This window comes from Pseudomonas sp. NPDC087690, assembly GCF_044743175.1.
Lineage (GTDB): Bacteria > Pseudomonadota > Gammaproteobacteria > Pseudomonadales > Pseudomonadaceae > Aquipseudomonas.
Genome location: NZ_JBIUVX010000006.1, coordinates 115,344 through 172,529, shown reverse-complemented (window position 1 = coordinate 172,529; position 57,186 = coordinate 115,344). Strand labels below are relative to the sequence as shown.

At 58.8% G+C, this 57,186-nt stretch carries 48 protein-coding genes and 2 pseudogenes (2 of these 50 running past the window's edge); 32 read left to right on the top strand and 18 right to left on the bottom strand.

Annotated features, from left to right (window positions below; genetic code table 11):
* Positions 1 to 380 carry the 5' portion of a DUF1294 domain-containing protein gene (locus ACIPIZ_RS10865; protein ID WP_105708195.1) on the bottom strand. It extends 52 nt beyond the left edge of the window, so the window shows 380 of its 432 coding nt (coding positions 1–380); it begins with the start codon at positions 378 to 380; its stop codon lies off the left edge, out of view.
* Positions 377 to 1,207 (bottom strand): undecaprenyl-diphosphate phosphatase, encoded by an 831-nt coding sequence (locus ACIPIZ_RS10860; RefSeq protein WP_064391137.1) that lies wholly within the window; start codon positions 1,205 to 1,207, stop codon positions 377 to 379. Before ACIPIZ_RS10860 ends, ACIPIZ_RS10865 begins: the two co-directional genes overlap by 4 nt.
* Positions 1,208 to 1,511: 304 nt before the next feature.
* On the opposite strand from ACIPIZ_RS10860, the gene ACIPIZ_RS10855 reads away from it, so the two are divergent.
* The 9 genes from ACIPIZ_RS10855 (at position 1,512) to ACIPIZ_RS10815 (ending at position 9,724) form a co-directional block, all read left to right on the top strand.
* On the top strand, positions 1,512 to 3,146 hold the full coding sequence (locus ACIPIZ_RS10855) for a methyl-accepting chemotaxis protein (protein WP_122660498.1): 1,635 nt from the start codon (positions 1,512 to 1,514) through the stop codon (positions 3,144 to 3,146).
* 150 nt (positions 3,147 to 3,296) lie between these two features.
* Positions 3,297 to 3,860, top strand: a complete 564-nt coding sequence (gene pnuC, locus ACIPIZ_RS10850) for a nicotinamide riboside transporter PnuC (protein ID WP_122855152.1) — start codon at positions 3,297 to 3,299, stop codon at positions 3,858 to 3,860.
* Positions 3,857 to 4,381, top strand: a complete 525-nt coding sequence (locus ACIPIZ_RS10845) for an AAA family ATPase (protein ID WP_064391172.1) — start codon at positions 3,857 to 3,859, stop codon at positions 4,379 to 4,381. The genes pnuC and ACIPIZ_RS10845 overlap by 4 nt, the downstream gene beginning before the upstream one ends.
* A gap of 357 nt (positions 4,382 to 4,738) precedes the next feature.
* Positions 4,739 to 5,188 carry a hypothetical protein gene (locus tag ACIPIZ_RS10840; protein WP_064391134.1) on the top strand — a complete coding sequence of 150 codons (450 nt, stop codon included), beginning with the start codon at positions 4,739 to 4,741 and terminating at the stop codon, positions 5,186 to 5,188.
* A 1-nt stretch (position 5,189) separates the two neighbouring features.
* Positions 5,190 to 5,765 carry a hypothetical protein gene (locus tag ACIPIZ_RS10835; protein ID WP_064391133.1) on the top strand — a complete coding sequence of 192 codons (576 nt, stop codon included), beginning with the start codon at positions 5,190 to 5,192 and terminating at the stop codon, positions 5,763 to 5,765.
* 73 nt (positions 5,766 to 5,838) lie between these two features.
* On the top strand, positions 5,839 to 6,828 hold the full coding sequence (locus ACIPIZ_RS10830; protein ID WP_064391132.1) for a hypothetical protein: 990 nt from the start codon (positions 5,839 to 5,841) through the stop codon (positions 6,826 to 6,828).
* Between the two features lie 63 nt (positions 6,829 to 6,891).
* Positions 6,892 to 7,572, top strand: coding sequence for a C39 family peptidase (locus tag ACIPIZ_RS10825; protein WP_064391131.1), 681 nt, complete (start codon positions 6,892 to 6,894; stop codon positions 7,570 to 7,572).
* Positions 7,573 to 7,615: 43 nt separating this feature from the next.
* Positions 7,616 to 8,362, top strand: a complete 747-nt coding sequence (locus ACIPIZ_RS10820) for a hypothetical protein (protein WP_064391130.1) — start codon at positions 7,616 to 7,618, stop codon at positions 8,360 to 8,362.
* Positions 8,363 to 8,407: 45 nt separating this feature from the next.
* Positions 8,408 to 9,724 carry a hypothetical protein gene (locus ACIPIZ_RS10815; protein ID WP_105708189.1) on the top strand — a complete coding sequence of 439 codons (1,317 nt, stop codon included), beginning with the start codon at positions 8,408 to 8,410 and terminating at the stop codon, positions 9,722 to 9,724.
* A 104-nt stretch (positions 9,725 to 9,828) separates the two neighbouring features.
* Here ACIPIZ_RS10815 and ACIPIZ_RS10810 read toward each other — a convergent pair whose 3' ends face one another.
* Positions 9,829 to 11,154 (bottom strand): sigma-54 dependent transcriptional regulator, encoded by a 1,326-nt coding sequence (locus ACIPIZ_RS10810; protein ID WP_236429802.1) that lies wholly within the window; start codon positions 11,152 to 11,154, stop codon positions 9,829 to 9,831.
* 355 nt (positions 11,155 to 11,509) lie between these two features.
* On the opposite strand from ACIPIZ_RS10810, the gene ACIPIZ_RS10805 reads away from it, so the two are divergent.
* The 3 genes from ACIPIZ_RS10805 to nhaB all read left to right on the top strand — a co-directional run bounded on the left by ACIPIZ_RS10805 (position 11,510) and on the right by nhaB (position 14,925).
* A complete protein-coding gene (locus tag ACIPIZ_RS10805; RefSeq protein WP_064391127.1) occupies positions 11,510 to 11,776 on the top strand; it encodes a hypothetical protein in 267 nt (88 codons plus the stop codon).
* A 282-nt stretch (positions 11,777 to 12,058) separates the two neighbouring features.
* Positions 12,059 to 13,348, top strand: a complete 1,290-nt coding sequence (locus ACIPIZ_RS10800; protein WP_236429811.1) for a hypothetical protein — start codon at positions 12,059 to 12,061, stop codon at positions 13,346 to 13,348.
* A 74-nt stretch (positions 13,349 to 13,422) separates the two neighbouring features.
* Entirely contained in the window at positions 13,423 to 14,925 is a 1,503-nt protein-coding gene (gene nhaB, locus ACIPIZ_RS10795) for a sodium/proton antiporter NhaB (protein ID WP_064391125.1), read from the top strand.
* A gap of 124 nt (positions 14,926 to 15,049) precedes the next feature.
* Here the strand turns inward: nhaB and ACIPIZ_RS10790 are convergent, their stop codons facing one another.
* The 3 genes from ACIPIZ_RS10790 to gnd are packed head-to-tail and all read right to left on the bottom strand — an operon-like array spanning position 15,050 to position 18,368.
* Positions 15,050 to 15,871, bottom strand: a complete 822-nt coding sequence (locus ACIPIZ_RS10790; protein ID WP_401165256.1) for an HAD family hydrolase — start codon at positions 15,869 to 15,871, stop codon at positions 15,050 to 15,052.
* Complete coding sequence (gene zwf, locus ACIPIZ_RS10785; protein ID WP_401165254.1) at positions 15,868 to 17,391, bottom strand: glucose-6-phosphate dehydrogenase; 1,524 nt, start codon at positions 17,389 to 17,391, stop codon at positions 15,868 to 15,870. The genes ACIPIZ_RS10790 and zwf overlap by 4 nt, the downstream gene beginning before the upstream one ends.
* A complete protein-coding gene (gnd, locus tag ACIPIZ_RS10780) occupies positions 17,388 to 18,368 on the bottom strand; it encodes a phosphogluconate dehydrogenase (NAD(+)-dependent, decarboxylating) (RefSeq protein ID WP_400748624.1) in 981 nt (326 codons plus the stop codon). The genes zwf and gnd overlap by 4 nt, the downstream gene beginning before the upstream one ends.
* A gap of 273 nt (positions 18,369 to 18,641) precedes the next feature.
* On the opposite strand from gnd, the gene ACIPIZ_RS10775 reads away from it, so the two are divergent.
* The 4 genes from ACIPIZ_RS10775 (at position 18,642) to ACIPIZ_RS10760 (ending at position 23,635) form a co-directional block, all read left to right on the top strand.
* Positions 18,642 to 18,824, top strand: coding sequence for a DUF6026 family protein (locus tag ACIPIZ_RS10775; protein WP_008082537.1), 183 nt, complete (start codon positions 18,642 to 18,644; stop codon positions 18,822 to 18,824).
* A gap of 199 nt (positions 18,825 to 19,023) precedes the next feature.
* Positions 19,024 to 20,772 carry a phosphoethanolamine transferase CptA gene (locus ACIPIZ_RS10770; protein ID WP_064391121.1) on the top strand — a complete coding sequence of 583 codons (1,749 nt, stop codon included), beginning with the start codon at positions 19,024 to 19,026 and terminating at the stop codon, positions 20,770 to 20,772.
* A 180-nt stretch (positions 20,773 to 20,952) separates the two neighbouring features.
* Positions 20,953 to 23,199: a TonB-dependent siderophore receptor gene (locus ACIPIZ_RS10765; protein WP_122661299.1), complete on the top strand. Its 2,247-nt coding sequence runs from the start codon at positions 20,953 to 20,955 to the stop codon at positions 23,197 to 23,199.
* 226 nt (positions 23,200 to 23,425) lie between these two features.
* Positions 23,426 to 23,635, top strand: coding sequence for a hypothetical protein (locus ACIPIZ_RS10760; protein WP_064391119.1), 210 nt, complete (start codon positions 23,426 to 23,428; stop codon positions 23,633 to 23,635).
* Positions 23,636 to 23,720: 85 nt separating this feature from the next.
* Here ACIPIZ_RS10760 and ACIPIZ_RS10755 read toward each other — a convergent pair whose 3' ends face one another.
* From ACIPIZ_RS10755 to zapE, 3 genes are all read right to left on the bottom strand, one after another.
* Positions 23,721 to 24,218: a GNAT family N-acetyltransferase gene (locus ACIPIZ_RS10755; RefSeq protein WP_064391118.1), complete on the bottom strand. Its 498-nt coding sequence runs from the start codon at positions 24,216 to 24,218 to the stop codon at positions 23,721 to 23,723.
* A gap of 201 nt (positions 24,219 to 24,419) precedes the next feature.
* Positions 24,420 to 25,001: a DinB family protein gene (locus ACIPIZ_RS10750; protein ID WP_122661341.1), complete on the bottom strand. Its 582-nt coding sequence runs from the start codon at positions 24,999 to 25,001 to the stop codon at positions 24,420 to 24,422.
* A gap of 17 nt (positions 25,002 to 25,018) precedes the next feature.
* Positions 25,019 to 26,137 carry a cell division protein ZapE gene (zapE, locus tag ACIPIZ_RS10745; protein ID WP_150648682.1) on the bottom strand — a complete coding sequence of 373 codons (1,119 nt, stop codon included), beginning with the start codon at positions 26,135 to 26,137 and terminating at the stop codon, positions 25,019 to 25,021.
* Between the two features lie 224 nt (positions 26,138 to 26,361).
* Between zapE and ACIPIZ_RS10740 the strand changes: the two genes are divergently transcribed.
* Positions 26,362 to 27,414, top strand: coding sequence for an aldo/keto reductase (locus ACIPIZ_RS10740; RefSeq protein WP_064391116.1), 1,053 nt, complete (start codon positions 26,362 to 26,364; stop codon positions 27,412 to 27,414).
* Between the two features lie 81 nt (positions 27,415 to 27,495).
* On the opposite strand, the gene speB is transcribed toward ACIPIZ_RS10740, so the two are convergent.
* Both speB and ACIPIZ_RS10730 read right to left on the bottom strand, forming a co-directional pair.
* Entirely contained in the window at positions 27,496 to 28,455 is a 960-nt protein-coding gene (gene speB, locus ACIPIZ_RS10735) for an agmatinase (RefSeq protein ID WP_105708172.1), read from the bottom strand.
* Between the two features lie 16 nt (positions 28,456 to 28,471).
* Positions 28,472 to 29,563: a polyamine ABC transporter substrate-binding protein gene (locus tag ACIPIZ_RS10730; protein WP_401165278.1), complete on the bottom strand. Its 1,092-nt coding sequence runs from the start codon at positions 29,561 to 29,563 to the stop codon at positions 28,472 to 28,474.
* A gap of 99 nt (positions 29,564 to 29,662) precedes the next feature.
* On the opposite strand from ACIPIZ_RS10730, the gene ACIPIZ_RS10725 reads away from it, so the two are divergent.
* From ACIPIZ_RS10725 to ACIPIZ_RS10715, 3 genes are all read left to right on the top strand, one after another.
* On the top strand, positions 29,663 to 30,589 hold the full coding sequence (locus ACIPIZ_RS10725) for a LysR family transcriptional regulator (protein ID WP_122661301.1): 927 nt from the start codon (positions 29,663 to 29,665) through the stop codon (positions 30,587 to 30,589).
* A 187-nt stretch (positions 30,590 to 30,776) separates the two neighbouring features.
* Complete coding sequence (locus ACIPIZ_RS10720; protein ID WP_105708168.1) at positions 30,777 to 32,243, top strand: nucleobase:cation symporter-2 family protein; 1,467 nt, start codon at positions 30,777 to 30,779, stop codon at positions 32,241 to 32,243.
* Positions 32,244 to 32,311: 68 nt separating this feature from the next.
* Positions 32,312 to 32,785 (top strand): LEA type 2 family protein, encoded by a 474-nt coding sequence (locus ACIPIZ_RS10715; RefSeq protein ID WP_253484190.1) that lies wholly within the window; start codon positions 32,312 to 32,314, stop codon positions 32,783 to 32,785.
* 180 nt (positions 32,786 to 32,965) lie between these two features.
* Here the strand turns inward: ACIPIZ_RS10715 and ACIPIZ_RS10710 are convergent, their stop codons facing one another.
* Positions 32,966 to 33,889 (bottom strand): carbon-nitrogen hydrolase family protein, encoded by a 924-nt coding sequence (locus ACIPIZ_RS10710; RefSeq protein WP_064391111.1) that lies wholly within the window; start codon positions 33,887 to 33,889, stop codon positions 32,966 to 32,968.
* 84 nt (positions 33,890 to 33,973) lie between these two features.
* Between ACIPIZ_RS10710 and ACIPIZ_RS10705 the strand changes: the two genes are divergently transcribed.
* The gene (locus tag ACIPIZ_RS10705) at positions 33,974 to 34,882 is read left to right on the top strand and encodes a LysR family transcriptional regulator (protein WP_150648680.1); all 909 of its coding nucleotides are present in this window, start codon (positions 33,974 to 33,976) and stop codon (positions 34,880 to 34,882) included.
* 6 nt (positions 34,883 to 34,888) lie between these two features.
* Here ACIPIZ_RS10705 and ACIPIZ_RS10700 read toward each other — a convergent pair whose 3' ends face one another.
* On the bottom strand, positions 34,889 to 35,143 hold the full coding sequence (locus tag ACIPIZ_RS10700) for a hypothetical protein (protein WP_007917411.1): 255 nt from the start codon (positions 35,141 to 35,143) through the stop codon (positions 34,889 to 34,891).
* A gap of 154 nt (positions 35,144 to 35,297) precedes the next feature.
* Between ACIPIZ_RS10700 and ACIPIZ_RS10695 the strand changes: the two genes are divergently transcribed.
* Entirely contained in the window at positions 35,298 to 35,615 is a 318-nt protein-coding gene (locus ACIPIZ_RS10695) for a YqjD family protein (protein WP_016982860.1), read from the top strand.
* A 72-nt stretch (positions 35,616 to 35,687) separates the two neighbouring features.
* Here ACIPIZ_RS10695 and ACIPIZ_RS10690 read toward each other — a convergent pair whose 3' ends face one another.
* Positions 35,688 to 36,728 (bottom strand): Ldh family oxidoreductase, encoded by a 1,041-nt coding sequence (locus tag ACIPIZ_RS10690; RefSeq protein ID WP_401165248.1) that lies wholly within the window; start codon positions 36,726 to 36,728, stop codon positions 35,688 to 35,690.
* 234 nt (positions 36,729 to 36,962) lie between these two features.
* Here ACIPIZ_RS10690 and ACIPIZ_RS10685 point away from each other — a divergent pair, with 234 nt between their 5' ends.
* Positions 36,963 to 41,780: a dermonecrotic toxin domain-containing protein gene (locus ACIPIZ_RS10685; protein ID WP_401165246.1), complete on the top strand. Its 4,818-nt coding sequence runs from the start codon at positions 36,963 to 36,965 to the stop codon at positions 41,778 to 41,780.
* 56 nt (positions 41,781 to 41,836) lie between these two features.
* On the opposite strand, the gene ACIPIZ_RS10680 is transcribed toward ACIPIZ_RS10685, so the two are convergent.
* Positions 41,837 to 42,106 carry a PepSY domain-containing protein gene (locus tag ACIPIZ_RS10680; protein ID WP_064391107.1) on the bottom strand — a complete coding sequence of 90 codons (270 nt, stop codon included), beginning with the start codon at positions 42,104 to 42,106 and terminating at the stop codon, positions 41,837 to 41,839.
* A gap of 152 nt (positions 42,107 to 42,258) precedes the next feature.
* Between ACIPIZ_RS10680 and ACIPIZ_RS10675 the strand changes: the two genes are divergently transcribed.
* A complete protein-coding gene (locus tag ACIPIZ_RS10675) occupies positions 42,259 to 43,260 on the top strand; it encodes a FecR family protein (protein WP_122855144.1) in 1,002 nt (333 codons plus the stop codon).
* A 227-nt stretch (positions 43,261 to 43,487) separates the two neighbouring features.
* Here ACIPIZ_RS10675 and ACIPIZ_RS10670 read toward each other — a convergent pair whose 3' ends face one another.
* On the bottom strand, positions 43,488 to 45,833 hold the full coding sequence (locus tag ACIPIZ_RS10670) for an acylase (RefSeq protein WP_401165244.1): 2,346 nt from the start codon (positions 45,831 to 45,833) through the stop codon (positions 43,488 to 43,490).
* A 302-nt stretch (positions 45,834 to 46,135) separates the two neighbouring features.
* Here ACIPIZ_RS10670 and ACIPIZ_RS10665 point away from each other — a divergent pair, with 302 nt between their 5' ends.
* A complete protein-coding gene (locus ACIPIZ_RS10665) occupies positions 46,136 to 46,513 on the top strand; it encodes a fe2+ zn2+ uptake regulation protein (protein ID WP_064391104.1) in 378 nt (125 codons plus the stop codon).
* An 18-nt stretch (positions 46,514 to 46,531) separates the two neighbouring features.
* Here ACIPIZ_RS10665 and ACIPIZ_RS10660 read toward each other — a convergent pair whose 3' ends face one another.
* Positions 46,532 to 46,720: a hypothetical protein gene (locus ACIPIZ_RS10660; RefSeq protein WP_064391103.1), complete on the bottom strand. Its 189-nt coding sequence runs from the start codon at positions 46,718 to 46,720 to the stop codon at positions 46,532 to 46,534.
* 538 nt (positions 46,721 to 47,258) lie between these two features.
* Between ACIPIZ_RS10660 and ACIPIZ_RS10655 the strand changes: the two genes are divergently transcribed.
* The 5 genes from ACIPIZ_RS10655 to ACIPIZ_RS10635 are packed head-to-tail and all read left to right on the top strand — an operon-like array spanning position 47,259 to position 54,336.
* Entirely contained in the window at positions 47,259 to 48,479 is a 1,221-nt protein-coding gene (locus tag ACIPIZ_RS10655; RefSeq protein WP_401165242.1) for an MFS transporter, read from the top strand.
* 46 nt (positions 48,480 to 48,525) lie between these two features.
* Positions 48,526 to 49,656, top strand: coding sequence for an acyl-protein synthase (locus tag ACIPIZ_RS10650; protein WP_401165276.1), 1,131 nt, complete (start codon positions 48,526 to 48,528; stop codon positions 49,654 to 49,656).
* A gap of 1 nt (position 49,657) precedes the next feature.
* Complete coding sequence (locus tag ACIPIZ_RS10645) at positions 49,658 to 52,060, top strand: aldehyde dehydrogenase family protein (protein ID WP_401165240.1); 2,403 nt, start codon at positions 49,658 to 49,660, stop codon at positions 52,058 to 52,060.
* Positions 52,061 to 52,108: 48 nt separating this feature from the next.
* Positions 52,109 to 53,410 carry a phenylacetate--CoA ligase family protein gene (locus ACIPIZ_RS10640; RefSeq protein WP_401165238.1) on the top strand — a complete coding sequence of 434 codons (1,302 nt, stop codon included), beginning with the start codon at positions 52,109 to 52,111 and terminating at the stop codon, positions 53,408 to 53,410.
* The gene (locus ACIPIZ_RS10635) at positions 53,398 to 54,336 is read left to right on the top strand and encodes a GNAT family N-acetyltransferase (RefSeq protein ID WP_401165236.1); all 939 of its coding nucleotides are present in this window, start codon (positions 53,398 to 53,400) and stop codon (positions 54,334 to 54,336) included. Before ACIPIZ_RS10640 ends, ACIPIZ_RS10635 begins: the two co-directional genes overlap by 13 nt.
* A gap of 53 nt (positions 54,337 to 54,389) precedes the next feature.
* On the opposite strand, the gene ACIPIZ_RS10630 is transcribed toward ACIPIZ_RS10635, so the two are convergent.
* Positions 54,390 to 54,917, bottom strand: a complete 528-nt coding sequence (locus ACIPIZ_RS10630) for a hypothetical protein (RefSeq protein WP_064391098.1) — start codon at positions 54,915 to 54,917, stop codon at positions 54,390 to 54,392.
* A gap of 382 nt (positions 54,918 to 55,299) precedes the next feature.
* On the opposite strand from ACIPIZ_RS10630, the pseudogene ACIPIZ_RS10625 reads away from it, so the two are divergent.
* Positions 55,300 to 56,430: pseudogene (locus ACIPIZ_RS10625) on the top strand (cache and HAMP domain-containing protein); the annotation flags it as partial.
* A 333-nt stretch (positions 56,431 to 56,763) separates the two neighbouring features.
* A pseudogene (locus ACIPIZ_RS10620) lies at positions 56,764 to 57,186 on the top strand (methyl-accepting chemotaxis protein); its annotated part runs 105 nt beyond the window's last position; the annotation flags it as partial.

Here is a 57,186-nt window from a genome sequence, read left to right as displayed (position 1 = left end):
ACCTGATGCAGCAGCACAATCACCCAGAACAGAATCTGAAACGAGACCTTGCGCGTCTTGTGCCGGAACACCTGCTGGGCGATCAACGCGCCGGGCCAGCCTCCGGCCAGTTCCACGGCGTGGAGGATGTTCTCCGGCGTGCGCCAGGCATCGGCGCGCGCCTTGCGCTTGTCGGCCCAATACATGAAGAACGCCAGCACACTGATGACCCCATAAGCGGCCAACGGCACCCACGATATCCCGCGCAGCCACATCGACAGCGAGCCGAACAATGGCAGCGCACAGACGATCAGCAGAACGACCAGTTTCAGTTTCAGGTTCTGGATGTTGTTACCGCCCGAAGGTCGCCCTTCAGGCCGGCGTGCGCGGGAATCACTCATGGCTTGGCCGCCGCCCAGTCCACCCAGCCGAACTGCCAGGTCGCGAGAATCAGCAGGCCAAAACCGATCCGATACCAGGCGAACGCCGCATAACTATGGCTGGCAATAAACTTCAGCAAGCCGCGCACGGCGATCATCGCAAAGATGAACGCCGTGATGAAACCGATGGCAAAGACCGGGAAGTCTGCCGGTACAAACAGGTCGCGATACTTGTAACCCGAATAGACCGCTGCGCCGACCATCGTCGGCATCGCCAGGAAGAACGAAAACTCCGTGGCGGTTTTACGTGACAGGCCAAACAGCAGGCCGCCAATGATGGTCGAGCCGGAACGCGAGGTGCCGGGAATCATCGCCAGACACTGGGCGAAGCCGACTTTCAATGCATCTTTCCAGGTAATCTCGTCAACGGTTTCGGCATGCACCTCGTGCTGACGCTTTTCCGCCCACAACATGATGACACCGCCGACAACCAATGCCGCTGCCACCGTAATCGGATTGAACAGGTATTCGTGAATCAGATCGGCAAAGATCACGCCCAACACCACGGCGGGCAGAAAGGCGATCAGCAGGTTGGCAGTGAATCGCCGTGCGCTGGGCTGAGTCGGCAAGCCGATGACCACGTCGAAGATCTTGCGTCGAAATTCCCAGACCACCGCGAGGATCGCGCCGAGCTGGATGATGATGTTGAACGCCATGGCCCGCTCACCACCGAAGTCGAGCAAGTCGGCAACAATGATCTGGTGTCCGGTACTGGAAATGGGCAAAAACTCCGTCAGCCCCTCTACAACTCCTAGTATCAGTGCCTGCAAGGCCGTCCAAAGATCCATCAATCCCCCAAAGAGCGATGCGCGCCGGCATGCCCCGATAGTATTTTTTTACGTTCACTGCGATCAGCGTAGCTGGTAAATGCTGTACCGATTCCGCGCGCACAGGATCCAGACCAAACAGTCAAAATTCCGTGAAATATCAACTTGGATTCAGGTTTTTACGCGCGGGGCCGAAATCCTATCAGACAAGCCTTAATAGCGCTGCTGCGTTATACGACTTGGGTCGCGTATGCCCGCCCACGTAAACGTGGTTGGATGCTGGCGATCGTTTATTACAAAAACAAGAATCCGGAGTGACAGCGTTATGAACAGCTTGCGCAGTGTGTCGATCAGCCGACGCTTGTGGCTCATTTTGATTGTGGCGGTGGTCATGTTGCTGACCTTGGGCGTATTGATGCTCAAGCAGATCCACGATGACCTGTATCACGCCAAAGCGCAGAAAACCCAGCATGTGGTGCAAACCGCCAGCGGCCTGCTGACCTATTACCACGACCTCGAAACCGCCGGCACTTTAACCAAAGACGCGGCGCAGAAGCAGGCGCTGACAGCGATTCGCGGACTGCGTTATGACCAGAGTGACTATTTCTGGATCAACGACCTCACGCCCGTGATGGTCATGCACCCGACCAACCCCAAACTCGAAGGCCAGAACCTCTCGGCGATCCGTGATCCGGATGGTTTTGCGGTGTTCAACGAAATGGTCGCCATCGCCCGCGCCAAGGGCGCCGGCATGGTCGACTACCGTTGGCCAAAACCCGGGGCCAGTGAGCCGGTGGCGAAGACCTCGTACGTCAAGCTGTTCGAACCGTGGGGCTGGGTGATCGGCTCGGGCGTTTACGTCGACGATGTGCAGGCGGAATTCAAGGGCCAGGTGATCAAAGCCACGATCATCGGCTTGGCGATTGCCATGATCATGGCCTTGCTGGTTATCCTGATCGCCCGCAGCATCGTGCGCCCGTTGCAGGAAACCGTGAACGCGATGGCCAACATCGCCAGCGGCGAAAGCGACCTGACGCGTAGCCTCGATACCCACGGCAAGGATGAAGTCACCGAACTGGCGCATCACTTCAATGCTTTCACCGCCAAACTGCGCCGGGTGATCGGTGACTTGCAGGTCTCGGCCAGCGCACTGGGCCAATCGTCCAGCGAGCTGGGCAGCGACGCCTCGCAGGCGCAGCAACGCAGCCAACAGCAATCGCAGCAGATGGAACTGGTGGCCACCGCGATCAACGAGGTGACCTACGGCGTACAGGACGTGGCGAAGAACGCCGAGCATGCCGCCGCTGAAATGCGCGATGCCGAAGCGCAGGCGCAGCAAGGCCAGATCAACATCGACGGCAGCCTGCAACAGATCGACAAGCTTTCCGGGACCATCGATCAAGCGGTTGAGGTGATTCGCACCCTCGCGGCCGAAAGCACTCAGATTGGCAGCGTACTGGAAGTGATCCGCTCGATTGCCGAGCAGACCAACCTGCTCGCGCTCAACGCCGCGATCGAAGCGGCGCGGGCCGGTGAGCAAGGTCGCGGGTTTGCCGTGGTGGCGGATGAAGTACGCCTGCTGGCACAGCGGACGCAGAAGTCGACAGCGGAAATCCAGTCGATGATCGAACGTCTGCAGAACCATTCCGAAGCCGCCGTGAAGGTCATCGGCGACAGCAGCAAGGCGTCGCAACTGACCATCGAGCAAGCCGGGCTGGCCGGTGCCAGTTTGAATGCGATTGGCCAGGCGCTGCGTAACCTCAATGGCCTGAATGCGTCGATTGCCAGCGCCACGCTGCAACAGGCGCATGTGGTCGAGGACATCAATCAGAACGTTACCCAGGCGGCGGGCCTCTCGCACAGCACGGCGATTGCGGCCGAACAGTCGAGTGCCGCCAGCGTGAAGCTCGGCCAACTGAGCGAACAACTCAACGGCCTGCTACGCCAGTTCCGCGTCTGACCTCCCCCCTGTAGGAGTGAGCCTGCTCGCGATAGCGGTTTTGTCAGCAACACTAATGTTGGCTGATAGAGCGCTATCGCGAGCAGGCTCACTCCTACAGTTTTTTGGGTACAATCCGCTCCCTTCTTTATGTCCCCCCAAGGAACCTCCATGTCCGGGCTTGAACTGTTTGCCGCCACCCTCGGCGTGATCGCCGTCTGGCTGACGGTCAAACAGAATCCATGGTGCTGGCCGATCGGGCTGGTCATGGTCCTGCTCTACAGCTGGATCTTCTTTGAGGTGAAGCTGTATTCCGACATGTTGCTGCAAGTCATCTACGCCGCGCTGCAGGTCTACGGCTGGTGGCAGTGGACGCGGGCCGGGACGATGCACGACGGGCGGCAGGTCACACGTCTCGATCAGCGTTCAATTCTGATCGGGCTCAGCGTCGGCGCTGTCGGCAGCCTGCTGCTGGGCGCGGCCATGGCGCACTGGACGGATGCCGCGCAGCCTTGGCTCGACGCAGCGTTGACGGCGTTCAGCCTGGTTGCACAGTTGTGGATGGCGCAGAAACGTCTGCAGTGCTGGGCGCTGTGGTTTGTCCTCGATGTGATCTTTGTCGGGCTGTTCATCTATAAGGATCTGTACCTGACGGCAGCCTTGTACGGCCTGTTCACCTTGATCGCGGTGCAAGGCTATCGTGAATGGCGCGCCGACCCGGCGTTGCGCACATGAAAGTCGTGGTGCTTACCGGGCCTGAATCCACCGGCAAGAGCTGGCTGGCGGCGGGCCTTCAGCAACAATTCGGCGGCGTGCGGGTGGACGAATACGTGCGCTGGTTCATTGAGCAGAACCCGCGCGACACTTGCCTGGCAGACATCCCCGAAATCGCCCGGGGTCAGTTGCAATGGGAAGATCAGGCTCGTGCGCAAAGACCGGCGCTGCTGATTCTCGACACGCACCTGCTGAGCAACATTTTGTGGAGCCAGACGCTGTTCGGTGCCTGCCCGGCCTGGCTCGAACCCCAGCTGTTGGCACGCCAATACGACTTGCACCTGCTGCTATCTCCGGAGCACATCGACTGGACCGATGACGGTCAACGCTGCCAGCCGGATCCGGAGCAGCGTCTGGCCTTCTTCAACGCCACGCGCGCCTGGCTTGAGCAACATCACCAATCCGTGCAAATCATTCAGGGCGATTGGGCCGGGCGCCAGGCGCAAGCTTTTGCAGCTGTTGCGCAACTGCTGGCCGAATAACCCCGATCAAGAGGCTCCTGCCCCACCGTTTTCCCCTGTTCTGGGGGAAATGTGTCCATTCCTGAAACACACACCTGACGGCAAAGTGGCCGTTTCAACAGTCTTGACCGTTTTGTCGGTCGGCCTGTTACGTAGTTGAAACACATCGCCGCAAACCCTCGTTCCAGAGCTTTGTTCAGCCAATAGACAGGTCGGTGTCACTGTGCGTGTTTCAACAATGAAACAGTTCGTGTATCAAATCTTTGTTCAATTCATGTAAGCATTTGAAATCACGAAACATTTAAAAAGCGGCACAGCTTTCGCTCTCTCCTTCACAACGCTGACTAGGGCCAGCCCACTGAAGAAGGAATTGCTGCCGTGGGGAATTTCAAAAAGAGCATGACCTGCCTCCTGCTGATCGGATCAGCAGCCAGCACATTGATCAGCCTCAATGTGCAGGCGGAAGGTAATGGCGTCATCGTCCTCAATCGCGACGTTCAACCTATTCCTATCGGTCGCAACGGTGGCAAAGACCCCTACCCGACCACCGTCAATGCCAACCCGTCGGCACGCATCAATCAGACCTTGAGCAGCACCGAACTCAGTGACGGTGACTTCGCCAGTGTCGCGAGTGGCTCATCAATTCGCGGCAACATGACCACGCCCAGCTCGAACCTTCCCGGCATGAACACTCTGACCAATACCAACGGCTTGCCTGGCATGAGAACCGGCAGTGGCGGCGGCGCGGGAGGCTCGATCTCCAATACGGTCAACCGCGCCATGAGCACCGGCCTTGCCCCTCTGACCCGAATGGCCGGAGGCCAATAAGATGAATCGCACTTTTCTTCTGCTCGCCCTGCTCGGTTGCACCAGCGCCATGGCTGCCGACCCAAGCTCGATCAATAGCGCAAACATTCAGGATTCCGGGGCGCAATACCGCGGCAACTTCAACGTCAACCAGGCCGCTGGTGACCAGATGCAACAGGCCAATACCAAGGCGATTGCCATCGGCACCGAATCCCATGCCAACACCAGCGTAATGCAGAAAATCGATACGCCGGCCAGTCGCTCGATCAACGCCAGCGCCAACATCGGCGGCAACTCTTTCAGTAACGGCAACGGGATCCTGGGTGTGAACCAGGGCGCCGGGGCCAACAACCAGATGGCCAACGTGACGCGCGTCAGCATCAGTGCTGCCCCGCAGAGCGTTGACGACAGCGCCCTTTCGCAACAGAACGTGGCGTTTTTACCGAGCTCAGGAGCAACTGGTACCTCACCCGGCAGTCGCCAGGTCACGACAAGTGATCAGGCCTTCACCGGCAGCCGCGGGGTAATCCAGGTGAACCAGAGTGCCGGGGTGGGGAACCGAATGGCTAACACCCTGAGCATCCGGGTCGCTGACTGACCCAAACAACAAAAGCAGTGCAATTAGAAAGTACCAACACTTAACCAACTAATAAGCACGATGGAGAAACACCATGAAACCTACAATGGCTCTCAAACCACTGGTTTTCGCACTTGCAGCAGTGATGGCAATCGCAGCACAGGCAGGCGGTCGTGATGACGATCATGGTAATGGGCACGGCAACGGCCATGGCAATAACCAGCCTAAAGGTCCAACCCTGGAACAACTGCTGCAAATCACCGCGGGTGCCGGCGCCGCTGTGCTTGATGTGCAAGACAGTGACGGCAACGTGGTAAAAAACCAGGGCACGCTGAACAACGCTAACGCCAGTGACTCGCTCAACGGTTCCAACGGCAACATGGGCGCCAACGTTGCAGCCGGCGACGGCAACCAGCAGGACAACGCTGCTGCATTGGCCACTGCTGACGAGAGCTTCATCTTCGGTAACGCTGTTGCAGCCTCGAGCGCGACTCAGGTCAACAACAACAACTACGTGAAAAACTCGTCGACCTTCAACAATGCCAACCTCAACAACGCAGGCAACAATGGTTCCGGCAACATCGGCATCAACGTCAGTGCGGGCAACTTCAACCAGCAGAAAAACAACCTGGCGATCGCCGTTTCGGGTGGCCGTGTAGCTCAGGCCGCCGCTTCCGCCAACCAGTCCTCGACTGGCCTGGTGGTAGAAAACAAAGGCGTGCAAACCTACAAAACCGACACCCTCACCGGTACTTATGCTGCTGCTGGCGTGTTTAAGGCCAAAGGCACCGCAACCATCGAAGATGATGATCACGGTGGTTACGGCAATCGTGGCGGCGGCCATGGTGGCAACGATGACCAGAAAGCCAAGTTCGAAGCCGTGGGTACCTTTGGCCTCGCTGGCGTAACCACTCAGCAAGTGATGACCAAAGACGGCTGGAAAGCGCCGGTGGTCAACAATGCCAACATGACCAACTCGATGAACAACTTCTCCGGCAACGGTGGAGCCAACGTCTCGTCTGGTGTGGGCAACCAACAAAGCAACTCGCTGTCCATCGCCGCAGGTTGCAGAGCCTGCCTGTAATCGCGATCGAAACGAAAGCCCCGGCAACGGGGCTTTTCCTCGGTTCCACAAGGCGTATCGATCATGCGAACTCCCGCCCTCCTCGCTTTGCTTTGTCTGTGTGGCCTGACTCAGGCGGCGCAGATGCCAGTGGCTGCCCTACCCGGCGGCGTGCTGGTTTACAAGGACGTGCAAAGCTTGCGTGAGCGCAAGTTTGCCGACATCGTCGAACAAAAGACCGATTTCAGTTGCGGCGCTGCTGCACTGGCAACGGTCCTGCGCCAAGCCTACTGGCTCGACGTCGATGAGGAGCACATCATCAAAGGCATGCTGGTCAACGCTGACCAGGACCTGGTTCGTACCCAGGGCTTCTCCATGCTCGACATGAAGCGCTACGTAGAAAGCATCGGCATGCGTGCCCGAGGCTACCGGATCCCGCCAGAGAAACTCGAAGCGGTGACCATTCCGGTGGTGGTCCTGATGGACATTCGCGGCTACAAGCATTTCGTCGTACTGCAGCGTTCAGACAAGGATTGGGTGTACATCGGAGACCCGGTTCTCGGCCACAAACGCTACAAACACGATGACTTTGTCAAAGGTTGGAACGGCATTGTCTTTGCCATCGTAGGCCCTGGTTACGACAAGGCTAACGCTTTGCGCAGTCCTCCGGTGCCACTGACAGCAAAGAACAAGCTGGATGGTTTCAACCCTGTCAAAGATGCGGAATTGATGGATTTCGGGTTCATTCAGAGCGACTTCTTTTAATCGCCGAGTTAGAGAGTGGGACTGGATGTCCCGGGAGCAGCAGATGAAAAGCTCATACTGGCTGGCCGCCGCCTGCCTGGCAGCGAGTGCGTCGGGTTTTGCACATGCCGGATTCAAACCCATCGAAATCAAAGACCAAGAGCTTGCAGAGCTGCGTGGTCGTTATGTCATGCCGGGGCGGATTATCAGCTTCGGCATCGTCATGAGTAGCACTTGGCGCAATGCCAGCGGCGACTTGATCGGGGCTGCCACCTCGATGCAGGTCCAAGCGTCTACCGTCAAACCGGAATTCTACGTCTCGACCATCAAGGAGTCGGGCAATGGCAGTGTTCCCACACTGGGCAACGGCACCGTGATCGGTGGCGCCGGCCTCAATAGCACGCAGGGTGTGACGCAAAGCGTGCGCGCGGCGGGCGATGGCAACACCGCGAGCAACAACGTCGCGATCAACGTCAGTGAAGCCAGTCAGGCGCCGGCGCTGCTGCCGTCGCAAGGCCAGGCGCTGGTTGCCGGGCAAACCATCAGCGGCAGCAACGGCGCAGGCAGCGTCCAGGTTTCGGCCAACAGTGGCGGCGTACAGATGGCCATTCAGGCCAGCGGCAATCAAGGCACAGCGCTGCAACAAGTCGCTCAGGGCGGCCTGCTGCAAAATACCCGCTTGCTGGGCAGTGCCAACGTGGTCAACAACCTCACGCAACTCAACGTCGTATTAAACAATAACGGCAGAAGCGCCGGTGCACTGGACTGCAACCTGACCCAACTCGGGGCCCTACGCAATATCGGATATTGAACTACGCTGAGTCTCGATCATTGGGCTTAAAGGGACGGCTTATTCATGTATCGATCAGTATCACTGCGTGCTGCAGTGTGTTTGAGTACCCTTCTCCCGGCGGCGATGCTGCAAGCAGCTCCCGATGCCGACGTAGAAGCCCTTAAACGGGAACTTCTGGAACTGAAACAACGGTACGAAGTACAGCAACAAGCACTGGCGGTACTTGAACAAAGGGTCCGCCAAGTGGAAGAACAGCCGGCCGCCCCACCGCCAAAAAGGCTGGCCAAATCGCCGTCAGACATGAAAGGAAATCGCGTTGCCAGCGGGGCCGCCACAGGCACGGGCGCGGCCGCCGCATCGGGAGGCGCAGCTGGGGGCAGTGGCGCTTCTTACGGTCAATCGTTGGCCGACGATTCACAACCGGCACAGAGCGTGTCGAACCTTTACGACGAAGCCAGCGGTTTCTTTGGCGGGGGCAAGTTCAGCGTCGAAACGGGCATCACCTATTCGCGCTACGACACCCGTCAGCTGATTCTCAACGGATTCCTGGCCCTGGATTCGATTTTCCTCGGCAACATCAACCTGGACCGAATCAAGGCCGATACCTGGACCCTCGACCTCACGGGCCGCTACAACTTCGACAATCGCTGGCAGTTTGACCTGAACGTGCCCGTGGTATATCGCGAGTCGACGTATCAATCGGGTGGCGGCAACGAAGGCGCGGCAGGCGTTACCACCGAGGAAACCGTCACCAAGGATCCAACCATTGGCGACGTCAACTTCGGTATTGCGTACAAGTTCCTCGACGAGTCCGTCAACACGCCGGATGCGGTCGTCACCTTGCGGGTCAAGGCGCCAACCGGCAAGGACCCGTTCGGGATCAAACTGCGTCAGACCGATGCCAACTCCAACCTCTTCGTGCCTGACACGCTACCGACGGGCAATGGCGTCTGGTCGATCACTCCCGGCATCTCGCTGGTCAAGACGTTTGACCCGGCCGTGTTGTTCGGCAGCCTGTCCTACACGCATAACCTTGAGGAATCATTTGACGACATCAGCTCCACCGTCAACCAGAAGAACCCGGGCAAGGTGAAGATCGGCGACAGCTTCCAGATCGGCGCCGGTATCGCCTTTGCACTGAACGAAAAGATGAGTATGTCGTTCTCGGTGTCTGACCTGGTGCAACGCAAGAGCAAGCTGAAACAGGATGGCGGGGACTGGGAATCGGTGGTGTCCAGCGACGCCAACGCCGGTTACTTCAACGTCGGCATGACCATTGCGGCCACCGACAACCTGACCATCGTACCCAACCTGTCGATCGGCATGACCGACGATGCTCCGGATTTTTCCTTCAGCCTGAAATTCCCGTACTACTTCTAAGCAGCGCAACAGCAAAAGATCGCAGCCTTCGGCAGCTCCTACATCGGATGTTGGTAATCCCGGTAGGAGCTGCCGAAGGCTGCGATCTTTTGATCTTCAGCCAACTAGCGAATCTGATGTTTATGTAACAGGCGATAGAACGTGGGGCGGGAAACGCCAAGCACCTTCGCGGCAATGCTCAGATTGTCGCTATGCCGGTTCAACACATCGCACAGTGCCTGGCGTTCAGCACGGGTTTTGTAATCTTCCAGCGTGCCCATCGGTGTCGCGATCGAATGCTGGCTGATCAACCCTAAATCGCGGGCCTCGATCTGCCGCCCTTCGGCCAGCACCAGGCCGCGCCGCACGCGGTTAGCCAGTTCGCGCACGTTGCCCGGCCAATCGTGTTTACCCATCGCAATCAGCGCATCTTCACTGAAGCTGCGCGGACGTCGACCGGTTTCGTGGCTGTAGAAATGCGAAAAGTGGTTGGCCAGCATCGACAAGTCACCGTGCCGTTCACGTAAAGGTGCAGTGACCACTTGCAGAACATTGAGCCGGTAGTACAAATCCTCGCGGAAGCGCTTCTTCTCGATCGCCGACTCAAGATCGACGTGGGTCGCTGCCAACACGCGTACATCTACCGGAATCGGCTGACTGCCACCGACGCGCTCAATGTGTTTTTCCTGAAGAAAACGCAGCAGATTGGCCTGCAGCTCCAGCGGCAGGTCGCCAATTTCATCAAGGAACAACGTGCCGCCGTTGGCCGCTTCGATACGGCCGACCTTGCGCTGATGCGCGCCGGTAAACGCACCTTTTTCGTGACCGAACAGCTCGGACTGGATCAAGTGTTCGGGAATTGCCCCGCAATTGATCGCCACAAACGGTTTGCTGTGACGCTGCGATTGCCGATGCAGGGTGCGCGCGACCAGCTCTTTACCCGTGCCGCTTTCGCCACGGATCAATACCGGCGATTCAGTCGGTGCCAGCTTGCTGAGCAATTTGCGCAGTTCGCGGATCGGTTTGCTGTCGCCGAGCAATTCATGTTCGGGCTGGTCGACGTGAATCGTGCCCTGCCCGCGCAGGCGGGCCATGCCGAATGCCCGGCCGAGGGTAACTTGCACCCGCGACACGTCGAACGGCAGGGTATGGAAATCGAAAAACCATTCGCAGACGAAGTCGCCAACGTTCTGCAAGCGCAGCACTTCCTGATTCAGTACAGCGATCCATTCCGTGCCGCTGCGACTGATCAGTTCCTTGACCGCTTCGGGCCGTTCCAGGTGAAAAGGTTGCAAACGCAGCAAGCCGACATCGCAGCTGCGGTCGGTGGCATTTTCCAGCGTACAACTGTCGACATCCCAGCCTACCGCGCGCAAACCGGGCAATAAGCGGTGACAGTCGTCGCACGGGTCGACCACCAATAAACGTCTTAACGCAGGCGCTTCGCTCATGACTGTTCCTTGGCGCCAAATATTAGAAATGATTGTAAAAACAGTCATTTGGCAGACCCGACTGTAACATTAGCAAGATTTTGACAGCGCCTTGTATCAATTGCTTATAGGTGTACAAACAAACGCGTTATAAGAAGCCCGGTTGTTAGTTAGCTATCGACTATTTCATTACGGAAAAGCTTTCAACAAGCTTTCAAAACCCGTCTGTGAGCCAGGCTTTTGTAAGAAAGTTGAAATTTCTTTGTTTCGAGTGTGACCCGCCCCGGGGTTGCGTGCATCAGTACAAGTAACCAGCCGAACGGTAAGCCCAACCGACGGCAGATCATTTGATTGGGCACTATAGAGAGACGATCCCATGACCGCCCCGCTCCGTATCAACGAAGCTCTTTTGATTGCCAACCACGCCTTCAAACCCTTTCAATGTGTGGCTTGGGCGCCACAAGACGGCAACGGCGAATTGAGCCTGACCGTCGTCGACCGCACCAACTCGCACATTGGTCGCAAGCAGATTCCAAGCAGTGCCTATTCCGATCCGGCACAACTGGAGCAACTGCTGCAACAAGCTCGCGCCGAGTTGAGCAAAGAAGGCCATCTGTTGCAATCGTGGTCGATGCCGCACTAATACCGGAACAATGCGGATGACCTCGAGTCATCCGCCCGTGTTTTCTTAGTTGCACTATCTATTTACCCACTGCTTACTTTTGTACAACTTTCAGCGTGCGCTTTCGGCGCGACTGCTTGGCACACTTGCTATTGGTACAAAAAGACACTGTTCTGGCACAGTCTGACCCTCCGCCTGTTAGTTCTAACAGTTGTACTTCTTCCGCTTCAGGGATTGAATGTTCCGCTCATGCAGTAAACCTCCCAATCCAGGGTATTGGTCTACTCGCAAGGAGACGCGTGCATGTCGACCCAGAGCTCTTGCACCCGATTGGAGCGAATAAACCAGGCCGGCCAACTGGACCCTGCTTTTGCCGGCAATGGTATCGCTCAAGTGTATTTTGCCGACAGTCTTTCCAGCATGACCCACGGTGTCGCGGTTGATCGGCAAGGTCGCGTGCTGGTCGCAGCGAAAGTCAAAACCCGGAACGGTAGCTGTTTCGGGCTGGCGCGCTTGCTCGCAGACGGCTCGGCAGATTTGAGCTTCGGTCGGCAGGGTAGCGTCATCGGCATGTTTTCATCCGGGTTCGGCAGCATGGCCGGCAAAGTCCAGCTGCTGCCCGACGGCAGAATTCTGCTGGCTGGCCTGCACTACGAGACCGACCATTGCACCCTGCCCGGCCTTGCCCTTTTCGATGATCGGGGTTGCCCGGACCCGGATTTCGGCGATAACGGTTATCTGGTGGTACGCCTGCCCGGCGACCTGTCGATGGGCACACTCGACGAGTGGCTGCCACCGGGCATTCCGGGCGCCGAAGCGTGTGACATGGCGGTGCAGGACGACGGCCATATCCTGTTGGTTGCCAATCATCACTTCGAATGCGCTGACCACGCGGGCATGCTGATTCGCCTCACAGGCAATGGCCAACTCGACAAGACTTTCAACGGTCGCGGTTTTGTCATGGTTCGTCATCTGCTCCTCAACACCTGGCTGAGCAGTCTGTCGTTGCAACAGGACGGACGGATTTTGGTCGGTGGTTCAATGAGCTTCCCTCAGGAAGGTCTGCTTGCGCGCTACCTGGCGGATGGCCGGCTCGACGAAACCTTCGCTATCGATGGCTTCATGGCCTTCACAGCCCACGGACACGGCGCGCTGGTCAATCAGGTGGTTGAGTCGGCGGAGCATCTTCACTGCTTCGGCAGCAGCCGTGATCCGATTCGCTGCATGACCCTGAACCTGCATCGTAACGGTCGTGCGCAGCTACATTGCAACTCAGGCCTGCCGCAACTGCTGGACATCGGCCATAGCGGTTGCCAGTGGAATGCCGCCCAGCGCATGCAAGACGGCCGGATTATCGCCGTCGGTGCGACGATTGGCGGGTTCGAGGCAGACTTCGTAGTCGCGCGCTATTTACCTGACGGCCACCTCGATCAAACGTTCGGTGATGGCAACGGCTGGCTGCGTACGCGTTTGGGTCGCAGCCTGGACATGGCCAATTCACTGGCCGTGCAAGCGGATGATGCGATCCTCGTGGGCGGCTACTCGCTGGATGGCAACTATCGGGCAATGGTGGCGCGATACCTTAACGATTGAAAAACACGGACTGTACTTGATCTTCGGCAACGCATCCGGCAACTTGCGCGCTTCTAAAAGACAAGGAGCAACCGATGTCCGGTTCAATGGCCCAGGCGTTTGCGCACAACTTTCTCGGTCAATCGCCGCGCTGGTACAAGGCGACCATCGTCGGTTTTCTGATCCTCAATGCACTGGTCCTGTTCACGGTTGGCCCCGTCGCGGCTGGCTGGTTGCTGGTCATCGAATTCATCTTCACCCTGGCGATGGCGCTCAAGTGCTATCCATTGATGCCCGGCGGCTTGTTGTTGATCGAAGCACTGCTGCTGAAGATGACCACGCCGCAGGCTCTTTACGATGAGTTGCTGCACAATTTTCCGGTGATCCTGCTGCTGATGTTCATGGTGGCGGGCATCTACTTCATGAAGGATCTGCTGCTGTATCTGTTTTCGCGCCTGTTGTTGGGCGTGCGCTCCAAAGCGATGTTATCGCTGATGTTCTGTTTTCTTTCGGCGTTTCTCTCGGCATTCCTCGATGCACTAACGGTGACGGCGGTCATTATCAGCGCCGCTGTCGGCTTTTACTCGGTCTACCATCGGGTGGCGTCGGGCAATGACCCGCGTCAGGACAGTGAGTTTGGCGACGACCAGAACCTGCCCAAACTGCATCACAACGATCTGGAACAGTTCCGCGCGTTCCTGCGCAGCCTGCTGATGCACGGTGCCGTCGGCACGGCATTGGGCGGTGTCTGCACACTCGTCGGCGAGCCGCAGAACCTGCTGATCGGCCATGAAATGGGTTGGCATTTCGCCGAGTTCTTCCAGAAAGTCGCACCGGTGTCGATGCCGGTGCTGGCAGCTGGCCTGGTGACCTGTGTGTTGCTGGAGAAATTGCGCTGGTTCGGTTACGGCACGCTGCTGCCGGATAACGTGCGTGCCGTGCTGGCCAACTACGCCGCTGAAGACGACGCCGAGCGTACACCGCGCCAACGCGCTGCGCTGCTGGTGCAAGGTGCAGCGGCATTGATCCTGATCGGCTGCCTGGCCTTTCACATTGCTGAAGTCGGTCTGATCGGTCTGATGGTGATTGTTTTGATCACCGCATTTACCGGCATCACCGATGAGCATCGTCTGGGCAGTGCCTTCAAGGACGCTATGCCGTTTACAGCGTTGCTGGTGGTGTTTTTTGCGGTGGTCGCGGTGATTCACGATCAACAGTTGTTTGCGCCGCTGATTCAATGGGTGCTGGCGCTGCCGGTGGAGCAACAACCAGGCATGCTGTTCATTGCCAACGGCTTGTTGTCGGCAATCAGCGACAACGTGTTCGTCGCAACCATTTACATCACCGAAGTGAAGCAGGCATTCCTCGCCGGGCACATGAGCCGTGAGCATTTCGAGACCTTGGCGATCGCAATCAACACCGGCACCAACCTGCCGAGCGTAGCCACGCCGAATGGTCAGGCGGCGTTTCTGTTCCTGCTGACGTCGGCGATTGCACCGCTGGTGCGCTTATCGTACGGGCGGATGGTGTGGATGGCGTTGCCGTACACCGTCGTGATGGGATTGCTGGGCTGGTATGCAGTAAGTTACTGGCTCTGACCAATACCGCGTAAAAACTGTAGGAGTGAGCCTGCTCGCGATAGCGGTGTGTCAGCCCAAGAAATGGTGACTGATAAATTGCTATCGCGAGCAGGCTCACTCCTGCATTTGGTTTTGGGTGGAGTCAGTGAGGGAGGATGTATTTTTCGATCGCTTGGGCGACGCCGTCTTCGGTATTGGGGGCGGTGACCACGTCGGCCTGACGCTTTACCGCCTCTTCGGCCTGACCCATGGCGATCGACAGTCCGGCGCAATGGAACATCGCCGGGTCGTTGCCGCCGTCGCCGATTGCGGCGGTCTGTTTCAGCGGCACCCCCAAGTGCTCGGCCAAGGTCGCCAGCGCCGTGCCCTTGTTAGCCTCCAGTGCCGTCACGTCGAGATACACCGGTTGCGAGCGCGAGACTTGCGCCATGCCGTTGACCTTCGGCAGCAAGCGCGCCTCCAATTCAATCAACAGCTCGGTGTTGTTACTGGTCGCAACGATCTTGTCGATGTGCTCCAGATACGGCTCGAAACTCTCGACCACCACCGGCGGATAACCGAGGCCATGCTGTTCGCGCGGCACCATCGGCCCGTGCGGATCCTTGATCAACCAGTCGCCGCCGCTGAATACCCAGATTTCGACATCAGGCTGATCGGCAAACGTCGCCAGCGCAATCAACGCCGTGGTGGCCGGCAAGTAATGCGCGACCAGCAAACTGCCATCCGGGTTAACGATGGTGCCACCGTTGAACGCCGCCGTCGGCAGATCAACACCCAAGGCTTCGATCTGCTGCAACATGGCTTTCGGTGGCCGCCCGGTGGCGAGGCTGAATAACACGCCGGCTTCGCGCAACGAACGCACCGCATCAATAGTGCGCTGACTCAGCGAGTGATCCGGCAGCAACAGCGTGCCGTCCATGTCACTGAGCAGAAAACGGACAGGTTGTTTCGACAAGTCACTCATCCGAGGCCGTGCCAGACGCGGCCATCGCGAGTCAGCAGATCTTCGGCGGCTTGCGGGCCGTCGTTACCGGCGGCGTAAGCTTGCACGCTCGCATCCTGCTGCCAGGCGTCGAGGAACGGCTGAACGGCGCGCCAGCCGTTCTCGATATTGTCGGCGCGCTGGAACAGCGTCTGGTCGCCGGTCAGGCAGTCATAGATCAGCGTTTCGTAGCCGGTCGATGGCTGCATCTCGAAAAAGTCTTTGTAGGCAAAACCCAACTCGATGTTGGCCATGTTCAGCGCCGGCCCCGGCCGCTTTGCCAGCAAGTCGAACCACATGCCTTCGTTCGGCTGGATCTGGATGCGCAGGTAGGTCGGCTGCAACTCATCGACTTCGGTATCACGGAACTGCGCGTACGGTGCCGGCTTGAAGCAGATGACGATCTCGGTGTCGCGCACGCTCATGCGCTTGCCGGTGCGCAGGTAGAACGGCACGCCGACCCAGCGCCAGTTGTCGATCATCACCTTCAGCGCCACGTAGGTTTCCGTGGTGCTGTCGGGGGCAACGTTGGCTTCCTGGCGATAACCGTTCAACGGTTTGCCGTCGACTTCGCCGGCGCTGTACTGGCCGCGAACCGAATTGGCCCGCGCCTCTTCAGTCGTCCACGGGCGGATCGCACCGACGACCTTGGCCTTCTCACCGCGCACCGCATCGGCGCCGAATGCGGCCGGCGGTTCCATGGCAACCATGGCGAGCAACTGGAACAGGTGATTGGGCACCATGTCACGCAGGGCGCCGGTGTGTTCGTAAAAACTGCCACGGGTTTCGACGCCGACGGTTTCGGCGGCGGTGATCTGCACGTGGTCGATGTAATGGTTGTTCCAGAACGCTTCGAACAGGCTGTTGGAGAACCGGCTGACCAGAATGTTCTGCACGGTTTCCTTGCCCAGGTAATGGTCGATCCGATAGATCTGCTTCTCGGACATCACCTTGAGCAAACAGGCGTTCAACGCTTCGGCAGTGTGCAGATCGGAGCCGAACGGCTTCTCGATCACCACCCTTCTGAACGCTTCTGGATTCTCTTCAAGCAAACCGGCGCTGCCGAGTCGGCGCACCACTTCACTGAAGAAACGCGGCGCGGTGGCCAGGTAGAACACCGCATTACCGGTGCCGCTGTCGGCGATTTTCGCCGCCAGGGCTGAATAGGTGCTGTCGTCCAGAAAGTCGCCCTGGACGTAGCTGATACCTCTGGCGAGCTTGGCCCACAAGGCCGGATCCAGCATCTGATCGCCCTTGCCGACTTTCGCCGCCACTTCGGTACGGATGAAGTCTTCGAGCTTCTGCGCGAAGGCCTCATCGGTAATGGCGTTGTGGTCAACGCCCACGATCCGCAGGTTTTCGTCAAGCAAGCCGTCGCGACTGAGGTTGTACAGCGCCGGCATCAGCAAGCGCTTGACCAGGTCGCCGTGGGCACCGAACAGGAACAGCGTGGTCGGTGGTGCGGGTTCTGCCTTGGATTTCCTGCGGATCGTATGGGTCATTTCTTCGGTGTCTCCACGTGGCCGCCGAAGCCGAAGCGCTGGGCCGAAAGGATCTTGTCGCCAAAGGTGCCCTGACCGCGCGAGCGGTAGCGCGAGAACAGCGAGTTCGACAGCACCGGTACCGGCACCGCTTGCTCCATGGCCGCTTCGATGGTCCATTGACCCTCGCCGCTGTCGGCAACCGAACCGGAGAAGCCGTCGAGCTTCGGATCGCTGGCCAGTGCGTCGGCAGTCAGGTCGAGCAACCACGAGGAAACGACGCTGCCGCGACGCCAGACTTCAGCAATGTCAGCGACGTTCAGATCGAAACGCTGATCTTCCGGCAGGCGCTCGCTGGATTTGGTCTTGAGGATATCGAAGCCCTCGGCGAACGCAGCCATCATGCCGTACTCGATGCCGTTGTGAATCATCTTCACGAAGTGACCGGCACCGGCAGGACCGGCATGGATGTAACCGTGCTCGGCACGCTGGTCATCGGACTTGCGATCCTTGGTGCGCGGGATGTCACCCATGCCCGGCGCCAGTGCGGCGAACAGCGGGTCGAGGCGCTGCACGGTTTCAGCGTCGCCGCCGATCATCATGCAATAGCCGCGCTCCAGGCCCCAGACGCCGCCGGAGGTGCCGACGTCGATGTAGTGCAGGCCCTTCTCGTTCAGGGTCTTGGCCCGGCGAATATCATCCTTATAGTTGGTGTTGCCGCCGTCGATGATGGTGTCGCCGGCTTCAAGCAGTGTGCTCAGGGTGTTGATGGTGTCTTCGGTCGGCGCGCCGGCCGGCAGCATGACCCAGACCGCACGCGGTTTGGCCAGGCCGGCAACCAGTGCTGGCAGGTCTGCGACGCCGGTGGAGCCCTCGGCGACCAGGTTATCGATGAAAGCGGTATTGCGGTCGTAAACAACGGTGGTGTGACCGTTGAGCATCAGACGTCGCGCAATATTGCCGCCCATGCGGCCCAGTCCAATAATCCCGAGTTGCATGTGCTGATGCTCCTTACTACAAATAAATGTGTGTCATGGGTTATAGCCCAACGCGACTGATGGAGGTTAGTCCAGAGCGTTGCGATGAAGTTTCCGTGCATTGTGCCCGAATCAGACTGATAACGCCCCGAAACGTGGCGAAGACACACCGACCATGAAAAATAAAAAAGTTCCATTCACAGGCAAAAGAAATCAAAATTGGCGCCGATAGTAAGTCAGCAGCCAAAAACGGCAGCGACTTACAGTTGATGCACGCCATTTGCGAGGTGAGCAATGGGCACAGTACACACAGCAATGCCGCCACAAACCCTGTACGTGACAATCCGTCGCGATGAATTGCGCCAGTTGAAAGACGAGCGTGACCAACTCAAGCAGGAGCTGGCGCAACTGCGCGCGTTGACTCAGGGCGCTCAGCCCAAACCTCTGCCGGTGGTCATGCGCAACCCGCACGCCTGAACTGCCCGCGTGTTTCGGGAACGGCGTCCGTCGTTCCCGACATGATTCACCTCTGACAGTCATCTGCAACTAACAAAGTTTTCACATTAGCTTGGCGATACTCCGGCGCATTCTGGCCGGGCGTACGCGTTCGGCCTCCGTTCGTCGGTTTCATGGAAGCTTTCCGGCGGTGGTTGTGACGATCGAGCTGGAGTGCTGAATGGCATTGTTCAAACGCAGCAAAACGACTGCGACAGGTTTCGACTGGGCCGGTTTTCTCTGGCTGTTCGTTTTCTTCTGGTACTTCTCGGGTATTACCCAACTGCTGATCCAGCTCACCGGTACCTCCGGCTTCACCGGGTTCCGGCAGGCATTCGTGATGAGCGCCATCTGGCTGGCACCGATGCTGCTGTTTCCCAAGCGCACCAAACTGCTCGCCGCGGTGATCGGCGTCGTGCTTTGGGCCTGCTCCATGGCCAGCCTGGGTTACTTCTTCATCTATCAGCAGGAGTTCTCTCAGAGCGTGATCTTCATCATGTTCGAGTCGAACGTGTCCGAAGCCGGCGAGTACATGACCCAGTACTTTGCCTGGTGGATGGTTCCGGCGTTCCTCGCCCATACCCTGTTCGCCTATTTCCTGTGGACCCGTCTGCGCCCGGTGTACCTGCCCCGTGGCCGTGCGTTGGTGGCGGCGACGGCCATCGTGGTCGCCGTTGTCGGTTACCCGCTGATCAAGCAAACCCTGCGCACCGGCAGCTTCGCCGAAGGTTTCGAGAAATTCGAAACCCGTATCGAACCGGCGGTACCGTGGCAGATGGCAGTGGCCTATCATCGCTATCAGGAAACCCTCGCCGACATGCAGGGCATGCTGCACAACGCGAGCAAGATCGCGCCGCTGAAAAACCTCAAGGACGCAACGGCCAATCAGCCGGCAACGCTGGTGCTGGTCGTCGGTGAGTCGACCAATCGTCAGCGCATGAGCCTCTATGGCTACCCGCGTAAAACCACGCCAGAACTGGACAAGCTCAAAGACCAGTTGGCGGTGTTTGACAACGTCATCACGCCACGCCCTTACACGATCGAGGCGTTGCAGCAGGTGCTGACGTTCGCCGACGAAGAAAATCCCGACCTGTACCTGTCGACCCCGTCGTTGGTCAGCGTGATGAAACAAGCCGGCTACAAGACGTTCTGGATCACCAACCAGCAGACCATGACCAAGCGCAACACCATGCTCACGACCTTCTCGGAGCAGGCGGACGAGCAGGTGTACCTGAACAACAACCGCAACCAGAATGCCGCCCAGTACGACGGCGACGTGATCGAGCCGTTCAACAAGGCGCTGGCCGATGCGGCGCCGCGCAAGCTGATCGTGGTGCACTTGCTGGGTACACACATGAGCTATCAATATCGTTATCCGCCGAGCTTCGACAAGTTCCAGGATCGCAACGGTGTGCCAGCCGGTGTGCGCGACGACCAGGTGCCGACTTACAACAGCTACGACAATGCCGTGCTGTACAACGACTTCGTGGTGTCGAGCCTGATCAAGGATTACGCCAAAGCCGATCCGAACGGTTTCTTGCTGTACCTCTCCGACCACGGTGAAGACGTCTTCGACTCGGTCGGCCACAACACCCTGGGGCGCAACGAAAACAAACCGACCGCGCCGATGTACACCATTCCGTTCATGGCCTGGGCGTCGCCGAAATGGCGCGAGAATCATGACTGGAACTTCGCCGGGGATTTGAGCCGGCCGTACAGCAGCTCCCAGTTCATCCATACCTGGGCGGATCTGGCCGGATTGAGCGCTGACGAGCTGGATCGCAGCCGCAGCCTGGTCAGTGACAGCTTCAAGCCGCGTCCGCTGATGATCGGCAATCCTTACGAACGCCAACAGCGGCCGCTGATCGACTTCAGTCTGATGAAGCCGAAACAGCCCGATACGTCCATAGCAGAGGCTACCGAGCAGTAAACACAAAAGGGGCCAGACATCGGCCCCTTTTTATTGCACGCCCCCTGATCTGCGGCAGCGCCCAGTAAGTACGAAAACGCTTTCAAATAATAATATTTCTCGTTTGACACTAAATCGCAGGTCCTCGCTTCGTCTTTGAACAAACGGATTTTTTCCCTCGAAGACAAGGAGTCGGCTGCGATGTTCGCGCCCATCACCCGTTCCATGACCCTCACGCTTGGCATGTGCAGCGCTGCTTTGAGCGCCGAACTGCTGGCTGAAAACGCGACTGAAAAATCGCCAGAGCCCGCCAGTTCAGCACTGGAACTGGCCTCAACCAATGTCACTGCTCAAGGCCTGGGCACCACGACCGAAAACACCGATGCGTACACCACTGGTGCGATGAGCACTGCGACAAGGATGAACCTGTCGATCAAGGAAACACCGCAATCGGTGTCGGTGGTGACTCGCCAACAGATGGATGATTTCAAACTCGGTACATTGTCCGAGGCCATGAGACAGACCACCGGTATTGTCGTACAACACCTTGACTCGGACCGAGTCGACTATTCCTCGCGCGGCTATTCAATCAACAATTTCCAGATTGACGGCATGCTCAACACCTTCGACCGGATGAAATCCGATTCCGACACCATCATCTACGACCGCATCGAAGTGGTTCGCGGGGCGACGGGGTTGACCACCGGTGCAGGCGACCCTTCGGCGACCATCAACATGGTGCGCAAACGACCGACCACCCGGTTACAGGCGCTGGCCGGCGTCAGCGGCGGCAGCTACGACGATTACTACAGCTACGTCGACGTCGGTGGCCCGCTGGCCTTCGACGGCCGCTTGCGTGGGCGGACGGTACTGGCTTATCGCGACAGCCAGTCAATCCGCGACAAATACGCGCTGCAACGCGAAGTCGGCTACGGCATTCTCGAAGCCGACCTGAGCGAGTCCACTGTGCTGGCCGTCGGTTACGACTATCAGGACAAACACGTGCAAGGCACCGCCTGGGGCACCGTACCGTACTGGAATGCCGATGGCAGCAAAGCCGGACTCGGTCGCTCGACCAACATGGCGACTTCGTGGAGTTCCTGGCCGCTGCGCGACAAGACCGCTTTCGCCACGCTCGACCAGCAACTGGCAGCGGGCTGGCATCTGAAAGCCGCGTATACCCATCGCAACAGTGACAGCGACGGCAAGACTTACTACGGCGGTGGCGGCTTCCCCGAAGCCGACCGCAGCGGCATGAGCGCCTACATGGGACACATGATCGGCGAGCAGAGCATGAAGGCTTATGACTTCAACGTCTCGGGCCCCTATTCACTGCTCGGACGCGAACACGAAATGATGTTCGGCTATGGCGAAGCCGAGCGCCGCGCCGATTCGCCCTATGCCTACGACGGCCCGCGTGCGGCGGATTACGAAAGCATCCGTGACTGGAAGTACATGGGCGATATCGCCAAATTCCCTGATACCGTTACCGGCCTGAGCGGCTCAAAAGGCAAAACCCGGCAAAAGGCCGGTTATCTGGCGACACGCCTGAGTTTCACTGACCGATTACATGCCGTGCTCGGCAGCCGCTACGGCAGTTGGGAGGAATCCAGTCGGGACAGCTACTACAACAGTCAGTTGCAGTTGACCAGGGTCGATGCCACCAGTCAGAGCCAGAACGACGTCTGGACACCTTATGCCGGCCTGCTCTATGACCTGACACCGGAATACACCGCGTACGTCAGCTACACCGACATCTTCAAACCGCAGAGCAATCGCGACAGCAGTCGCAACTACCTCGATCCGGTCGTTGGCAGCAATTACGAACTGGGTCTCAAGGGCAGCCTGTTGGAGGAGCGCCTGAACCTGTCGACAGCGTTGTTCTGGAGCAAACAGGACAACGTTGCCGAAATCGACGATTCGGTCGCACCGGATCCCGTCACCGGCGAGGAGTTCTACAAGAGCGGCGGCAAGGGTAACAAGGTCAACGGTTTCGAAGCCGAGGTCTCGGGTGAGATTCTCAATGGCTGGAACATGACCGCCGGCTACACCTACACCCACTCCGCCGATGGCGAAAAGCAACGCAGCAACACCAACCAGCCATTGAACATGTTCCGTTTGTCCACGGCGTATCGTTTGCCGGGCAACTGGAACGCCCTGACTGTCGGCGGCACCGTGAACTGGCAGAGCGACGTCTACCGCACCGCCAACCGCCCGGTCGGGCGCGGCGCCAACGGGCGGATCACCACCGAGCGTACGCGGATCAATCAGGACGCCTACACCGTGGTCAACCTGATGTCGCGCTATGAGTTCGACAAGCACCTTTCGGCATCGCTGAACGTCGACAACCTGTTCGACAAGAAATATTACGACAACGTCGGCTTCTACAACGGCGTGTACTGGGGTGATCCACGCACAGTGACATTGAGCCTCGACTGGAAGCTCTGATCCCTTCAACACGCCACTAACCCTGTGGCGAGGGGGCTTGCCCCCGTTGGACTGCGCAGCAGGCCCGTGCTTTTTGCCATCAAAAGCGCGAGTCGCTTCGCGACCCGACGGGGCAAGCCCTCTCGCCACAGGTGCACTTAACCCCGAGTTAATTGCGCGGGGAGAAAATCTCCCCCGAGTTCTGCTTCATGGACGAACGGCTCCGACTTGTTCAGTAGGAGGCACCATGAAAATCACTACCGCAATCCTTACCGGGCTATTCGCCCTGGGTTCTGCCAGCGTCTTTGCCGAAGGCGGCGCTGAGCGCATGCGTTATTACTACGACAACTTCCCGGTTCACCACGCCCCGAGCGAGCAGCAGAGCGACGCCAACGCGAAAGAAATTCGCGTTCCCGCCGATCAGACTGCGCAGGTGACCGAGTCCTATCGCAACTGAGATTCACCGAGCAACCGATGGACCTCCCAAGTCTCCGCTCTGGCCTGGGAGAAGACAGTTGGGCGCCCTCTTCGGGCGCCTTTTTTTATGCCTGCAGTTCCTTGATCCAGAACAGCATGCGCCCGTGCTCCGGATTGAACATGCCTGGCGCGAAGCCGAATTTGCCGTAGGCGTTCTGCGCCACGGCGTTACCTTCGAGCACTTCGAGGGTGATCTTGCAGCAGCCGCGCTGGCGGGCGATGTCCTCGACTTTGCGTAGCATTTTCTGACTCAGACCAAGTCCACGAAATTTGCCTACCACCGCTACGTCGTGCACGTTGACCAAGGGTTTGCAGGCAAACGTCGAAAACCCCTCGAAACAGTTCACCAACCCTGCCGGCTCGCCACCGACAAAGGCCAGCACACTGAACGCGTGCGGTCGACGGGCCAATTCTTCCGGCAAGCGCCGTAGCAGATCGGGATCCAGCGAATGACCGCCACCCATAGGGTCTTCGGCGTAATGATTGAGCACGATGCCGATGGCCTCGGCGTGCAGTGGATTGGTGTAGCTGGCTTGAAGCACAAGAATCTCTGCGGAATCCATTTCCATCCCCGAACACACAAATGCCCCGGCGCGCAAAGTGCACGCTGATAGGCCGCTCGACCTTAGCGCGGGCGTGATCCGCCGGGCAACCCGCAACAGCAAAAGATCAAAAGATCAAAAGATCGCAGCCTTCGGCAGCTCCTACATTGAAATACCGTACTCTCTGTAGGAGCTGCCGAAGGCTGCGATCTTTTGCTGTTATCAATGCCCCCAAATCAACGCTTCAGTCCAGCCGAGCTCGACGAAGTCCTGCGCACGCAGGGCACTTTCACCGGCACAAAAAAACTCGTCCAGTTGCGGCGGTTTCACCGACGTACCGCTAAGCATCGCGTGCACTTGGCCACGGTGATGGATCTGGTGCTCGAACAGGTGCGACAGCATGCGCAGTCGGCTGTCGTGCTGCGGTGTGTCACGGGCGATGGTGACTATGCGGGCAAGGTCCGCATCGCGTAATTGCTCGCAATAGGCGATCAGACGCCGATCAACGTGCGCCTGTTGTTCACGCAACGGGGCAGCTGCGGAGAACGGCTCGTCCTGATTGAAAAACACATAACAGTCAGGATGCGGCTCGGCGCCGCGCCGTTCGCGTTCCAATGCGTCAACGTAGAACCAGTCGCAGGTCAGGATGTGATTGAGGGTCAGGCGAATACTCGGGAAAAAACTCACCCGGGGCGCGACCAGCTCGGCGTCGTCGAGTTGCGACCAGGCCTTGGCCAAGCGGTGATTGGCCCAGGCGTTTTGATAGGCCATGGTCAGCAAGTGATGGGATAGCGGTTGACTCATGGTGGCGCCCTCTTCACTCAAGCGTTGGCAAAACGCTGCAATTGCATCTCCTGCAAGCGGCTGAGGGTCCGGCGGAAGGGAAATTCCAGATAACCCTCGGTGTACAACGCGTCCATTGGCACCTGCGCCTCGATGTACAGCGGCACTTTGCGGTCGTAGCACTCGTCGACCAGCGCAATGAAGCGGCGCACGCCGTCGTCATGCACTGACAATTGCGGCAGCTCGCGATCCCCGGCGATCACCCGCTGAGCGCCGTCCTCCGTGCCTCGGGCAATGCGGCCTTCGCGTTTCCGGGCGCTGAGATTGGGCACGTCGCTCATCAGAATAGCCCGGTAGCTATCGCACAGCGCGATGAAATCCATGGCGGCAAACGGCTGTTCGCAAAGATCAGCGTAGCGGCACCACAGCACCGACTCACTGGCCTGAACCACGTTCAGAATCCGATGGCCGACCGGCACGGGTTCGCTGCTGGAGCTCTGTCCCTGTGTCAGCGCCTGAAACACCTCGCTCAGTGCGCTGGCCGAATCCGGCGTGGTGACAAAGTAACGTTGCTCGATGGCGCCAGGGTGCAAGCGATGGTCCTCGGCGCCATTGACCGGGACAACTTGCATATGCGCCTTGATCGCGGTAATCGCCGGGGTAAAGCGGTCACGATTGAAACCATCGGCGTACAGTTCATCTGGCGGCAGATTGGAGGTGCAAACCACGACGACGCCCTCGTCGAACATCACCTGAAACAAACGGCCGAGAATGATCGCGTCGCCGATGTCATTGACGAACAGTTCGTCAAAACACAGGACCCGCACTTCATTCGCCAGTTCTTTGGCCAGCGCGCGCAACGGGTCGGCGATGCCGGTCAACTGGAAAGAACGCTGATGCACCCAGCCCATGAAATGATGAAAGTGTTGACGCCGGGCCGGCACCCGCAGGCTCTGATAGAACTGATCCATCAGCCAGGTCTTGCCGCGCCCGACCGGCCCCCACAGATAAACGCCGGTGACCGAATGGTCACCGGCATGCAAGGCTTCGTGGCATTTCTGTAACACCCAGACCGCGTGTTCCTGGGCTTCATCCTGGATGAAGCCCTTGTGTTGAACAGCGTTTTGCCAGGCACTTAAAGGGGAGTCGAAAGTCATGCGCGGCAGTATGCCACGATGCTCACAGGGAGATATCCAGCCGTGCGGTTTTCCCCTGCTGGTTACGCTGGCGTGCCGGCAACGGCGACAGCGCAAGCTTGCACTGCGATGACTGACCGTTGAGCGGCATGCGTCTTGACAGCAAATATTACCAGCATCATATTGACCTCATATTTCGCTCGTAATTTTATTCCCACTGAGCGATCTTCATCGAGGGCGTTGCCATGCACTACAAGGTTTTTGGCCGTAAAACCGGCCTGCGCGTTTCAGAATTGGCGCTGGGCGCCGGCAACTTCGGCACCGGCTGGGGCCATGGCGCGGAACGTGATGAAGCCAAACGCATCTTTGATGGCTATCTCGATGCCGGGGGCAACTTCATTGATACCGCCAATGGCTATCAAGGTGGGCAATCGGAATCGATGCTCAGTGAATTCATTGCCCCGGAGCGTGATCATCTGGTGATCGCCACCAAATACAGCATGGGTACTACACCGGCAGACGGCATTTCCCACACCGGCAACAGCCGTAAAAATATGGTGCGCGCGGTCGAAGAGAGTCTGAAACGCCTGAACACCGATCACATTGATCTGTTCTGGGCGCATATCAGCGATGGCGTGACGCCCATGGAAGAAATCCTGCGTGGGTTTGATGACCTTGTACGCGCGGGGAAAATTCATTACGCCGGACTGTCAAACTTTCCGGCATGGCGCATTGCTCGCGCCGACCTGCTCGCGGAGATCCGCGGCTTCGCGCCAATTGCGGCGATTCAGGTCGAATACAGCCTGGCCGAACGTAGCGCCGAGCGCGAATTGCTGCCCATGGCGGAAGCCCTCGGTTTGGCAGCCACGCTGTGGTCACCACTGGGCGGCGGCTTCCTCACCGGCAAATATCGCAACAGCGATGACAACAACCGTGCCGCCAAACTCGGCATGTTGGTGCATGCGGAAAAAAGCGCGCGGGAAACCGCCCTCCTCGACACCTTGCTTGCCGTCGCCGCAGAACTCGACGCCAGCCCGACCCACGTCGCCATTGCCTGGCTGCGGGAAAAAGCCAAACGCTCGACCACTGCGCTGATTCCGATCCTTGGGTCGCGCACCCGTGAACAACTCGATGCCACCCTGGGTGCACTCGACGTGCAATTGAGCGATGACCAACTGGCCCGACTCGATGTCATCAGCAGCACGGCGGCGGGTGTTCCCCACGAGACGATTGTCAGCTCGACACCGCGTTTTACCGGTTCGCAGATACTGGATTTGCCTAAGGTTCCGGTGGCGTAAGACGGTTGGAGTCTGCTCACGAAGGCGCTAGGTCAGTTAGAAACAGACTGGCTGAACTGGCGTCTTCGCGAGCAGGCTCAATCAGTGATCGACTTTGTGTCGGGCGGCGTAGAGGCAGAGCATTTCCATCGCCAACGTGGCGGCGGCCAGTGAGGTGACGTCGGCGTGATCGTACGCCGGGGCGACTTCGACAACGTCCATGCCGACCAGATTGATTCCGCGCAAACCACCGAGAATCTCCAGTGCCTGCACCGTACTCAGACCACCGCACACCGGCGTCCCGGTGCCGGGCGCGAAAGCCGGATCGAGGCAGTCGATATCGAACGTCAGGTACACCGGGTTATCGCCGACCCGTGCGCGAATCGCTTCGACGATCGCCTCGCAGCCACGCCGGTGCACTTGTCGTGCATCGAGCACCTGAAACCCCATGTGATCATCATTGGTGGTGCGCAAGCCGATCTGCACCGAACGCGCCGGATCAACCAGCCCCTCACGCGCGGCATGCCAGAACATGGTGCCGTGATCGACACGCTTGCCCTCCTCGTCCGGCCAGGTGTCGCTGTGCGCATCGAAATGGATCAGCGACAGCGTGCCATATTTGCGCGCATGGGCTTTGAGCAGCGGGTAACTGATGAAATGGTCGCCGCCGAAGGTGAGCATGGCGCTGCCGGCATTGAGAATGTGCTCGGCATGAGCTTCGATGCTTTCCGGGATGCTGTGCGGTGAGCCGTAATCGAAATTGCAGTCGCCATAATCGACGACGGCCAAATGATCGAACGGGTCGAACGCCCACGGCCAGTGGCGCTCCCAGGCAATCCCGGTGGACGCCGCGCGAATCCCGCGTGGCCCGAAACGTGCGCCGGGACGGTTGCTGGTGGCGGTGTCGAACGGTACGCCGCTGACAGCGACATCGACGCCGCGCAAATCCCGGCTGTAGCGCCGGCGCATGAAACTGGTGATGCCGGCGTAGGTGCTTTCGGCGGCGGTGCCGTAGAGGCTATCGCGAGTCATCGCCTGATCGTTCTGCATTGGCACGTCCATCTCGGCGCTCCTTTTGTTATTGATGGCTACGGAAAGTGGTCCACAGACGCGTACGCTGACGCATGTCCTTGAGGCTCATGCTGCGGTCGGCGTACAGCCGATTACGCACGTCGGCCGGTGGGTAGATGTCGGGGTCATTGCGCACCGCCTCATCCACCAGCGGTGTCGCTGCCTGGTTGGCAGTGGCAAAAAACAGCGTGTTGGTCAGCTCGGCCACCGAGTCGGGGCGCAACATGAACTCGATGAACGCGCGCGCGGCCTGGGGATGCGGCGCATCCTTGGGAATCGCCAGATTGTCCTGCCAGACCAGCGTGCCTTCCTTCGGAATGCGATAAGCCACTTCGAACGGTTTGTTGGCCTTGCGCGCCTGGTCGGCGGCCATGCTTGCGTCACCGTTGTAGGTCAGTGCCAGGCAAACATTGCCGCTGGCCAGATCATTGATCTGCCGACCGGTGGCGACATAGAGCACTGACGGTTGCAGTTTCTGCAACAACGCCTCGGCGGCGGCAAGATCATGCTTGTCGGTGCTGTAGGGATCTTTGCCCAGATAGTGCAGCGCCAGGCCGATGACCTCTTGAGGCGAATCGAGGATCGCAATCCCGCAGTCCTTGAGCTTGCTCGCGTATTCGGGCCTGAACAGCAGATCAAGGCTGTTCAGCGGCACATCGGGCAGCCGCTGCTGCACCGCTTCGACGTTGATGCCCAAGCCCAGAGTGCCCCAGGTATAAGGCACGCCATAACGGTTGCCGGGGTCGACAGCGGCAAGTTTTTCCAGCAGATCCGGATCAAGATTGGCGTAGCCCTTGAGTCCCTCACGGGCGATCTCCTTCATGGCCCCCGCCGCCAAACCGCGCGCCAGCACACTGGACGACGGCACCACCACGTCGTAACCGCTGCCGCCAGTGAGCAGTTTGGTTTCCAGTACCTCAGAGGTATCGAAGGTGTCGTAACGCATGTGAATGCCGGTTTCCTGCTCGAAACGCTGCAGGGTTTGCGGCGGCACGTAATCGGCCCAGCTATAGAGATTGAGGGTTTTCTCCTCGGCCTGAGCATTGATGACCACGGACAACAACAGCGCGGGGAAACACAGCTTGAACACGGGAGCCATGACGAACACCTGACCGGAGAAAGTGGTGGCAGAATGCGCCGTCGCATACATTAGAAAAATAGCCATATAATTATCCTGACTTTACCCCGGAGTAATGTGATGCTCGGTCAACTCCACGATGTCGATCTGCAGTTGCTGCGCCTGTTCGTCCGCGTGGTTGAATGCGGCGGTTTCAGCGCCGCACAGGGTGATCTGGGTCTGAGTCAATCAAGCATCAGCCAGCAAATGGCCAAACTCGAAACCCGCCTCGGCTATCGCCTGTGCAGCCGGGGCAAAGGAGGTTTCAGCGTGACGCCCAAAGGCGAGCAATTGTTGCTGGCGGCACGCAGTCTGTTTGAATCGATCGAAACGTTTCGCCATCAATCCAACGGTGTCGCTGGACGCTTGATCGGCGAAGTGCGTCTGGGCATTTCCGAGGCGGTCGAACAATCGGTACTGCAGCGCGTCGCCGAGGCGATCCGGCGGTTTCGCGAGCGTGACGAGTCGGTACGCATCGAGCTGATCAGCGCGATGCCCGGTGAGATGGAGCGCCTGCTGCTGCAACAGCGGCTGGACCTGGCGATCGGATATTTTTCGCAGGTGCAAAGTGCATTCGACTATTGCCAGTTATTCAGTGAAACCCAGCATTTGTATTGTGCGCCGGGGCATCCGTTATTCAGCGATCCGGCACCGAACGATGCGGCGCTTGAGGCGTGTGACCGGGTCGATCATCCCTACCGTTTTCTGCGCAGCGACGAGCCGTTTCAGGGCAAGGTCTGTTCGGCGCGTTCGGAACAAGTCGAAGGCACTCTTGCCTTTATCCTGTCGGGCAAACACGTCGGCTATCTGCCCGATCACTATGCGCGGGGCTGGCAGGACAAAGGGTTGCTGCGCACCGTGCGTGAAGGCGCGTTGAGCTTTGAGGTGGCGTTTCATCTGGCCCGGCATCGGGCGCAGGTGCCGGGGGATGCGCAAAAAGCGTTTGAACAGGACTTATTGGCGGCCTTCAAACCTGTGCAGGAGCTGCCGGAGGCTGCGATCTTTTGATCTTGATCCAAAAAAACAAAATCAAAAGATCGCAGCCTCCGGCAGCTCCTACAGAATGGGTTCGGCTCCTCACTCCAATAAAACCTGACCTTTCAGGCAATTATTGCTCGTTGCCCTCGCTGCCCTCTTCCGGCATTCTGCGCCTCCATTTTCTGACCCGGCCTCGCCTCACGGCGCGCAAAACACCATGACCGCCTCTGAAAAAGTCCCACGCAACAACGATCTGCTCTACGGCCTCAACGACCGTCCGCACCTGACCGCCACCGTGTTTGCCGCGCTGCAACACGTATTGGCCAGCTTTGTCGGCATCATCACCCCGACCCTGATCATGGGCGGCGCCCTCGGCCTGCACAGCGAAATCCCCTACCTGATCAGCATGGCGCTGTTCGTCTCTGGCCTCGGTACTTTCGTCCAGGCCAAGCGGTTCGGCCCGGTCGGTTCGGGGTTGTTGTGTCTGCAAGGCACCAGTTTTTCCTTTATCAGCGTGATTCTCAGCGCCGGATTCATGGTCAAGGCTCGCGGCGGCGGCACTGACGAGATTCTCTCGACAATCTTCGGTGTGTGCTTCTTCGCCGCGTTCATCGAAGTGGTGCTCAGCCAGTTCATCGGCAAACTGCGCATGCTGATCACGCCGGTAGTGACTGGCACAATCATCACCTTGATGGGCCTGTCGTTGATCAAAGTGGCGATGACCGACATTGCCGGCGGTTTTGGCGCAGCGGATCTGGGCGCATCCAGCCATCTGTTTCTCGCGGCACTGGTGATCGGCACGATCGTTGTGCTGAACCGCGTCGACGTGCCGTTCCTGCGCCTGGGCGCAATCGTCATCGGGCTGACGCTTGGCTACGTGGTGGCCTGGTTGATGGGCACGGTGGATTTCGCCTCGATGCCTGAGGTACCGCTGGTCAGCGTACCGGTGCCGTTCAAATACGGTTTCAATTTCGACTGGGTGGCTTTCGTCCCGGTCGCGGTGATTTTCCTCGTGTCGCCGCTGGAAGCTGCGGGCGATCTGACCGCCAACTCGATGATCTCGCGGCAACCGGTCAAAGGCCCGCTGTACATCCGCCGCATCAAGTCCGGCCTGCTCGCCGACGGCCTCAACTCGGCTATGGCTGCGGTGTTCAACAGCATGCCGATGGTGACCTTTGCGCAGAACAACGGGGTGATTCAGTTGACCGGTGTGGCCAGCCGTTACGTCGCCTTCTTCATTGCCGGTCTGCTGGTGATACTGGGCCTGTTCCCGATGATCGGCGCGGTGTTGCAGTTGATGCCAAAACCGGTGCTGGGTGGCGCCGAACTGGTGATGTTCGGCACCGTCGCCGTCGCCGGTATCAAGATCCTCGCTGAAGCCGGTCTGCATCGGCGCAACATGCTCATCGTTGCCATTTCGCTGGGCATGGGCCTGGGCATCGCGGCGGTACCGGAAGTCCTGCGTGAGCTGCCGCAAGCGCTGCGCAACATTTTCGAATCGCCGATCACCGTCGGGGCGTTGTGCGCTATCGTGCTGAATATCTTCCTGCCGGAAGAATTCATTGAGCTTGAAGAGGACGATTTCGATCCGGAAGCTTCTATTCTTCAGGTCATGGAAAACCCGGAGATGCCGGCCAAGGGTGAACCTGCCCGGCCAGCGGCTGTCGCACAGTTGAACCGATAACGTCTGGCCTTTTGATAGAAAGGGCTGCACCGGCAACGGTTCAGCCCTTTCTAGTTGAGAGACCGTTCATGCGCCGCCTACACGCCGTCATGCTGTCAATGCTTCTGCTGTCGCTCAGCGCCTGTGCGCTGTTCCCCAACCGTGATCCGGTGAACATCAACGTGGTCGGCCTCGAACCCTTGCCGAGCCAGGATCTGGAAGTTCGCTTCGCGATCAAGATTCGCGTACAGAACCCCAATGAAACGGCTATCGACTACAACGGCATCGCGCTGGATCTGGAGGTCAACGGCCATTCGCTGGCGTCCGGTGTCAGCGATCAGAGTGGCTCGATCGGGCGTTTTTCGGAAACCATCGTCAGCGTCCCGGTCAGCGTTTCGGCGTTCTCGGTACTGCGCCAGACACTCGGCCTGAGCCAGACGCAAACCCTCGACAACCTGCCTTACGTGCTGCGCGGCAAGCTCGCCGGTGGCGTGTTCGGCACCATGCGCTTTGTCGACAGCGGCACCCTGAGCCTGCCCAAGGCGACTGCCGCGACCTGGTAAAAATGCCGTAGTCTCCAAGCTTTATTACTCACAATCATGGAGGCTGCAGGTTTATGGAAGGCACCCCACGCTGGACACCGAGCGGCTGATCCTGCGTCCGCTGAAATTGGTCGACGCCCAGGCGATACGAGTAGTAGCTGCCGCAGCCTGCGGCAGCTACAGGGTGTTGCAAGTCAGCGATCAGGTGTTGAAGCGTACGCCGGGTTTCGCGCGCTCATCCACAGTCAACTCGAACACGTCCGGCCGCGCATAGTGCCCCACCACATCGTAGTCATACCGTGCGCGCACCAGTTCATCGGTGTCGATCTCGGCGGTCAACAGCCCGGCCTCACCGCGCAACGGCCCAGCCAGCACATCGCCCATCGGCCCGACAATCACGCTGCCGCCGGCAATCAATGGCCGATCCGCCGGCCAATTGGCAACGTCTATCCCCAAATCATTCGGCGACGCCTGCACCTGGCACGCACTGACCACGAAGCAGCGCCCTTCATGCGCAATGTGACGCATGCTGACCTGCCACATCTCGCGCTCATCCACGGTCGGCGCGCACCAGACCTCGATGCCCTTGGCGTACATCGCCGTGCGCAGCAATGGCATCATGTTTTCCCAGCAGACCACCGCGCCAAGCTTGCCGACCTGGCTGTCGAGCACCGGTAAGGTCGAGCCGTCGCCCTTGCCCCAGATCAGCCGCTCGGTGCCGGTCGGCATCAGTTTGCGGTGTCTGGCCAGCAATCCGGCTTGCGGGTCGAAATACAGCACCGTGCAATACAAGGTGCTGCCCGCCCGCTCGATCACACCGATCACCAGATTGGCGCCGGTGCGTGCGGACAAACCGGCCAGTGCTTCGGTTTCCGCGCCCGGCACATCGATGGCGTTGGCGAAGTAACGCGCATAGGCCTCACGCCCCTCAGGCAATCGATAGCCCAATTGCGTGCCGAAACTTTCGCCTTTCGGATAACCACCGAGCACGGCTTCCGGCATCACCACCAGTGCCGCGCCGGCTTCGATGATTGCGTTTTCCCAACCAAGAATCTGTTCCAGGGTTTGGCCTTTACCGCCGGGCAAGGCGCCGATTTGCAGGGCTGCAACAATTGACCTGGGCATCGCGATCACTCCATCAGCTTGAGAGGTTGCTGATTCTCCGGCGCCAAGGGATCATGAATAAAGCCCTGATCACTGCTGAATGATATGAGCCAAATGAATATCGCCAACGTCGACCTCAACCTGCTGAAAGTCTTCGAAGCCCTGCACGAGGAATCGAGCGCGAGCCGCGCGGCCCTGCGTCTGAACGTGACTCAATCGGCGGTCAGCGCGGCGCTGCGTCGATTGCGCGAGGTCTATGATGATCAGTTGTTCGTGCGTACCGGCCGTGGTCTGGCGCCGACACTCCGGGCCAATCAACTGAAACCGGTGGTCAGTGAGGCGCTGAACAAATGTCGGCAAAGCCTGGCCATGGTCGACCCGGCCGCCAATCAGTACGAAGGTCGCTCGGTGACGGTTGGCCTGTCGGATGATTTTGAGATTGCCTATGGTCGTCGCTTGATCGAGGAAATCGCCCGCAGTGCACCGAAACTGCGGCTGATCTTCCGCCAGACCCACAGTCAGATCGTCGCGCGGGCGTTGATGGAACGCAGTATCGACCTGGCAATCACCGCCGGCGGCTTTGCTGAACGCCTGCTCAGCCGGCAGGTATTGGGTGAAGGGGGTTACGCCTGCCTGGTCGACCCGGCGAGCCTTGCGCCGGGGCAGCAGCAAATCACTCTGGAGGAGTTTGTCGCTCGCGAGCACCTTCTGGTGTCGTCCGGCGGGTTTATCGGTATCACCGACGAAGGCCTGGCCGCGCTGGGCCTGAGCCGCCGGGTATGCGCGTCGACGACGCACTTCGCGGCGCTGCCCTATCTGCTCAAGGACAGTCAGGCAGTGGCGACGATTCCGACGCACGCCGCCGAGGGTATCGCTGCGCTCAGCGGTCTGGCATTACTGCCCTGCCCGCTGAACTTGCCGCGCTATCCGATCGAGCTGGGTTGGCGGACCAGTACGCAGATCGATCCAGTGGTCGTCAAAGTGCGCGAGGCGATTGCCGCCAGCTTCAGGTAAAAAGCCTTACTTGTTCGCCGCCATCAGGCGATTGACTTCACTGCGCACCATATTGGCGAATTCCGGCGGCGACATGCCGTCCAGCTCCGCACGCACCCACTCGGCCCACTTGCCTTTACGCTTGCCGCGCTCGCCGAACAGCCGCGCGGCCTCGCCTTTGGCTTTGCCCAGATTGTTCTGCCAGAGTTCGAACAGACGGGATTTCTCATCTTCCAGCGCTGCGCGCTCTGCGAGGGATTTGTCGGCCAGATTGAAACTCATGGGGAATTATCCTGCTGCGTAAAATGGCGACATCTTACACGCTCGACGGAAATCTCCTGCGCAGGTTTTTATTCATGACCTAAATTCAGTGCAACTTTTTACGCTGCGTCACACTCCATTGATCACTGTCCATTCACCTGTAAGGAGTCACCCAATGGCCCGCAAATCCGCCGTTCAAGCGGCCGAAGACCAAATCAAGGATCAGGCCTTCAGCGAACTTCAGGCTCTGATCGAAGAGTCGGACAAACTGCTCAAGAGCAGCGCATCGCTGGTCGGTGAAGAAGCGGAAACCCTGCGCGGGCAAATTGCCCTGAAACTGCAGCAGGCGCTGGACTCGGTTTCCAGCGTGCGCGACCGCACCAAGCCGGCCGTCGATGCCACTGAGAGCTACATTGGCGGTCATCCGTGGCAAACAGTGGCAATCTCGGCGGGCTTCGGCCTGGTGGTCGGGTTATTGCTCGGTCGTCGTTGAATCATCGCGAGCATGTAACAGACAAGAAAAAGGCGAGCCCCGTGGCTCGCCTTTTTCGTGTCCGGAACGCACTCAATCCGCGGCCAATTCGCGCAACTGCGCCAAGGTTTGCTCATCCAGCACAATGCCTTCGGCCATTGAGCGGGTGCGCTGCAAATGGCGGCGATCGCCCGGCAAACGCTTCAATCCCACCCCATGCATCTGTCGCACCAGCTCCTGACTGCGCGCGGCAAAGTCCTGCCCCGCGGCTTTGCTCGGATCGATGACGATCAACAACTGACCTGTCCATGGCGTCCGCGCGCCCGGATGATTCGACCAGTCGAACTCGAAGGAAAAATGGCCGCCGGTCAATGCCGCCGCGAGTAACTCCACCATCATCGACAGCGCCGAGCCCTTGTGCCCGCCGAATGGCAGCAACGCCCCGCCCTCAAGAATGGCTTTCGGATCGCAGGTCGGCTGACCGAGGCCGTCCACGCCCATACCCGGTGGCAAGCGCTCGCCCTTGCGCGCGGCGATCTGCACATCACCATGGGCGATGGCGCTGGTTGCCAGGTCGAAGACGATCGGTGCGCCGCCGGCACGCGGGGCCGCGAATGCGATCGGATTTGTGCCGAACAGCGGCCGGTCGGCGCCGTGCGGCACCACGCAGGTCATGCTGTTGACCACGCTGAGCGCCACCAGACCTTCTTCGGCAAAAGGCTCGACGTCCGGCCAGAGCGCGGCAAAGTGATGGGAATTGCGAATTGCCAACACCGCGATCCCGGCGCTGCGTGCCTTTTCCACTAATAGCGGGCGGGCCGCCGCAAGCGCCGGTTGCGCAAAGCCGTTGCCGGCATCGACCCGCACGAACCCGGACGCCACGTCCTCAACCAGCGGCACGGCCTGACCGTTGACCCATCCGCTTTTAAGTGTCGAAACATAACCGGGGATACGAAACACGCCGTGACTGTGGGCGCCGTCACGTTCGGCACCGGCACAGTTGGCCGCCAGCGTGCGGGCGACGAGCGCGGACGTTCCGTGGCGCAGGAAAACCTTTTCGAGCAACTGCGTCAGCGCTTCGAGCGACAACGCGGGCGAGACAGCAGAAGACACAGCATCGTGTGGCGCAGACATCTGAAGCTCCAGACTAATTATTGGAGGGAACAACAGCGTACTAATAGCTTGCCCTGCGATTAACCACGTCAGGCCCGGGTGCTGTCAACCGTTCCGAAGCGCTCGCCGAAGCGCCCATGCACATTCGAGCCTCTAACGTGCGGTAACTATGTACCACCCTCTCTCATCGCAAGGCTTTTAGTCTGGCCGCTCAATTCACCGGCGCACTCAACGGCGCCTGATCGAGACCCGACAATGCCCGCTTCCGTTCCTCCGCTGCTGTTCCCCTTTTTTCTAGACTCTCCTGGCCTATGGGCCGGACTCCGCACTGCACACGACCTGTCCATCCAGGACTTCAACTGGCTGCAGCATGTAAAACTGGCCACCCAGGCCCTGCGCAGTCAGCAAACGCCGCCCATGCTTGTCCATCGCTTGCTGCTCAACACCGCAGAATCACCGGCGCTACCGCTGGCAGGCAGTTTCATCCTCAGCACCACTCCCGAAGACCGCGCCTTCCTGCTTTACACGCCGTTTGAAGGATTGCGGAAGTTCGCCAGCCTCAAGGTCCTGACCGAGCACCTCGAACAGCGCCTCAACGATGCTGACGAAGAGGATCGGTTACTGGCGTTTCTCGCCCTGTCGCAACGTAAATATCTGTTGGAAAAGCGCGGTATAACCGTAACCCCCCAGCTCATCGACGGCGATATATTCGATGATCAACGCGCAGCCCTCGAACACTGCCAAAGTCTCAATGCCCAGGCCTTGCTCGACGAACTGCTGCACCTGCCCGCGCTCGGCACGCTGCTTGAGAACATCCTCGCCGACCTGCTGGCATCAACGATGCCGGGTGTGAATCAGACGCAGACCCGTCTCGATTTTCACGCAGGCGCAGACAGCCCGGAAGCAACCCGCCCGAGACGCTGGCCCGATTCAATGACACTGGCTGATGCCGTGCTCCTGTATTACCGCCATGGCAGATGGCCCGCCGATCAGACCCATGTATTTTCCCATCCGCATCGGCTGGCCGAGGCTGACGATCAAATGCATTGGGAGAGCGCAGTCAAAAACGTCTCCGTCAACCTGCTGGCGCAGCTGTACAAACAGATGGAGGTTTACTGGAGCGGCGCAAGCGCCGATGGCCATACGCGCCATGCCTTCTTCACTCAGGCCCTCCGCCAGCAGGCGCTCACCGATATTATGCTCAAGCGCGAGGCGGGCATCATCGACGCGCAAAAATGCGCAGGCCTGTTGGCATGGATCGAACCCGATAGCGATTCCCCCCGGTTAGCCACGCTGGAAACCGTGCGTTTGTGGGAATACCAGCCCAACTTCGTCGAGCTGGCAGGTTCGCTGATGTTCAGCCACACCGACGCCTGCCTGTACACCCCATCTCAGGGTTTGCAGGTGCTCGCGGATTATCAGGATCTGAAAAATACCCTGCTGAGCAAGTTCAGCGCTGCCGGCCATGAGGAGGAACTTTACGGTTTGCTGAGCCTGGAGGAACGCCAAAAGTTTCTTGGCTTCGACGAACCTCATGTCTCAGGTGAAGTGATCGCTGGCGACATCTTTGCCGTGCTGCTGTCCGGCATCATCACCAAGCAACGCCAGAACATCGAATATGCCTTGCAGGTATTTCGTCACAGTGACGGTGCAGTAGACATCCGCGCGCTGTTCGATAAAGCGCTGGATGTCCGCTCGATGCTCCATGATCGCCTGCTCTCACTCGATACTGACGAGCGCTGGACTACCCGCCCGGCGCTCAGTGGCAGCCTGCTGCCATCGATGGTGACAGCGGATAGGGCGGCGGCCGAATTCAAGACGTTCACCAGTGTGCTGAGCGCCATCAGCGACGAATTTTTTGCACAGCCGCTAACAACGTCAGCGTTGCAAACCCAGTACCTGGGCAACATTAAAGACAAGCTGGCGCATGCGTTGTTTGTCGGCATGACCGGTGAGGCCAGAGTCCGCGTACTCAACGGTACGCTGCAGCATCATGAGCAAGCAATTGTCGACACGGTGTTCAACCCCGGCCAACCTGACCGCGCTCGACGCAAGGGCCTTAACGGCTTCCGTCCCGATGTCTTTTCACTCAGCTTGCAGGCCACCGGCCAGAGCGAGCTTTCGCCACTGGCGAACTGTCTCCTGCTGACCGAGCGCGGTGGCCTCGATAATCAGCATTCTGGGCACGCTATATTGTGGACCCCGGCGCTGGGCCTCGAAGTCTTCGGCTCGATTGATACAGCGCGGCAAGCCTTGAACCAGCGCCTGCTCAGCCCGGAAAAACGTCTGCTATTGCTGGAGAATCTCTCACCACTCAGCCAAGGTTTTCACCAGAATTTCCGTTTCGCTGACTTCCATTTGATCAGCGAAAACGTGCTGCATGACCGCATGCAATCGACGATCGAACACTTTCTCCAGCGAGGTAAATGGCTACGTGACCTGAAACTGCAGAAATCGGTAGAAGATCAAGCACTCAAGACCCTGAGCCTGCAAGTGATCGACAGCAATCTGCATCACGCCAGCGCATTGGCCAAAGCCCTCGGCAGGCAACAGTCGCTGCCGGTATGGCTGGGCATGGCCGCACTTGGCGATCAGCAACTGCACCTCGAAATACTTGAGCAGTGGTGCAACAGCGTCACTGATGACAAAGACTATCTGCACGGGCTGCCGACCCTGCATGACTATGTTCAGCAAACCCTGCAGTCATTGTTGTCCAGCCGTTTCCAGGCACCGGACCTTGATCCCCGGCACATCGCGATCACCCCGGTGCTGGCCTTGGCCGGCCCTGCCATGAGCCTCACCGATTTCGCCCTGAATCATAGCCACACCGCTCAGCAAACCAGCTTCAAGGTGACGTCGGGTACGAACGCCGTGCTGCCGAAGAATATCGACCAGCAAGCAATCCGCAGTCTGCTGCTATCGCTGGATATCGGCTCGACGTTCGCCAACAAGCTTACCAGCGCACTCTCAGCCAAAAATAGCGATGCACAAGCGCGCCAACAGCGCTATGTCCGTCAGTTGCCCTGGCAACTGCTGCAACACGCTCATCAATTGAAACTGCAACAGCGGTTGAGCGCTATGGCCTTCGACCTGATCACTCAGGTACTCGACATGCCGGATGCCACCGCGCGCGCAAGGGTGCCGGGGGCCGATGCGCTGTTGCGTCCACTGGCGCTGATCAAAACCGCCGGAGCAAAAGCCGTCACCGCTCTTGGCATGTACCTGATCGGCCCCGCATCCGGCAAACCCGGGCCACAAGTGTTGTATACGCCGTACCACGGTGAACAAGCGTTCAGCGAATTTGCCGATGAAGCTGCTGTCATCTCCGCCCTCAACATTCCGGGGGCACTACAGAACTTGCTGCTGCGACGGTTGCCCGCCAGCGAACAATCGATATTCGGCGCGCTGTTCAAGGACAGTATCGGGCAAACCAGCGAAATCACCCTGGCGTCAAAAGCTGTCGACGGCAATGCGCTGATGCAACTGTTCAGTGACAACCTTGCCTTGTTGCCACGCTTGCTGAGCAGTCATTCGTTGCCGTCGGCACAAGAGGACTGGGAAGTGGCGAAAAACCTCTTCAGCTCCGGCATCAAACTCGTTCGCGGACTGCTGCCGGGCAAACTCGCCTATGTGCAGTTTCTCTGGCAAGCCTTCAAGGACGCCATGAACTCCGCCGAGGCGCTACAGGATCATCACTGGAAGCGCGCACTGGAAACGTTCATTGCCGGCGCTGCGGAAATGATCTCTCTCGGTCGGCTGTCACTGGAATCGACATTGATTACAAAAGAAGCATCGATTCAGCAGGAGCCCGTCGCAACAACGCCCAGCGCGCCTAAATGGCAGGAGATTCGCCCCACTGCGGCGTCTCGCACTAATCTGCAAACGTTCGAAACACCCACGGTTGCGTTGAAAGACCTGACGCATAAAGTGGCGGATGGCACCTATGAGGATCTGCCGACGAAAACCCTCTATGCGCCGATCGCCGGCAAGGTCTATCCAGTGGAGAAGCCTGGAGCGGTCTGGCAGATCAAGGGAGCCGAACAGGCAGGCCCGGTATTGCAACACACGGCATCCCGACAGCTGATTATCGATACCGACCGGCACACCGTGCATTTCGGCAAAGCCTTGTCCAAAATGTACAACCGCCACGCCAACGAGCGAGAAGCCCGGGTCTGGTTGAACATCCAGGCTCAGGGCATGGCCGAGATTCGCGCAAGGCACCCGGAAAAGGCACGGATGTTGACCCAGGCCGTCGACATGGCCCGGTACTATGCGCTCAACAGCCTGCACAACATGGCACAACTGAAAAACCACGCCCCCGGGACGCGACTGGACACGTTCCTCAAATCGTTCTTCGGCGTGCAACGCATCGATGCCGACATTCTCGCCAAGATCAAAAAGACCATCGTGCCGATCTGCAATGCCCTGGTCGACCCTACCGAAGACCTGATGAACACCGACCGCTTCGTCGTCGGCTCGAACAAATACAGCAACAGCGGGCTGATCGCCTTCGTGCTTGATGACGACTCGCGGAAAATGGTGCATTTCACCGAAAAGTTCTTCAACCAGGAACTCGACTGGTACAAGGTCGGCCTCACCCAGCCGTTCAACGTCGAGGGGCATGCCCAGGCATCCACGCTGATCCATGAATTCGCCCATCAGGCCAACAAGGCAGTGGACATCGCGTCCCTCGAAGCCCGGCGGCCGTTCAGTGACCTGATTGCCACCATTACCGGTTACGGCGCGGCGATGAAAGAAAACCAGACGCGATTCCAGCGCGAAGCCCTGTCACTCGAAACACCGCGCGAGGAGCTGTTTGCACGCTGGAGCAATGAACTGCAGGAGTGGATCAGCTTCGATGAGATTCCAGGTATCGAGCATGTCGCCAAGGAAATTCTCAAAGTCACGCAGAGCCCAACCGTCGAGGATGCGCGAACGGCATTTCTGAGCAGATCCAATCCACACCCGCGCATCGACACAATTTTGCGCAACGCCGATTCGATCGCTTTTCTGATCTGCGAAATGGGTCGGCAACTTGACCCGGTTACCAGCCCGAATGAAGCGCTGAGCTGACAGACAAAAAATGCGCAGGCAAGGGTGCCTGCGCATCGCTTTATTACGCGGTGATATCAGTCTTTCTGATCGCGCAACACATTGCCCGAGGCGCCGTCGATGCGGAACTCGTAGACCACGCCATCGGCTTTACGCCCCTCGCCTTTCCAGTAGCCGTTGTTGTCGGCCTCGATCTCATACACTTCGACGTAACCGGCCTTGGTCTTGATAATCTCGATAGCCTTCTCGATGGTGATCCATCCCGCACCCGGTCGGTCGGCCATGGCCGCGCCGGCACTCAACAAGGCGGCAGTGGCCACGAAAGCTGCGAAGGTTCTTTTGATCATTTTTTCACTCCATTTATGGATGATGTTCCTCAGACGTCCTGTTTTTGGGTGTCGGCGAGGAAAATAAGTTCCAAATTGATGGGTAATTGCCATGACGGTTGTTCTCGACCAACGGTTCGCAAGGTTAGAATGCAGCAAACCAGGATGAGTCAATGACCGAAGACACCCTCTCGGAAGCCGAATACGATGCGATCACCGATGCCGCCGCGCATTGGTGCATGCGTCTGCACGCAGTCGACTGCTCCGCCGAGGAGCGTTTGGCATTCGAGCAGTGGCGCGATGCGCATCCGCTCCATGCCTTCGAATATGAAGCCATGCTGGAAATCTGGGACGTCGCCGAGCATCTGCCGCGTCCGGAACCCGTCGAAACGCTGCCGGCCATAAAACCGGCCCCGGCCTGGCATCCATACGCCGTCGCCGCCTGCGTATTCGCGCTGGGCCTGCCGCTGGCCGCCTACACCGGATGGAACATGGGCTGGCTGCCCAACAGCTATCAGCATTTCGAAGCCAGGGACAATGTCCGCCAGGTCACTTTGAACGATGGCAGTCAGGTCGAACTGAACCTGAATACTGAGCTGACCTACAGCAACTACAAGGACGAGCGCCAGGTCACCCTGAAAAAGGGCGAAGCGTTTTTCAGCGTCAGTCACGACGTCACGCACCCCTTCATCGTCAAGGCTGCCGGAGGTCGAATCCGCGTCACCGGCACTCGCTTCAACGTGTGGATGTACGAAGATCTGGTACGCGTCAATCTGGTCGAAGGCTCGGTGCTGGTCACCAGCAACACGGCATTGCACGGCGATGGCCTGCGTCTCGGCCCGTCGATGCGGGCGCAGTACAGGCATGGCGACTACACGCCGCAAATCAGCCAGACCTACGCCAATGACAACTCAATGGCCTGGCGCAACGGTAAACTGGTCCTCGACAACCTCGCACTGAACGAAGCGCTCCCCCTGATCAACCGCTATCTGAACAACCCGCTGATGCTCGCCGACACCAGCACCGGCGCGATCCGCGTGGGCGGCGTTTACAACATCAAAGAGATCAACGGCCTCGTCAACTCCCTGCCCAAAGTGTTGCCGGTCTACCTGACCCGCAATGCTGAAGGCAATCCGGTAATCAACTCGATTCCCAAGCATCCACCGAAGCCCTGACAGCACCTGTGGCGTGGGGATTTATCCCCGATGGGTTGCGCAGCAGCCCCATGCAAATCTCGGTTCAGCCCTTCAAATCCTTCGCCACCTGGAATGTTCCGGCTGCTGCACAGCCCTAAAACAGAGCACTGCATGCCGACCAGGTCCGGCGCCACAGACAATTGTCAGTAAAAAAAACCGCCGCCCTCAATCAGAGGACGGCGGCTTTCTCATACCCGTGCAGAGGCTTACTGCGCAGCCACCTTCGCCGCTTTATCTGCCGCCTCGCTGATGGTCTGTACCTGATACTGCGGATCGGCTTCGATCTGCTGTTGAGTGAAGGGCAAGACGCTCCATTGTTTCTTCGAAAACGCTTCGGTCTGGTCACGCGAGTATTTCGACGCCGGATCGCTGGACAGCGAGAAGGCCAGCAGCCCCTGAGCGTGCGGCCCTTTGTCATCAAAGGTCACCACTTGCAGATAGCTGGTACCGCTGACCACTTCGAGTTTGCCGTCTTCACGCGGGACACTCTGAATGGCGTTGTAGATGCCGAGAGTACCTGGCCCGCCATGAATCGCGGTTTGCTGACCGCCACTGCTGACCACTTGAATATCGCCCCAGCGGGTATCAGGCTTGATGCCCATTTTGCTGCTCAGTTCGAGCGAGGCCAACATCGCTTCGCGCACGGCTTTGCTGACGTCAGGCTGTTCGATGGCAAGCCCGCGCGGCGTGCTTTGCGCGGCCTTCGGGTCGAACGCGACACGCCAGATCTGCGGTGATTCCTGCAGGGTTTGCATGATGTTCTGGAAATGCACCAGGCCGCTGCCGGAGTCCAGGTTCGCGCGGCCGTCCCAGGCCTGGAGGCTGGCGCAGACCGGCTTCAGTTTGCTCGCGTCCGCACCAAGGTCATTCGCGCAGAATTTCAGCAGGTCCGGTAATACCTGGCTCGCCAGATAGACGTTGTCGTCCATCACCATCTGTTGCAGATCCTGCACCGCCAACGGACCTTTCTTCTCCAGCGAGGCGAGGCGATTCAGGGCGAAGCGCGAGCGCATGCCCAGCGGTTGGCTGTCCTGACTGATCAGCGGCGAGAAACCTGTCAGCGGTTGCACCGGGTTGGCCAGCCACGCGGAGTCGTTGGAATGCTGGACGAAGTCTTTTCGCAGCAATTGCGGCAACTGGCTGGAGGCATAAATGCCCGGCTGCGCGGCTTGCGGATCGATATCCCAGGCACAGCCGCTGTGAGAACCATCCAGCACGATCATCCGCAAGCCGGCACGCGGATCACTGCACTTGGCGAGCTTGTCGGCGCTGACGTTCGGCACTACTGACAGGTTCATGTACAGCGTCTGGCCCTTGTCATCTACCGCCAGTGTATTGACCCACGGAATGCCTTGAATCTTGTGTACCGAATCCTGCAGATCCTTGAGATTCGCGGCCCGGTTCATCGCATACCACTGATTGAGCACCCGGTCATTTTCGAGGTTGGCATCGCGCAGGCTGAACGCGTATTGATGATCCCAGTCAAGCTTGCCCGGCCACTGTACGATCGGCCCGAACTGCGAACTGTAGATATCACGCGACACTGGCACGACCTGGCCATCCGCCTGTTTGACCTGCACGGTCACCGTCTGCTTGTTCAGCGGCAGTGATTTGCCGTCCAGCAGATAGCGCGTCGAATCCTTCGGATCGAGTTGCAGGCGATACAGGGTGAAGTGCTTGGAAGAGTCGACCGTGTGGGTCCAGGCCAGATGTTGATTGAAACCAATGTTGATCATTGGCAACCCCGGCAACGCAGCACCCATGACGTCGAGTTTGCCAGGAATGGTCAGGTGCATCTGATAGAAACGCATACCACCGACCCAAGGGAAATGCGGGTTGGCCAGCAACATCCCTCGGCCATTGAAAGAGCGCTCGCTGCCCACCGCCACTGCGTTGCTGCCGCGATCCAGGGCAAAGCGTTGTTGACGCGTATCGGCCAGTTGCCAGGTGTGTGATTGCTGCACGACCTGCGCACTGGATTGCGGCGGTGTGGCGCCGGCCAGAGCCTCGGCGAACTGCCCGACACCGCCTTCAACCAGCAGACGACGGGTCAGTTTGACCAGGTCTTCGGTGGCGATATCACGGACCCATTCACCTTGGCATTGTTGCGGCAACCCTTGCTGACGACGCTCGGCGAGATAGTGGTTATAGCCGGCGACATAACCCTGCATCAGGTCGCGCACCTCGGTGGGTTGTGCCTGCCAGAATGCCTGCACTGCTTGGGGCGTGTTCAGCCAGGTGAAGAACACATCGCTGACCCGGTTTTCACGCTCCTCGACAGTGAACTGGTCCGGGCCGAAATAACGCGAGCGTTGGCCGTTCACTGTAACGATCTCATTGGCCAGCAAGCACAGGTTGTCCTGCGCATAGGCGTAGCCAATACCGAAACCCAGGCCGCGCTCGTTCTCGGCGCGAATGTGCGGCACACCAAAAGCGGTGCGACGAATATCGGCGCTGGCCTGCGTGGCGGGACTGAGCGCATGGGCTGACAGACTCAGCCCGAGAAACATGCCAGCAAGGGCCAACCCGGTTAACTGCCTGGAAATAATCACGCTCGCTCCTGATCGATAAGGCAAGGATCGGCCCGGGCATGGCGTTGAAAATACCTGTTTCGCCGGAGCCGATCTGAAATTCATGCACGCGCCTGGGCGCATTGCGGCTGTTCAGGAAACGAATCGGCGAAAAAAAATTTAGGCCGGCCGACAGCAATGTGGTGCCGTGATTACGGGGAAACGACAAATAAGCGACAAATTTTATACATATTGCCCTTCATGATTTGCCGTGCTGAAACGTCTTGTTTAGAGAGAGCACTAAAAAACCCTTTCCTGATCAGGTCCTGAAAAGGAGTCACCGTATGTACAACTCGCAACTACCAACGGAAGGTAGCCAGGCGCCACAAGGAGCTTCCATGGGCCCCAGCGCCAGCGATTTCGGACAAAGGATCGAGCGTCACGGCAATGAGCGAATCCGCCTGCTGCTCAAAAGCTTCGGACTGCGCACCAGCCTGATTCGTCTGAAGGTCATTGACGCGCTGCTGAGCGCTGCGCAAAGCCAGCGTCGCCTTGGCGTACGTGGCGTGCACAGCCAATTGCTCGACCTGGACATTCCGTTGTCGTTTCTCAGCGTGCGCGAAGTATTGAAGCGTTTGTGCGCCGAAGGCGTGATCACCATCAACGCCGACAAGAGCTACAGCCTGCACCCGCAGGCTGCTGCGATTCTCGACAACGAGTGATGCAAAGCGCAGTCGCCGTCAGGGTTTGACCTTGCGGCGCATCACGCCATTGATCACTACCACGATTACCGCCACACCAATGGCGATGTACTGGAACGTTTTCTCACTGATCGTCCCGGCGTTTTGCAGCCAGGACAGGCCGAGCATGATCGCCAGTACCATGAGGGCGATCAGAATCGAGTATTTCAAGCGTTGCGACTGAGTCATTGCAGTTTCCTGAAGCGTTGGAATGTATCCGGTTCGTATCCGCTTGCATGCCAGGCACATACCTTGTTTCGGGGATGCGCGACAATTGCCGGAGTCTCATGTTACAGCCGCTGAAGAGTTTTGGCTTCATGGCGGCGTAACCATGAGGATTGTAGAAATGTTCCGTCGAATCGCCTGGCTGATTCCCCTGCTTGCCGTGCTGACCTTGAGTGGTTGCATCATATTTCCCCACGGCGGGTGGCACGCTGACCATCATCGCTATTATGGCGGTGGTCCTGGCTACTACCATCGATAGAACAGGATTGCTCGCCCCGCTGAGTGATGGCTGCTCCCATTGATTCAAAAGCAAAAAATGCTCGCCTTCTGGTGGGCATTTTTTTTTGCTTCAGATTTTATCAAGGAGCCGCCAGCGAGCGCGGAGGAGTGCCGAAACAAGCAGGTACTTTTTGAAATCTTCTGTCGCAGCAAAGTGTTATGCCACCAAACCCAGCACTCCTAGGCTATGCAACAGGTTTTTGACAGAAGAGAAAAGGTTGCAATGCAGAGAACACTCATCGTCCTTGGTCCGGTAAAAATCATTGGATTTTGCCTGGCCATTACTCTCTTCGAACTTTTGACCTACATGGCCAGCGACATGATCATGCCAGCCATGCTCGGCGTGGTTCAGGAGTTCGAAGCAGACGCCCGCCACGTACCGAATGCATTCAATCTTTACCTGATCGGCGGAGTCTGCCTGCAATGGCTGATCGGGCCGTTATCCGATCGTTTTGGGCGACGACGCTTGTTGTTGATCGGCTGCGCTCTGTTTGGTGTAGCCATTACGGCGGCCACCGCAACGCGCTCGATCGAAGCATTCAACGTATTGCGCCTGATCCAGGGCATGGGCCTGGGTTTTGTCGTCGCCGTCAGCTATCCGGCACTGCAGGAGGTTTTTCGCGAGGGCGATGCCGTGCGACTCATGGCGTTGCTCGGCAACGTTGCATTGCTGTCCCCGCTACTCGCACCCTTGTTGGGCAGCCTGTTGCTGGAATGGTTGAGTTGGCGGCAGCTGTTTTTCGGCTTGGGGTTAGCCACCGCATTGGCCTGGCTGTTATTGCTGTCGTGCATGCCGGAAACCATTGGCGCGCAGCGCAATGATGGCGTGCACCTGGCGCCAACGCCGCTGTCATTGAGGCACGTCTTACGACGCTACGCAGCGCTGCTGCACAATCGCACCTTCCTTAGCGCAAGCCTTGCGCTGGGTTTCATGAGCCTGCCACTGATTGCCTGGATCGGCCTTGCCCCCCTGCTGTTGATGCAATGGAAAGGCCTGTCTGCCGTGGAATATGGCCTGTGGCAAATACCGGTGTTTGCCGCCGTCATTGTCGGCAACCTGCTACTGGATCGACTGCTGCCAACCCACGCACTACCGCGCTTGATTCGCCTGGCGCTCTGGCCTTACTGCCTGGGGTTGCTTGCCCTGCTCGGCTCGATGCTGACTGACGAATCCGTGCCGGCGCTGGTCACAGCGCTGGCGGTGTATGCGGTCGGCCTGGGCATGAGCAACGCGGTGCTGTATCGAATCGCCCTGTTTGCCAGCGATGACAGCAAAGGCCTGGTGTCAGCCATGATCGGCATGCTTTCGATCGCTGTCATGGGCGCTAGCGGCTGGTTGATGGCGACACTCGGAGGCGGCGCCAGCCTCGAACTCTTTGGATTGTGGGCCGCCATCGGTGGCCTGTTGTGCCTGCCCCTGTTGCAGCGGGTTCTACGCACCTGACCGGGTGCACTCCCCCCTGCTTCCTTCTGGATGATGGATATTGATGATTAATCACTTCCCCCTGGGCGATGCGCTGTGTGCGTTGCCGCAGCCCTATTGCGCCGATTCCGTGCCGGCCGGTCTGTTCGACCGGGCGATGGCTGAAATCAGTCACTTTCATTGTCAGCAGACACCGGGCTACCAGCACTGGCTGAATGCCAACGGCTTGCAGGCCAGCGATCTGGACAGTCTCGATGACTGGTCGCGTTTGCCGGCGATCTTCGCCAACTTCTTCAAGCAAAAATTGCTGCTCAGCTCAACGGGAGAGAACGCCATGGAGTTGACTTCCTCCGGCACCAGCGGCCAGAAAAGCCGTATGCGCTATGACGAGCGCAGCATTGCCGGTGCGCAATACATGGTCGAGCGGATTTTCCAGCATTACGGCTGGAACACCCCGGACACACCGTGCAACTACCTGCTGTTGAGCTATGAACCGCAGGGGCAAATCAGCCTGGGAACCTCCTACACCGACCAGTTCCTGTGTCGTTTTGCGAAAACCAATCGAGTCGCCTATGCGTTGCGCAACACTGGCGACGGACATCAATTCGATGTGTTCGGAGTGACCGCCGCTTTGCAGTCGTTTGCCGATGAAGGTTTGCCGGTACGGATTTTCGGTTTCCCCGCCTTCCTTTGGCAGACCCTTGAGCATATGCAGGCAACCTCCGTGAAAGACCTGCAATTGCCATCAGGCTCTCTGGCGTTTTTTGGTGGAGGCTGGAAAACCCGGGCCACCGAGGAAGTCCCCAAAGCGCAGCTGTATGCACGCATCCACCAGCAACTGGGCATCGATAGCGCGCATTGCCGTGATGGCTACGGCGCGGTCGAACATGCAGTGCCATATATCGAATGCAGTCACCACCACTTCCATGTACCGGTGTATGCCAAAGCCTATGTACGCGACCCGGTCGACTTCAGCGTCTTGCCCTATGGCCGGCGCGGCCTGCTTGGGTTCGTTTCACCTTACATCTCCTCAAGCCCCGCCCATGCGGTGGTCATGAGTGATCTCGCCACCCTGCATGCCGGTACAAGCTGCGGCTGCGGATTGAGCGCCGACTGGTTCGAACTGCACGGACGTGCCGGCACCAGCGCCAGCAGAAGCTGCGCGATGGCTGCGGCTGAATTGCTCGGAGGGCATTGATATGTATTTGATCAACGGACAACTGCACGCCGATTACGCTCTCGACATGGCTCTGGAACAACTGCATGACGCGTTGCCGCATCATCTGGCCACCCCTCTGCACAGCAGCACGGTAATTGAAGCGGCAGCGCGGTTTGCCGAGCGACTGTGCAGCGGCGACAGCAACGTCGTGCTGGATGAAGAACAGCGCCAGGCATTGATCGGGTTTTGCCAGCCTCAGGCGCTGCAGAGCAAACTTGAACGGGAACTCGGCGACCAGCCCGGCTCCCTGCGGCGCCTCGATTACACGCAAGCGCGCTTCGAGAACTGGAGCCCGCTCGGGCTGGTAGTGCACATCACCCCGGCGAACGCGCCAATGCTGGCGTTCTGTGCAATCATCGAGAGCCTGCTGGCCGGCAACATCAACTGGCTGCGGCCCAGCAGCAGCGATCAAGGCCTGAGTGCACGCTTGCTCAACGCACTGGTGCAATGCGATCCAAGCGGTCAGCTTGGTCATTACCTCGCTGTGTTGCCGGTGACCACCGCGCAAATCGGTCAACTGTGCAAGCGGGCCAACGGCGTTGCCGCATGGGGTGGCGCAGCGGCGTTGCAGGCCATTCGTCAACACCTGCCTTCCGGGTGCCGCTGGATCGACTGGGGACATCGCATCAGTTTCGTCTACATGACGCCCGATTCGGCCTCCGAAACAGCGCTGGATGCCATCGTCGACGAAGTCTGCCGACTCGATCAACAGGCGTGTTCGAGCCCCCAGTGGTTATTGGTCGACAGTGACGAGCCGGACGTGCTCAAGCACATCGGCGCGGCATTGGCTGAAGCATTCGGCCGGCGTGTCGAACGCTGGCCAGTGTTGTTGCCGACGCTGCAGGAGGCTTCGGAAATCACCAGCCGTGTAGCGATGACGCGGCTCGGCCAGAGTTTTTCCGAGCTGACCGCCGAAGTCTGGAGCGCACCTGGCTGGCGCGTGATCTGGACTCACGATCAGGCGCTGAGCCCCTCCCCGCTGTTTCGCACGCTGCTGCTCAAGCCGCTGCCGCGTTCACGCCTGGCACACGACCTGCTGGATTGGCGAAACGTGCTGCAGAGCTGTGCGCTGATATGTCCCCAGGCACAGATCGGCGAACTGTCGCGCGCCTTGATAGCTGCTGGCGTCACGCGCATTGCGCCGATCAATGCCATTCATGACGGTTACGACGGCGAACCCCATGACGGCGTGTATGCCCTGCAACGCCTGAGCCGCCGCGTCTCGGTCAGCTTGCCGGCAACCTTGCTGACGACTCACGCGACGCTCGATCCGCAGCCTGAGGCATCAGGTCTGAGCGGCCTGCCGATCATGGATAAACAAGCCTTCATCGATCGGCCGGCCAACGCGGCAGCGCAGTTGTATTTCCGTTCGGGAGGCAGCAGTGGCACGCCGACATTGTCAGGCTTCAGTCATCGCGACTTCCAGCGACAAATGCGTGCGACCGCCGACGGTTTGTTCGCCGCAGGCCTCGATCCACGCCACGACAGGGTGATGAACCTGTTCTTCAGCGGCGGCCTCTATGGCGGTTTTTTCAGTTTCGCCAAAGTGCTGGAATTGCTGGGCGCCACGCACCTGCCGATGGGCGCACCGGCCGATGATGATTACAGCGAGATTGCCCGACTGATCGTTGAACAACGTGTAACAGTGTTGATCGGCATGCCGAGCACCCTGCACCGCTTGTTCCTCAACGAGCAGCAAACGTTGCGCGACTACGACGGGGTCGAAAAAGTCTTCCTTGGCGGTGAACACCTCAGTGAGCCCTGCCGTGAGCTGCTGCAAAGTTGCGGCGTCAAGAGCGTGCGTTCGGCCGTTTATGGCAGCGTCGATGCCGGTCCGCTTGGCCACGCCTGCGCCGCGACGGGCGATGGCATTTTTCATCTGCTGAGCGATATCCAGTCGCTGGAAATTGTCGCGCTCAATGAAGATGTGCCGGTTGTCGGCGACGAAGTCGGCCGACTGTTATTCAGCTCGAAAGCGCGTGAAGGCCAGCCGATCCAGCGTTATGACGTGGGTGACAGCGGTCGCTGGTTGTCCGGCCCATGTGATTGCGGCCTGACGTCGCCGCGTTTCGAACTATTGCAGCGACATGGCCGGCTGGTGCGTATCGGCACCGATTTCATTTGCCTGAACACCTTGGCCGAGCATCTGCAAACCGAATTTCAATTGCTGATGGCGCACGCGCCTGACGGCGTTGAAAGCCTGCTGTTTCGCAGTTCCCGCGAGCCGGCGGATGTGCTCGAACGCCTGCAAGGCTATTCCATTCTGGCAACCCTGCTGCGCAGCGGACTGCTGAAGCTGGAGGTCGAGGTCTGCCCACCGGCGTTATTCCAGCGCAACAAGCACAGCGGCAAAACCCCTTTATTGATTGATGCGCGCCGTTGAAGTGCAGCCTCCGCACCCGGACTGGCGCCATTACTTAAAGAGAACACCATGACAGCTGCAATAGAACTGAACCAGTTGGTCGGCTTTGCTCGAGCGCATTCGAATTATTATCGCGAACATTTACACAATGTTCCGTCCTGTTTGACGAGCCTCTGTGAATTACCGCTGATTGATCCGCAGACTTACTGGCAATCAAGCCATGACCTTGATCAATGGCCAGTACTGACAGGCAACTTCGCCAAGGCGCTGGTGTTCAAGACCGGTGGCACTACCAGCAACGGCAAACTGTCGGTATTCACCCGCGACGAATGGCAGACACTGGTCAGCGACTTTGGCGTTCAGCTCACCGCACAACTGAATGACGGCGACCGCATTGCCAATCTGTTTTTCGTCGGCGACCTGTATGCCAGTTTCGTGTTCGTCCACGATACGCTCGCGCATACGGGAAGTGCCGTCACCGAATTTCCGTTTACCGGAAGCGTCGATTCTGCAGTGTTGGCCGATTCGATTGCTCAATACCGGATCAACGTTTTAGCCGGCGTACCGGCGCACCTGCTGACGTTTGCCGCCTGGCTGGAGCGCAAATCGCGCACGCTCGAAGGTATCGACACCCTGCTTTATGGCGGCGAAAGCCTGTTCGGCGGGCAATTGCTGTTGTTGCGCCGGGTCTTTCCCAACGCCCGAATCGCCTCGATCGGTTACGCCAGTGTCGACGCTGGGTTTATCGGTTTCAGCAGCCGTGACTGTGCCCTGGACGAACACCGCATGCTCGAGCGCCACAGTGTGGTGGAAATTCTTGATGAACAGACCGGTGAGGTGATCGAGGATTGCGGGCGGAAGGGACGTCTGGTCCTTACCAATTTCACGCGTCGGCTCATGCCGCTGATTCGCTATCCGGTGGGCGACCTCGCCTGTTGGAAAGAACCTCGTGGCACACCGATGCGAAAATTCGCCCTGATGGGGCGCAGCATGGACAGTCAGCGTGTGCGGGTGGGCAGCATGACCCTGCTGACCGCAGAAATCGGCGAAATCGTGCAACGCATCGCTGCCGGAGGCGAATGGCAACTGGTGCTCGATCATTCGAATGATCGCGATGACTTGCACCTGAAATGGCGGCACGCGGCGCTGCACCTCGACACGGCGCAGGTCAACGCAGACCTGCGCACGGCGCTGATCGATCGCTACCCGTTGATCGAACAACTGACTGCCGATGGATTACTCGATCTGCAAGTGGTGAGCTGCGCCGGGGAGGATTTCGCTTGTCACCCACGTTCCGGCAAACACCAGAAAGTCGTCGACCTGCGCATCTATGGCAATGCTTATCCGGAGCCGCACGCATGGACACCGTGACCCTGAGAAACTACCGCAGCACCGATGCTGTGGCCGTTAGCCGCCTGTTCCGTGCAGTCTATGGCGACCACTACGTTCAACCCCACGTTTATCTGCCCTACATGATCAGCCAGAACCACGACGATGGCCGTTGGCATTCGCTGGTGGCCGTGAGCGGCAAGAAAATCCTCGGGCACGCGACACTGTTCAGAAATGCCGGCTCGCCGATCGCCGAACTGGCGCTGAGCGTGGTTCATCCAGCGACACGCGGGCAAAACATTGCCACGCGGCTGGGGCAACAATTGTTGATCCATGCACAAGCGCTGGGCTGCCGTGGCGTGACGATCAAACAAGTGACCCATCACGCCTACTCGCAAAAAATGGCCGACAGGCTCGGGTTTCACAGCACGGGATTGTTACCCGATTACGCGCCTTCGCCATTTGGCGAGGTGCTGCCAGAGTCGATCGTCATGGGTTTCAGAGCCATCGACGACTACGAGCGGCCGCTGCCATCGCTCGATTGGCCAGCCAGCTGCGCCGATTTCATGCAGCAGATGTGCAACGAATTTGGCACCCGCAAAACCCCATCACCCTGGGTCGGGCCAACGATGCATTTCGACCAACGTTCAGGGCGTTATGACATGGTGCTCAAACAGTTGAGCATTGCCGTGCTCCAGCAACTGCGGCAATTGCCGGCTCACTGGGTGGTTTCGATCAGGCTCAGGCTGGCAGAAGGATTTGCCGGCGCATTGCATAGCCTGTCGATGGCAGGGTTCACATTCACCGGAATTGTCCCCGATGATCGCAGCGAAGGTTGGCTGGCGCTGTTTCACCGGGACTACGTGCCGCGCCAGTTGCAATTGCACTGCGCGCGCATGCAACAGTTGCAGGATCAAATACAGCAGCGCTTCGCCGATTGCTGCAATAGCGAACTGCAAGCTGGCTGAATGAAAGACCGGCAGGCCCGCCAAGAGATTGTGCGGGCCTTTTTCCGTGGTTTTTACGCCTTGGCTTTGACGCCACTGTCCACAGGTTTAGGCATGTTGCCCTCACCGTAGGTTTTCAGGTTCTGCAGGACGTAAATCGCTTTCTTGAACTCGGGAATCAGGCTCTTGCCGTAGGCATTGCCATTGAGCCCATTGGTCTGGATGGCATCGAGCTGGGTCGCAAAATACTCAAGCGCGTTGAATTTCGCATCGATATCTTTCGTCACGCCAAAACGATCGAACTTGTCGCCAGCGTTCTTTAGCGTAAAGGAAGTGATCTCGGAGATCAGCCCGCGGCCTCGCAAGAGTTCGCTCAGATTGCCCAATTGTTTAACCGAAACATTGGATGGATCGAAACCCTTGATAGCCTTGCGCAAACCCTGCTTGTCCATTTCGGCAGTATTCAGCGCGGTGGGGTTGTTGCCCACCATGGTGAGCATCTGCTGCACCTTGACGCTCTGGGACACTTGTTTTTTTGCGCCGGTGTCGCGTACCAGAATCCCTGCCTTGGCCTGCCAGCCGCCGACTATACCGATCGTCATGAGAAGACTCCCTGTGAAATGACCATGAAATGTCCGTGTTGAACGCCTCTAATGGCCGCGAGTATCAGCGGGCGAACTGATGGCACCAACTTCTTTCTGCATTTTTTTACAAATCTTGTACATTCCCGATACAAACAGCCCCAATGCCGACAAACGTTGAGCCAGAGCGGCTGCGCCTGTCGATGGACAATCGGCTTTTGACACTGACCAGCAGGCAAGCCCGCTTGAATGTATCGACGCTGATACCGACCAGTCATCGGCCGCCATCTTTTTAGTACGCCAGTGCCTCAAGCTTCTTGCCGGCGCGACGATACGCTGGGATACCCGCACTGTTTAACGCTTTGCCCCCTAACAAGAATCGCAGTTCAAGGACCGGATCCCCATGCCCGCATTCCGTACCATTCAGGCTCGCTACACGCTGTTTCTGGTTCTGTTCATCCTGCTGTTGTCGGTGTTGACCGTGGTCGGCATCAGCCAACTGGTCGCGCCCAAACTGCGTCATACCGAAGAACAAGTCGTCCTCAACCGCATCGCCGAAGTCGCCGAGCAGATTCAGGGCGAGTTGAACAAAGTGCAGGCGCAGCAACGCAGCATCACCCAGACCATCCCGCTGCTCGACAGCGCCGCGATCGACACGGTGCTGCCGGGGTTGGTGGATCAATACGGCGAGTTGAAGGTATTCGGTGGCGGGATCTGGCCTCTGCCGGGGCAGCGTGAAGCCGGGCGCAACAAATTCAGTACGTTCTGGCATCGCGATGCTTCGGGCAAATTGGCGGTTAACACCTTCTGGAACAGCGACGCGGCGCCCAACTATTTCGACCAGAGCTGGTACAAGGGCGGCATGGCGACACCGCGCGGTCAGTGCGCCTGGGCCGCCGCCTACAAGGACGATGCCAGCGCCGAACCACGCACCAACTGCGCCATGGCCATCCAGAAAAACGGTAATGCCTGGGGCGTGTCGACCATTGACGTCACCCTCGGCTTCTTCAACGATCTGGTGGCGCGCAAGGAAAAAGACCTCAACGCCGAAATGCTCATCGTTGAAGCCGACGGCAAGATCATCAGTAACAGCTCGCGCATCAGCGGCCAGATCGTGCTGAAGAACATCAGCGAACTGGCCGGCACGTCGACCTTCGCCAGCCAGGTCAAGGCCGGCCTGCAGAATCGTGATCAGGCGCAACGCGTCGAGTTCGACAACAACGGCGAAGCCAGCACCTTCTTTATGCGCCCGATTGAAGGCACGCCGTGGTTCCTCGCCACCGCCCTGCCAACGAAAATGCTCACTGCCCAACGTGATGACGTCCTCAGCACCCTGAGCCTGTTGCAAATCCCGCTGGTGATCCTGCTGGTGCTGTTGCAGGTCTATGCGATCCGCCAGTTGATCTCGCGCCTGAAAGCGTTGAAAGCCAACATCGATTCGCTGTCCAGCGGCGATGCCGACCTGACGCGACGCATCACCATTCGCGCCGAGGATGAACTGGGCGCCATCGGCCATTCGGTCAACACGTTTATCGCTTACCTGCAGAACATGATCGGCGAAGTCACCCAGGCCACCGGCGCCATGGCGTCGAGCCTCGACAATCTGCAACGTACTTCGGCGCATACCAGCCAGATCCTGCTGCGTCACGCCTCGGAAACCGATCAGACCGTCACCGCCATCACCGAAATGAGTTCGACGGCGGAAAGCGTCGCGCAAAACGCCGCCGAGACCGCAGCGTTCACCCAGCGCGCCAACGAAAACGCCGACCGCTCACGTGTCGTGGTGGGTGAAGCGACGAGCAGTGTGGTTGCGCTGATCGACGAAGTGGCCAGCGCTACACACAAAGTTGAAAACATGCAGCAGGACGCCCAACGCATTACCGAGATTCTCGGCGTAATCGGGGCGATTGCAGGCCAGACCAACCTGCTCGCGCTCAACGCTGCGATTGAAGCGGCCCGTGCCGGTGAGCAGGGCCGAGGCTTCGCCGTGGTTGCCGACGAAGTGCGCGCCCTCGCCGCTCGCACCCAGGCCAGCACTTCGGAAATCAACGAGATGTTGACGCGTCTGACGCAAGGCGTGAGCTCCTCGGTCAGCGCCATGGAAAATACCCAGGCGAGTTGCCAGTCGGCGGCGGATGCCACCGCGCGCGTCAACTCGGGCCTTGATGAAATGGCCGGCTCGGTCAGCCACATCAACAGTCTCAGTACCCAGATCGCTACCGCCGCCGAACAGCAAAGCGCAGTGACCGAAGAGATCAACCGCAGCATGGTGCAGATCCGCCACATGGTC

Excerpts from the sequence above, each read along its gene's own strand:
- ACIPIZ_RS10640 (WP_401165238.1), top strand. The coding sequence starts at position 52,109 with ATGACAGCTGCAATAGAACTGAACCAGTTGGTCGGCTTTGCTCGAGCG.
- ACIPIZ_RS10635 (WP_401165236.1), top strand. The coding sequence starts at position 53,398 with ATGGACACCGTGACCCTGAGAAACTACCGCAGCACCGATGCTGTGGCC.
- ACIPIZ_RS10675 (WP_122855144.1), top strand. The coding sequence starts at position 42,259 with ATGACCGAAGACACCCTCTCGGAAGCCGAATACGATGCGATCACCGAT.
- ACIPIZ_RS10655 (WP_401165242.1), top strand. The coding sequence starts at position 47,259 with ATGCAGAGAACACTCATCGTCCTTGGTCCGGTAAAAATCATTGGATTT.
- ACIPIZ_RS10790 (WP_401165256.1), bottom strand. The coding sequence starts at position 15,871 with ATGAGTGACTTGTCGAAACAACCTGTCCGTTTTCTGCTCAGTGACATG.
- pnuC (WP_122855152.1), top strand. The coding sequence starts at position 3,297 with ATGTCCGGGCTTGAACTGTTTGCCGCCACCCTCGGCGTGATCGCCGTC.
- ACIPIZ_RS10770 (WP_064391121.1), top strand. The coding sequence starts at position 19,024 with ATGGCATTGTTCAAACGCAGCAAAACGACTGCGACAGGTTTCGACTGG.
- ACIPIZ_RS10715 (WP_253484190.1), top strand. The coding sequence starts at position 32,312 with ATGCGCCGCCTACACGCCGTCATGCTGTCAATGCTTCTGCTGTCGCTC.
- gnd (WP_400748624.1), bottom strand. The coding sequence starts at position 18,368 with ATGCAACTCGGGATTATTGGACTGGGCCGCATGGGCGGCAATATTGCG.
- ACIPIZ_RS10685 (WP_401165246.1), top strand. The coding sequence starts at position 36,963 with ATGCCCGCTTCCGTTCCTCCGCTGCTGTTCCCCTTTTTTCTAGACTCT.
- ACIPIZ_RS10725 (WP_122661301.1), top strand. The coding sequence starts at position 29,663 with ATGCTCGGTCAACTCCACGATGTCGATCTGCAGTTGCTGCGCCTGTTC.
- ACIPIZ_RS10750 (WP_122661341.1), bottom strand. The coding sequence starts at position 25,001 with ATGAGTCAACCGCTATCCCATCACTTGCTGACCATGGCCTATCAAAAC.
- ACIPIZ_RS10630 (WP_064391098.1), bottom strand. The coding sequence starts at position 54,917 with ATGACGATCGGTATAGTCGGCGGCTGGCAGGCCAAGGCAGGGATTCTG.
- ACIPIZ_RS10860 (WP_064391137.1), bottom strand. The coding sequence starts at position 1,207 with ATGGATCTTTGGACGGCCTTGCAGGCACTGATACTAGGAGTTGTAGAG.
- ACIPIZ_RS10720 (WP_105708168.1), top strand. The coding sequence starts at position 30,777 with ATGACCGCCTCTGAAAAAGTCCCACGCAACAACGATCTGCTCTACGGC.
- ACIPIZ_RS10665 (WP_064391104.1), top strand. The coding sequence starts at position 46,136 with ATGTACAACTCGCAACTACCAACGGAAGGTAGCCAGGCGCCACAAGGA.
- zapE (WP_150648682.1), bottom strand. The coding sequence starts at position 26,137 with ATGACTTTCGACTCCCCTTTAAGTGCCTGGCAAAACGCTGTTCAACAC.
- ACIPIZ_RS10805 (WP_064391127.1), top strand. The coding sequence starts at position 11,510 with ATGACCGCCCCGCTCCGTATCAACGAAGCTCTTTTGATTGCCAACCAC.
- ACIPIZ_RS10825 (WP_064391131.1), top strand. The coding sequence starts at position 6,892 with ATGCGAACTCCCGCCCTCCTCGCTTTGCTTTGTCTGTGTGGCCTGACT.
- ACIPIZ_RS10815 (WP_105708189.1), top strand. The coding sequence starts at position 8,408 with ATGTATCGATCAGTATCACTGCGTGCTGCAGTGTGTTTGAGTACCCTT.
- ACIPIZ_RS10830 (WP_064391132.1), top strand. The coding sequence starts at position 5,839 with ATGAAACCTACAATGGCTCTCAAACCACTGGTTTTCGCACTTGCAGCA.
- ACIPIZ_RS10710 (WP_064391111.1), bottom strand. The coding sequence starts at position 33,889 with ATGCCCAGGTCAATTGTTGCAGCCCTGCAAATCGGCGCCTTGCCCGGC.
- ACIPIZ_RS10740 (WP_064391116.1), top strand. The coding sequence starts at position 26,362 with ATGCACTACAAGGTTTTTGGCCGTAAAACCGGCCTGCGCGTTTCAGAA.
- ACIPIZ_RS10730 (WP_401165278.1), bottom strand. The coding sequence starts at position 29,563 with ATGGCTCCCGTGTTCAAGCTGTGTTTCCCCGCGCTGTTGTTGTCCGTG.
- ACIPIZ_RS10820 (WP_064391130.1), top strand. The coding sequence starts at position 7,616 with ATGAAAAGCTCATACTGGCTGGCCGCCGCCTGCCTGGCAGCGAGTGCG.
- ACIPIZ_RS10845 (WP_064391172.1), top strand. The coding sequence starts at position 3,857 with ATGAAAGTCGTGGTGCTTACCGGGCCTGAATCCACCGGCAAGAGCTGG.
- ACIPIZ_RS10755 (WP_064391118.1), bottom strand. The coding sequence starts at position 24,218 with ATGGATTCCGCAGAGATTCTTGTGCTTCAAGCCAGCTACACCAATCCA.
- ACIPIZ_RS10695 (WP_016982860.1), top strand. The coding sequence starts at position 35,298 with ATGGCCCGCAAATCCGCCGTTCAAGCGGCCGAAGACCAAATCAAGGAT.
- speB (WP_105708172.1), bottom strand. The coding sequence starts at position 28,455 with ATGGACGTGCCAATGCAGAACGATCAGGCGATGACTCGCGATAGCCTC.
- ACIPIZ_RS10705 (WP_150648680.1), top strand. The coding sequence starts at position 33,974 with ATGAGCCAAATGAATATCGCCAACGTCGACCTCAACCTGCTGAAAGTC.
- ACIPIZ_RS10690 (WP_401165248.1), bottom strand. The coding sequence starts at position 36,728 with ATGTCTGCGCCACACGATGCTGTGTCTTCTGCTGTCTCGCCCGCGTTG.
- ACIPIZ_RS10765 (WP_122661299.1), top strand. The coding sequence starts at position 20,953 with ATGTTCGCGCCCATCACCCGTTCCATGACCCTCACGCTTGGCATGTGC.
- ACIPIZ_RS10700 (WP_007917411.1), bottom strand. The coding sequence starts at position 35,143 with ATGAGTTTCAATCTGGCCGACAAATCCCTCGCAGAGCGCGCAGCGCTG.
- ACIPIZ_RS10855 (WP_122660498.1), top strand. The coding sequence starts at position 1,512 with ATGAACAGCTTGCGCAGTGTGTCGATCAGCCGACGCTTGTGGCTCATT.
- ACIPIZ_RS10775 (WP_008082537.1), top strand. The coding sequence starts at position 18,642 with ATGGGCACAGTACACACAGCAATGCCGCCACAAACCCTGTACGTGACA.
- ACIPIZ_RS10680 (WP_064391107.1), bottom strand. The coding sequence starts at position 42,106 with ATGATCAAAAGAACCTTCGCAGCTTTCGTGGCCACTGCCGCCTTGTTG.
- ACIPIZ_RS10660 (WP_064391103.1), bottom strand. The coding sequence starts at position 46,720 with ATGACTCAGTCGCAACGCTTGAAATACTCGATTCTGATCGCCCTCATG.
- zwf (WP_401165254.1), bottom strand. The coding sequence starts at position 17,391 with ATGACCCATACGATCCGCAGGAAATCCAAGGCAGAACCCGCACCACCG.
- ACIPIZ_RS10835 (WP_064391133.1), top strand. The coding sequence starts at position 5,190 with ATGAATCGCACTTTTCTTCTGCTCGCCCTGCTCGGTTGCACCAGCGCC.
- ACIPIZ_RS10760 (WP_064391119.1), top strand. The coding sequence starts at position 23,426 with ATGAAAATCACTACCGCAATCCTTACCGGGCTATTCGCCCTGGGTTCT.
- ACIPIZ_RS10800 (WP_236429811.1), top strand. The coding sequence starts at position 12,059 with ATGTCGACCCAGAGCTCTTGCACCCGATTGGAGCGAATAAACCAGGCC.
- ACIPIZ_RS10645 (WP_401165240.1), top strand. The coding sequence starts at position 49,658 with ATGTATTTGATCAACGGACAACTGCACGCCGATTACGCTCTCGACATG.
- ACIPIZ_RS10810 (WP_236429802.1), bottom strand. The coding sequence starts at position 11,154 with ATGAGCGAAGCGCCTGCGTTAAGACGTTTATTGGTGGTCGACCCGTGC.
- nhaB (WP_064391125.1), top strand. The coding sequence starts at position 13,423 with ATGTCCGGTTCAATGGCCCAGGCGTTTGCGCACAACTTTCTCGGTCAA.